General features: G+C 27.9%; 47 protein-coding genes and 2 other annotated features (2 of these 49 cut by a window edge). Of the genes, 7 read left to right on the top strand and 40 right to left on the bottom strand.

The window, feature by feature from the left end; all coding sequences use genetic code 11:
- A protein-coding gene (locus K0040_RS05765; RefSeq protein ID WP_228107972.1) for a 2-thiouracil desulfurase family protein crosses the window boundary here: on the bottom strand, positions 1-243 show its 5' portion. It extends 201 nt beyond the left edge of the window; only the first 243 of its 444 coding nucleotides appear in the window; the start codon lies at positions 241-243; the stop codon falls past the left edge of the window.
- A gap of 24 nt (positions 244-267) precedes the next feature.
- Positions 268-2,646, bottom strand: a complete 2,379-nt coding sequence (locus tag K0040_RS05760; RefSeq protein WP_228107971.1) for an endonuclease MutS2 — start codon at positions 2,644-2,646, stop codon at positions 268-270.
- Positions 2,647-2,875: 229 nt separating this feature from the next.
- Between K0040_RS05760 and K0040_RS05755 the strand changes: the two genes are divergently transcribed.
- On the top strand, positions 2,876-4,327 hold the full coding sequence (locus K0040_RS05755) for an aminoacyl-histidine dipeptidase (RefSeq protein ID WP_228107970.1): 1,452 nt from the start codon (positions 2,876-2,878) through the stop codon (positions 4,325-4,327).
- Between the two features lie 68 nt (positions 4,328-4,395).
- Here the strand turns inward: K0040_RS05755 and K0040_RS05750 are convergent, their stop codons facing one another.
- The 10 genes from K0040_RS05750 to infC form a co-directional block, all read right to left on the bottom strand.
- The gene (locus K0040_RS05750; RefSeq protein ID WP_228107969.1) at positions 4,396-6,807 is read right to left on the bottom strand and encodes a U32 family peptidase; all 2,412 of its coding nucleotides are present in this window, start codon (positions 6,805-6,807) and stop codon (positions 4,396-4,398) included.
- 74 nt (positions 6,808-6,881) lie between these two features.
- Positions 6,882-7,478 carry a cell division protein ZapA gene (locus K0040_RS05745; RefSeq protein WP_228107968.1) on the bottom strand — a complete coding sequence of 199 codons (597 nt, stop codon included), beginning with the start codon at positions 7,476-7,478 and terminating at the stop codon, positions 6,882-6,884.
- A 27-nt stretch (positions 7,479-7,505) separates the two neighbouring features.
- Positions 7,506-9,899, bottom strand: a complete 2,394-nt coding sequence (gene pheT / locus K0040_RS05740; RefSeq protein ID WP_228107967.1) for a phenylalanine--tRNA ligase subunit beta — start codon at positions 9,897-9,899, stop codon at positions 7,506-7,508.
- An 18-nt stretch (positions 9,900-9,917) separates the two neighbouring features.
- A complete protein-coding gene (gene pheS, locus K0040_RS05735) occupies positions 9,918-10,964 on the bottom strand; it encodes a phenylalanine--tRNA ligase subunit alpha (protein ID WP_265588811.1) in 1,047 nt (348 codons plus the stop codon).
- 43 nt (positions 10,965-11,007) lie between these two features.
- Positions 11,008-11,241: a binding site (T-box leader), on the bottom strand.
- 52 nt (positions 11,242-11,293) lie between these two features.
- Positions 11,294-12,091 (bottom strand): TrmH family RNA methyltransferase, encoded by a 798-nt coding sequence (locus K0040_RS05730; protein WP_228107966.1) that lies wholly within the window; start codon positions 12,089-12,091, stop codon positions 11,294-11,296.
- A gap of 11 nt (positions 12,092-12,102) precedes the next feature.
- Positions 12,103-12,765, bottom strand: a complete 663-nt coding sequence (locus K0040_RS05725) for a potassium channel family protein (RefSeq protein ID WP_074919968.1) — start codon at positions 12,763-12,765, stop codon at positions 12,103-12,105.
- Between the two features lie 29 nt (positions 12,766-12,794).
- Complete coding sequence (locus K0040_RS05720; RefSeq protein WP_228108015.1) at positions 12,795-14,162, bottom strand: TrkH family potassium uptake protein; 1,368 nt, start codon at positions 14,160-14,162, stop codon at positions 12,795-12,797.
- 216 nt (positions 14,163-14,378) lie between these two features.
- Positions 14,379-14,735, bottom strand: a complete 357-nt coding sequence (rplT, locus tag K0040_RS05715) for a 50S ribosomal protein L20 (protein ID WP_074919969.1) — start codon at positions 14,733-14,735, stop codon at positions 14,379-14,381.
- Between the two features lie 74 nt (positions 14,736-14,809).
- Positions 14,810-15,004 (bottom strand): 50S ribosomal protein L35, encoded by a 195-nt coding sequence (rpmI, locus tag K0040_RS05710; RefSeq protein ID WP_018592041.1) that lies wholly within the window; start codon positions 15,002-15,004, stop codon positions 14,810-14,812.
- Between the two features lie 27 nt (positions 15,005-15,031).
- Complete coding sequence (gene infC / locus K0040_RS05705) at positions 15,032-15,523, bottom strand: translation initiation factor IF-3 (RefSeq protein WP_331476277.1); 492 nt, start codon at positions 15,521-15,523, stop codon at positions 15,032-15,034.
- Between the two features lie 425 nt (positions 15,524-15,948).
- On the opposite strand from infC, the gene ftsH reads away from it, so the two are divergent.
- On the top strand, positions 15,949-17,349 hold the full coding sequence (gene ftsH / locus K0040_RS05700) for an ATP-dependent zinc metalloprotease FtsH (protein WP_228107965.1): 1,401 nt from the start codon (positions 15,949-15,951) through the stop codon (positions 17,347-17,349).
- A gap of 46 nt (positions 17,350-17,395) precedes the next feature.
- Here ftsH and thrS read toward each other — a convergent pair whose 3' ends face one another.
- The 12 genes from thrS to queG all read right to left on the bottom strand — a co-directional run bounded on the left by thrS (position 17,396) and on the right by queG (position 32,811).
- The gene (thrS, locus tag K0040_RS05695; RefSeq protein WP_228107964.1) at positions 17,396-19,315 is read right to left on the bottom strand and encodes a threonine--tRNA ligase; all 1,920 of its coding nucleotides are present in this window, start codon (positions 19,313-19,315) and stop codon (positions 17,396-17,398) included.
- A 55-nt stretch (positions 19,316-19,370) separates the two neighbouring features.
- Positions 19,371-19,597 (bottom strand) — a binding site (T-box leader).
- A gap of 57 nt (positions 19,598-19,654) precedes the next feature.
- Entirely contained in the window at positions 19,655-20,449 is a 795-nt protein-coding gene (locus K0040_RS05690) for a putative sporulation protein YtxC (RefSeq protein WP_228107963.1), read from the bottom strand.
- Positions 20,450-20,681: 232 nt separating this feature from the next.
- Entirely contained in the window at positions 20,682-21,617 is a 936-nt protein-coding gene (locus K0040_RS05685) for an ABC transporter permease (protein WP_228107962.1), read from the bottom strand.
- Positions 21,617-22,708 (bottom strand): ABC transporter permease, encoded by a 1,092-nt coding sequence (locus K0040_RS05680; protein WP_228107961.1) that lies wholly within the window; start codon positions 22,706-22,708, stop codon positions 21,617-21,619. The genes K0040_RS05685 and K0040_RS05680 overlap by 1 nt, the downstream gene beginning before the upstream one ends.
- Entirely contained in the window at positions 22,698-24,269 is a 1,572-nt protein-coding gene (locus K0040_RS05675) for an ABC transporter ATP-binding protein (RefSeq protein WP_228107960.1), read from the bottom strand. Before K0040_RS05675 ends, K0040_RS05680 begins: the two co-directional genes overlap by 11 nt.
- Positions 24,270-24,666: 397 nt before the next feature.
- The gene (locus K0040_RS05670; RefSeq protein ID WP_228107959.1) at positions 24,667-25,701 is read right to left on the bottom strand and encodes a BMP family lipoprotein; all 1,035 of its coding nucleotides are present in this window, start codon (positions 25,699-25,701) and stop codon (positions 24,667-24,669) included.
- Positions 25,702-25,971: 270 nt separating this feature from the next.
- Positions 25,972-26,817 carry a DegV family protein gene (locus K0040_RS05665; RefSeq protein ID WP_228107958.1) on the bottom strand — a complete coding sequence of 282 codons (846 nt, stop codon included), beginning with the start codon at positions 26,815-26,817 and terminating at the stop codon, positions 25,972-25,974.
- A gap of 30 nt (positions 26,818-26,847) precedes the next feature.
- A complete protein-coding gene (trmL, locus tag K0040_RS05660; protein WP_074919979.1) occupies positions 26,848-27,318 on the bottom strand; it encodes a tRNA (uridine(34)/cytosine(34)/5-carboxymethylaminomethyluridine(34)-2'-O)-methyltransferase TrmL in 471 nt (156 codons plus the stop codon).
- Positions 27,319-27,436: 118 nt separating this feature from the next.
- A complete protein-coding gene (locus tag K0040_RS05655; protein ID WP_228107957.1) occupies positions 27,437-28,765 on the bottom strand; it encodes a VanW family protein in 1,329 nt (442 codons plus the stop codon).
- Positions 28,766-28,770: 5 nt separating this feature from the next.
- Complete coding sequence (gene nth / locus K0040_RS05650; RefSeq protein WP_228107956.1) at positions 28,771-29,397, bottom strand: endonuclease III; 627 nt, start codon at positions 29,395-29,397, stop codon at positions 28,771-28,773.
- Between the two features lie 149 nt (positions 29,398-29,546).
- Positions 29,547-31,775 carry a Lon protease family protein gene (locus K0040_RS05645; RefSeq protein WP_228107955.1) on the bottom strand — a complete coding sequence of 743 codons (2,229 nt, stop codon included), beginning with the start codon at positions 31,773-31,775 and terminating at the stop codon, positions 29,547-29,549.
- Between the two features lie 130 nt (positions 31,776-31,905).
- A complete protein-coding gene (gene queG / locus K0040_RS05640) occupies positions 31,906-32,811 on the bottom strand; it encodes a tRNA epoxyqueuosine(34) reductase QueG (protein WP_228107954.1) in 906 nt (301 codons plus the stop codon).
- Between the two features lie 63 nt (positions 32,812-32,874).
- Between queG and K0040_RS05635 the strand changes: the two genes are divergently transcribed.
- Together K0040_RS05635 and glsA are read left to right on the top strand one after the other, a co-directional pair.
- On the top strand, positions 32,875-33,279 hold the full coding sequence (locus K0040_RS05635; protein ID WP_228107953.1) for a RusA family crossover junction endodeoxyribonuclease: 405 nt from the start codon (positions 32,875-32,877) through the stop codon (positions 33,277-33,279).
- Between the two features lie 94 nt (positions 33,280-33,373).
- Positions 33,374-34,291: a glutaminase A gene (gene glsA, locus K0040_RS05630; protein ID WP_228107952.1), complete on the top strand. Its 918-nt coding sequence runs from the start codon at positions 33,374-33,376 to the stop codon at positions 34,289-34,291.
- Positions 34,292-34,337: 46 nt separating this feature from the next.
- On the opposite strand, the gene K0040_RS05625 is transcribed toward glsA, so the two are convergent.
- The 5 genes from K0040_RS05625 to K0040_RS05605 all read right to left on the bottom strand — a co-directional run bounded on the left by K0040_RS05625 (position 34,338) and on the right by K0040_RS05605 (position 39,839).
- Positions 34,338-35,342 (bottom strand): aldo/keto reductase, encoded by a 1,005-nt coding sequence (locus K0040_RS05625; protein WP_228107951.1) that lies wholly within the window; start codon positions 35,340-35,342, stop codon positions 34,338-34,340.
- 138 nt (positions 35,343-35,480) lie between these two features.
- On the bottom strand, positions 35,481-36,038 hold the full coding sequence (locus K0040_RS05620; RefSeq protein ID WP_074919985.1) for an ArsR/SmtB family transcription factor: 558 nt from the start codon (positions 36,036-36,038) through the stop codon (positions 35,481-35,483).
- A 313-nt stretch (positions 36,039-36,351) separates the two neighbouring features.
- The gene (locus tag K0040_RS05615; RefSeq protein ID WP_228107950.1) at positions 36,352-38,016 is read right to left on the bottom strand and encodes a nucleoside kinase; all 1,665 of its coding nucleotides are present in this window, start codon (positions 38,014-38,016) and stop codon (positions 36,352-36,354) included.
- A gap of 25 nt (positions 38,017-38,041) precedes the next feature.
- Entirely contained in the window at positions 38,042-38,575 is a 534-nt protein-coding gene (gene lepB, locus K0040_RS05610) for a signal peptidase I (protein WP_228107949.1), read from the bottom strand.
- Between the two features lie 532 nt (positions 38,576-39,107).
- Positions 39,108-39,839, bottom strand: a complete 732-nt coding sequence (locus tag K0040_RS05605; protein ID WP_228107948.1) for a PrsW family intramembrane metalloprotease — start codon at positions 39,837-39,839, stop codon at positions 39,108-39,110.
- Positions 39,840-40,025: 186 nt separating this feature from the next.
- Here K0040_RS05605 and sleC point away from each other — a divergent pair, with 186 nt between their 5' ends.
- Positions 40,026-41,291 (top strand): spore cortex-lytic germination protein SleC, encoded by a 1,266-nt coding sequence (gene sleC, locus K0040_RS05600; protein ID WP_228107947.1) that lies wholly within the window; start codon positions 40,026-40,028, stop codon positions 41,289-41,291.
- A 38-nt stretch (positions 41,292-41,329) separates the two neighbouring features.
- Here the strand turns inward: sleC and K0040_RS05595 are convergent, their stop codons facing one another.
- From K0040_RS05595 to K0040_RS05550, 9 genes are all read right to left on the bottom strand, one after another.
- Positions 41,330-41,965, bottom strand: a complete 636-nt coding sequence (locus K0040_RS05595) for a DUF3298 and DUF4163 domain-containing protein (RefSeq protein WP_228108013.1) — start codon at positions 41,963-41,965, stop codon at positions 41,330-41,332.
- On the bottom strand, positions 41,955-42,695 hold the full coding sequence (locus K0040_RS05590) for a hypothetical protein (protein ID WP_228107946.1): 741 nt from the start codon (positions 42,693-42,695) through the stop codon (positions 41,955-41,957). The genes K0040_RS05595 and K0040_RS05590 overlap by 11 nt, the downstream gene beginning before the upstream one ends.
- 109 nt (positions 42,696-42,804) lie before the next feature.
- Positions 42,805-47,058 carry a DUF445 family protein gene (locus tag K0040_RS05585; protein ID WP_228107945.1) on the bottom strand — a complete coding sequence of 1,418 codons (4,254 nt, stop codon included), beginning with the start codon at positions 47,056-47,058 and terminating at the stop codon, positions 42,805-42,807.
- Positions 47,059-47,091: 33 nt separating this feature from the next.
- Complete coding sequence (locus tag K0040_RS05580; RefSeq protein ID WP_228107944.1) at positions 47,092-47,373, bottom strand: ArsR/SmtB family transcription factor; 282 nt, start codon at positions 47,371-47,373, stop codon at positions 47,092-47,094.
- Positions 47,374-47,560: 187 nt separating this feature from the next.
- A complete protein-coding gene (locus K0040_RS05575) occupies positions 47,561-48,355 on the bottom strand; it encodes an HAD family hydrolase (protein WP_228107943.1) in 795 nt (264 codons plus the stop codon).
- An 86-nt stretch (positions 48,356-48,441) separates the two neighbouring features.
- The gene (locus tag K0040_RS21030) at positions 48,442-49,914 is read right to left on the bottom strand and encodes an O-acetyl-ADP-ribose deacetylase (RefSeq protein WP_331476275.1); all 1,473 of its coding nucleotides are present in this window, start codon (positions 49,912-49,914) and stop codon (positions 48,442-48,444) included.
- Positions 49,915-50,039: 125 nt separating this feature from the next.
- On the bottom strand, positions 50,040-51,296 hold the full coding sequence (locus tag K0040_RS05560; protein WP_228107942.1) for a CDP-glycerol glycerophosphotransferase family protein: 1,257 nt from the start codon (positions 51,294-51,296) through the stop codon (positions 50,040-50,042).
- 11 nt (positions 51,297-51,307) lie between these two features.
- Positions 51,308-51,703 carry a glycerol-3-phosphate cytidylyltransferase gene (gene tagD / locus K0040_RS05555; RefSeq protein ID WP_074919997.1) on the bottom strand — a complete coding sequence of 132 codons (396 nt, stop codon included), beginning with the start codon at positions 51,701-51,703 and terminating at the stop codon, positions 51,308-51,310.
- Positions 51,704-51,718: 15 nt separating this feature from the next.
- Positions 51,719-52,891: a CDP-glycerol glycerophosphotransferase family protein gene (locus K0040_RS05550; RefSeq protein ID WP_228107941.1), complete on the bottom strand. Its 1,173-nt coding sequence runs from the start codon at positions 52,889-52,891 to the stop codon at positions 51,719-51,721.
- 185 nt (positions 52,892-53,076) lie between these two features.
- Between K0040_RS05550 and K0040_RS05545 the strand changes: the two genes are divergently transcribed.
- Positions 53,077-55,491, top strand: a complete 2,415-nt coding sequence (locus tag K0040_RS05545; protein ID WP_228107940.1) for a CDP-glycerol glycerophosphotransferase family protein — start codon at positions 53,077-53,079, stop codon at positions 55,489-55,491.
- Positions 55,492-55,769: 278 nt separating this feature from the next.
- On the opposite strand, the gene K0040_RS05540 is transcribed toward K0040_RS05545, so the two are convergent.
- Entirely contained in the window at positions 55,770-55,955 is a 186-nt protein-coding gene (locus K0040_RS05540; RefSeq protein ID WP_228107939.1) for a hypothetical protein, read from the bottom strand.
- A 293-nt stretch (positions 55,956-56,248) separates the two neighbouring features.
- Positions 56,249-57,130, bottom strand: coding sequence for a proline iminopeptidase (gene pepI, locus K0040_RS05535; RefSeq protein WP_228107938.1), 882 nt, complete (start codon positions 57,128-57,130; stop codon positions 56,249-56,251).
- Between the two features lie 527 nt (positions 57,131-57,657).
- Between pepI and K0040_RS21025 the strand changes: the two genes are divergently transcribed.
- Positions 57,658-57,671: the beginning of an HAD-IA family hydrolase gene (locus K0040_RS21025; protein WP_334302497.1), read on the top strand. 406 nt of this gene lie beyond the right edge of the window; only the first 14 of its 420 coding nucleotides appear in the window; the start codon lies at positions 57,658-57,660; the stop codon falls past the right edge of the window.

The raw sequence follows: 57,671 nt of genomic DNA, 5'->3' as shown, positions 1-57,671 counted from the left end.
AAAATTTTCTGTTACATCCTTATCTTCACAGCTTATTACCTTACTATTTCCACTTAAAACTTCTTTTCCACCTATATTGTCTATTTCAGATGGTTTCCTTGGTGTAGTTAATCCTCCTAGTTGTTCTGGACAAATAATAACATATGGTTTATCTTTTAAAAATTCTTTTACTTTATCATTATCATTATTTCCACCATTATATTTGCAATTTACTCCAACCAAGCATGCTGACACTATCATCAATTCAACCATCTCCTCAATTAATTATTATCTTATTTCAACAATAGTTACTCCCATTCCACCTTCACCATATTGTCCAGGTCTTTGAGATTTAACATGTTTATTTTTCTTAAGTACATCTTGAAGTCCTTTTTTAAGTACTCCTGTACCAACTCCGTGTATTATTGTAACTATTTCAAGACCTGCAACACAAGCATCGTCTAAGTATTTATCTACTTCAACAATAGCTTCTTCTAAGTTCATTCCTCTTAGATCAACTTCACTCTTAACACTACCTGATTTAGAACTTATAATCTTTCTTGTTGATTTGGTTACTATGGATTTTTTCTCTTTCTGAGATATTTGTAATGCTTTAAACGGAAGAGTCATTTTCATTATTCCCATTTGTACTACAGCTTCTTTTTTCTTCTTATCAACTGATACAACTGTACCTTCTTGATTTAAAGTAATAACTTTTACTTCATCTCCTGCTTTTAAATCCCTTATCTCTTTATTAGAAACTTTTGGAACTATCATGCTTTTTACAGAAGGTTGTAAGTTACCCATAGAATCAGCAAGCTCTTTCCTTAAGGCTTCTATTTTCTTATTTTTTTCCTTAGAAGCCATTTCCACTTCCATATTTCTAAGTTCTTTTAGAATGTTATCTGCTTCTTCTTTAGCTTGTCTTGTTATACTAAAAGCTTCTGCCCTAGCTTTTTCCATCATTTTTTCTTTAGAAATAGATAATTTTTCAAGTTTTCTATCATATTCAGCTTTAACTTCTTCTATTTCTTTTTTAAGTTTTTCAGCTTCTTCTTTTTCTTGTTCAACTTTTATTCTATTCTTCTCCACATTTTGAAGTACGTCTTCAAGTTCTATATTATCTGTATTTATAAATTCTTTTGCTCTATCAATTATATAGTCTCTAAGTCCTAGCTTTCTTGATATTTCAAAAGCATTTGATTTACCTGGTACCCCAATTAATAATTTATACGTAGGACTTAAAGTATCAACATCAAACTCAACAGCTGCATTTTCTACTCTATCCTTTGTAAGGGCATAGTTTTTAAGTTCACTGTAGTGAGTAGTAGCTATGCATTTTGCTCCTGCCATATTTACATCTTCTAGTATGGCTATTGCCAAAGCTGCACCTTCTACAGGGTCTGTTCCTGCTCCAAGTTCATCAAATATTACTAGAGAGTCAGATGTTACTTCATTTAATATCCCTACTATTTTAGTCATATGAGATGAGAATGTAGATAAACTTTGTTCTATACTTTGTTCATCACCGATGTCAGCAAAAATATTATCATATACACACATACTACTTCCATAATCTGCTGGTATGTGTAGACCACTTTGAGTCATTAACGCAAATAATCCTATAGTTTTTATTGTAACTGTTTTACCACCTGTATTTGGTCCCGTTATTACTAATGTATCAAAGTCTTCTCCTAAATAAATATTATTAGGTACAACTTTATCTGCATCCAACAATGGATGACGTCCATTTTTTATATTTATATTTTTTTCTTCATTTAATATCGGTTCTATTGCCTTCATGGATAAGGATAATTTCCCTTTTGCAAAAGCAAAATCTAGCTTACCAAGTATAACTTGATTAGATAAAATCTCACCTGCAACTTCACCTACTAATTTTGTTAACTCTGCTAAAATTCTTTCAATTTCTTCTTGTTCATCTAATTTTAATTTTCTAAGTTCATTATTCATTTCAACAATACTCATTGGCTCAATAAACAATGTAGCTCCAGATGAACTTTGGTCATGTATTATGCCTGAGACTTGTGATCTATATTCAGCCTTTACAGGCACAACAAATCTATCTCCTCTAACAGAAATAATTGCATCTTGTAAATATTTTTGATATGTAGTTGATGAAATTATTGAATTTAATTTAGATCTAATAGATTGATTTTTTTGTAATATTCCTCTTCTTATACTTCTTAGAGTAGGAGAGGCATTATCTGATATTTCAATTTCACTAATTATTGCATTATTAATTTCTTCTTCTATATCTCTATATACATATAAAGCGTTTGACAAAGACTGTATTATTGGATAATTAAAATCTTCCTCTTCCCCTGGAGTTAAACTTATTTTTAAATTTCTAGCCGCTCTTAGATTATCGCTTATTTTTAATAAACTTCCTGGGTCTAATACTGCTCCTATATCAGCTCTCCTAACGCTGTCTGATATATCTTGTATACCACCTAAGTTTACATGACCTCTTTTTATAAGAATTCCCTGTGCTTCACTAGTTTCTTCTAGCATATCTTTTACTTCTTTATAATTAGGTTTTGGTATTAATTGCTCAATATATTTTAACCCTAAAGAAGATGAGGCTTTTGTTGCTAATAAATCAATAATTTTATTGTATTCCAATACTTTCAATGATTTTTGATCCATACTTCCTCCTCTTTTTTATTTTTTTATGTAAATTTATCATATAATTTCTTTTTATGTAGTTTTTTTTTTCGAAAATGTATTATACTACTAATAATATGCTAAATAATATTATACATTAATATTTTATATTTTAACATATTATACATTTTTTATTTAGTATATCTAAGTTATTTAAATTATTAACTTAAAAATTAATTTTAATCTATTTAAGAAGAAAGGAATTTTTATTATGACAAATGTATTAAAAGATTTAAATCCAACATTAGTTTTTAAATACTTTGAGGAAATATCTCAAGTACCTAGAGGTTCTGGAGATGAAAAAAGAATAAGTGAATTTTTAGTAAACTTCGCAAAAGAACTAAATTTAGAGGTAGTTCAAGATGAGCATCTTAATGTAATTATTAGAAAACCAGCTACTGCAGGATATGAAAATTGTCCAGGAGTAATATTACAAGGACATATGGACATGGTTTGTGAAAAAAATAAAGATGTTGACCATGATTTTGAAAAAGATCCAATAGACCTTAGAATAATAGATGACATGATTTATGCAAACGGTACTACACTTGGAGCAGATAATGGTATAGCTGTTGCTATGAGTATGGCTGTTCTTGCATCTAATGACTTAGCTCACCCTGCTTTAGAAGTATTAGTTACTTCAAATGAAGAAGCTGGTATGACTGGAGCTAACGGACTAGACGGTAATTTATTAAAAGGTAAATATATAATAAACTTAGATTCAGAAGAAGAAGGATTCTTATTAGTAAGTTGTGCTGGTGGAAACAGATCTTATGTTACATTACCGCTTACATATAAAAACATAGAAGATAATAAGCAAGCGTTTATGATCGAAGTAAAAGGTTTACTTGGCGGACATTCTGGTATGGATATAGTTAAACAAAGAGCTAACTCAAATGCAACTATGGGTAGAATACTAAATTTACTTGATGTTGATTTTGATTTAGTTGAAGTTAACGGTGGTTCTAAAAACAACGCTATACCTCGTGAATGCGAAGCTGTAGTTGCTGTAAACAAAGATCAAGCTGAAACCCTAAAAACTAATGTTGCTAAAATAGAGGAATTATTAAAAAATGAATTTAAAACTACAGATCCAGGTTTAGAAGTTGTAGTAAAAGAAGTTGCTGCTGACAAAGCTATAACTGATGAGTGTAAAGCAAAAGCTATGTTATTACTTAACTTTATTCCAAACGGAATACAAACAGTAAGTAAGGACATAGAAGGATTAGTAGAAAGTTCTTCAAACTTAGGTGTTGTAAAAACTGAAAATGATGTTATGTCATTTGAAAGTGCTGTAAGAAGTTCAGTTGCAACATTAAGAGAAAACTTAAATAACAAAACTAAAATGCTTTGTGATACTGTAAATGCTAATTTCGAAAATACTGATGGATATCCTGCTTGGGAATATGCAAAAAATTCTAAATTAGAAGAATTATGTGTAGATGTTTATGAAAAATTAACTGGTAAAAAACCTGTTATAACTGCTATACATGCAGGTCTTGAGTGTGGTTTATTACTTGATAAAATGCCTGGTTGCGAAGCAATTTCTATGGGACCAGATATGTTTGAAGTTCATACTCCAAACGAACATTTAAGTATACCTTCTGTTAAAAATGTTTACGAATTTTTAATTACAGTATTAAAATCAATGAATCAATACTAAAATTTTTTATTGAAATAGAAAAAGTACTAAATGGTTAATAACCCTTTAGTACTTTTTTAGTTTATCAATTATTCTACTTCTTTGTAGAAATGTGCTGTTGTTATCCCTTCTTCATCTAACTTTTTATACAATTTATTAGATTTATTTCCTAATCTAAAATCATTATTAATAACTTCAATATAAGACTCTAGTACTTCTCTTATTTCACTTGTGCTTTCTCTCGTAAAATCTAACCTAAATATATTTACACCAATATTGTTTAATTCTTCTAAATTGTCTAAAACGCAAGTTGGTTTAGAATTATATATTGTAGTTCTACAGAATATATCTTGGGATAACCTATACTCTTCTCCCTTAAAATCTTTAAGTGCATATCTACTTTCACTGCATTCTTTACATCTTTTATCTTTTTTACAATTTCTAACTACAACGCCCATAGGACAGTACTCACTTATCATCATTGGAGCAAATCCATAAACCACACTTTCCACATCTAAATCAGTATAAGTCAATGTTTCTTCAATTTCATTCATATTAAGTTCTTGAGATATACAAACATTTGTAGCTCCCTCTTTTTTGAAATGATTTATTGTTTCGCTATTAAAGGTATTTAAATAATAATCTATACAGAAATTTTTACTTTTGAAGAAATTTATTGAACCTAAAGTTCCTATTTGAATACTTTCTTGATTTAAATCTTTAATTTTATTTAATCTATTATATTCCTTATTTCTAATAATTCTAGGTGCTGAATAAATTACTTTTTTGTTGTTTTCTTTTCCTATTGTTATAGCATCTTCAATAGTTGATGCATCTTCATAATAAATAGCGTCTATTTCAAAGTTTACAACTACTCTTAATTGTTCTAAGTTTTTAACTTTAACTCTAATTTTTTTATTTTTTATTCTATTAGTTCTTTGTGGATTGTAACTTACCTTTTCATTTTTGTATTTTCTATCTTTTATCTCTATTCTTTCTTCACTTAACTTATCAATACACTCTCTTCTGATTTGATTAATTACACTAATTGGTAAGCTTATTTCATCATCTAAATCTATATTCAGATTTCTTAACTCATAAGGAGTATTACCTAGTTTTCTTAATTGAATTTCTATTTTTTCTTTACTCATTGGTACTTTTAAAGCTTTCTCTATAACAAAATCACCAATAATTTCAGCTTTATTGCCTTTTAAATCTTTAAATTTAATTATAGGATTTTTTCCTAATTTTAAACTTATATCTCCATCAATATAACTTTTTACAAGCTCTTTATCTTGTTTAAAAGTACTTTGAACTCTGTCCATTAATTGAGTATCAGAAGTTTTGAATATCATTTGATTTCTTCTAGCTTCTCCTATAAAGTCTATCTCTATAGTTTCTCCCTTATATCCAATATCAGTAATTTCCTTACCTTTTATGATCCTCCCAATAACTCCTCCTCCTAAATTAATTCCATCACCTTTTTTCAGGTTTTCTTCTAAAGCTATTTTTAATCTCTTTGCTTTTTTGTTATAATCCAATACTTTTCCTATATATAAACCTTGGTTATTAGGTACTTGTGAATTCATAACATCTTTTCCCATATCTCCAAGTAAAAGACCTTTTGTGAACTTTCTATTAAATATAGTATATAAGTCTGCCATTATATCATGAGATACATTTACTTTTTTGCTTCTTAAATAGTCATCAACTGCATCTCTGTAGCTTCCTATAACAGTTGCTACATACTCTGGCTTTTTCATTCTTCCTTCAATCTTAAGAGAATGTACTCCTGCATCAATAATTTGATTTATTTCTTCTATAGCATTTAAATCTCTTGTACTAAGTAAATAGTCGCCCTCTGATGATACTTCTTCTCCCGTATTGATATCTATCATTGTATATCTTTGTCTACAAGGCTGAGCACATCTTCCTCTGTTACCTGATCTATTTCCTATCATACTACTCATTAAGCACTGACCAGAATAACAAACACATAACGCTCCATGAACAAATACTTCTATATCAACATTAGTATTATCACAAATATATTTAATTTCATCCACATTTAATTCTCTTGCAAGCACTACTCTGTCAAAACCTATACTCTCTAAATATTTTACATCTTCTAAAGAGTGAGCCACCATCTGTGTGCTAGCATGAAGTTCAAAGTCTGGAAGAAGCTTTTTAATTGTCATTGCTGCGCCTATATCTTGTAGTATTAATGCGTCTATGTTTATATCATATAAAAATTTTACATATTCAATAAAGCCTTCAAGCTCATTTTGTTTTATAAGAGTATTTGTTGTAACAAAAACTCTTACTCCTCTAATATGTGCATATTTTATAGCTTCTTTTAACTCTTCTTTATCAAAGTTATTAGCAGATGCCCTGGCACTAAAATCTTTACCTCCAAGATAAACTGCATTAGCTCCATTTTGTACAGCTGCCTTCAACGATTCAAATGATCCCACAGGAGCTAATAATTCAACATCTTTCATATTATACCTCCGCTCTTATATCAAAAGGGCGTTTCAAAAGTTAATAATCCTTTGAAACACCCCCTTTATTTTCTTTATAGAGCACCTTCTCTATTTTTCAACTGATTTTCTAGCTCTGCATATTTTAACTGATAATCATAAGTTTTATTTTGCCATTGAGATGCTATACTTTCTGCCGCTTCAGCTCTTTGTTTAGCTTCCTCATTTTCTTCTTTTAAACTTTTAATTTCAGCCATATATTTTTCTAATTCTAACTTCATTTCTTCAGTAGTTTTGCTTAGATTTTCTATTTTTTCACTTTTTTCTTTTATTTGTTCATCGAGCTCCTCTATTCGATAATCTTTTTCCATTACCTCCAGCTCTTTTTGATCTAATTCGCTGGAAATTTTGTCAACTTCACTTTGAACTTCTTCACTTGGCTTAGCCATACCTTCTTTTAATGATTTTAACTCATTGTGAAGTTCTTCATTTTCATGACAACAATCGAATAACTCATCAGCAATATTTAAACATGCAACTATAGTTGTAGTAAGGGAACTTAGTTTAGGGTTACCCTCTCTAACTTTATTCATTTCTCCATCTACATATCTTGCTACATTTTTCATCTGTTCTGGATTTTTACCAACAATGTTGTATTCAGAACCTAAAATCCTCACAACTACCTTATTCATCTCACTAATCCCCCTATCAAAGATGAGTTAGTTTGATCTTAATTTCGCATCTAGCTTTTCTTCTAACTCTCTTATTATATTCTGGTGTACTTTGTTTACATCCTCATCTGTTAGAGTTTTATCTTTACTTCTATATATGATAGAGTATGCTATTGATTTATATCCGTCAGCTATTTGTGAACCTTTATATACATCGAATAATTTATAACTTTCTAATAAATCTTCTCCATTAGCTTTTATTATATCTTCTATTTGTTTTACTATAATGTCATCTTTAACTAAAAGAGCTATATCTCTAGAAGTTGATGGATATTTTGGCAATGGACTGTATATTATAGTTCTATCTGAGTTTTCAAATATTAAATCTAAATCTAATTCAGCAAGATAAACTCTTTGTCCTAAGTTATAATTATCTATAACCTCTGGGTGAACTTCTCCGAAAGTACCTATATATATATTATTATACATTATTGTAGCACATCTTCCTGGGTGGAATGTAGTATTATTAGTTTCTGGTATTATCTCGTAGTTTTCAAATCCTACTGAATCTAGTATTGTTTCCAATGCACCTTTTAATACAAAGAAATCTACATCTTTACCATACATACCTACGCATAAGTGATTAGTTTCTATTGGTAGTCCTTCTTGTGGAGTAAATGTATGACCACATTCAAAGGCTAATCCACTTTCAACTTTACGAGATACATTTGTATATAATACATTTAACATACTTGGCATCATTGTAGTTCTCATAACTGATGTATCTTCTCCAAGTGGGTTAATTAATGTAATGTAATCTCTTTTTTTGTCATCTTCTGGCAATTTTATTTTATCTAATGATTTTGGACTTACAAATGAATAAGTTAATATTTCATATAATCCTATACTTGTAGCTGTATTTTTTATTTTATTCATGAATTTTTGTTGAGGTGTTTTAACACCAGCTGTTGCATTACCTTCTAATTGTTCAGAAGGTATATTTTCAAATCCATATATTCTAGCTATTTCTTCATATATATCAGCTTCTTGCTCTATATCTAATCTAAATGGAGGAACTTCTATAACTACTTCATCATTAGATTTTAAATCACATTTAAATTCTAAATCTTTTAATATTTTTACAAATCCATCTAATGATAAATCTATTCCTATATTTTTTATTATTCTTGATGGATTTACTGTTAAAGTTTGAGCTTCTTGTTTAACTGTATAATCTTCCACAGTTCCTCTTAAAACTCTGCCAGCACCAAGCATTTCTACTAATTGACAAGCTCTTTCTACACCTGTTATTGAAAGTTCTGTACAAACACCTTTTTCATACCTTCCAGATGATTCAGTTCTAAGACCTAGTTTCTTAGAAGTTAATCTTATGCTATCAGCATTGAATGCTGCACCTTCAAATAATACAGCTGTAGTATTATCAGTTATACCTGAGTTTAATCCACCCATTACACCTGCTATAGCAACTGGCTTTTCACCATCAGTTATAACAAGCATATCTTTGTCTAAAGTTCTTTCAACTTCATCTAATGTAGTAAATTTTTCGCCTTCCACTGCATTTCTTACAACTATTTTTCCAGTCGAAAGTTCATTTAAGTCAAATGCATGTAATGGTTGACCTTGTTCTAACATTACAAAATTTGTTATATCAACTATATTATTTATTGGTCTAACACCAGCTTCTATAAGTCTTCTTTGCATCCAATATGGAGATGGCTCTATTTTAACATCTTTAACTATTTTTGCTCCGTATCTAGGACAAAGCTTAGGACTTTCAATTTTCACTTCAAAATCTATATCTTCATCACAAGCTTTTACTTCTATTTCAGGATATTTTATTTTTTTTCCTATAGTAATAGCTGCTTCTCTAGCTATACCTATCATAGATCTACAATCTGGTCTATTTGCTGTTAATTCGAAGTCTATTATTGCATCATTTAACCCTAAGAATTCTTTTATGTCTTGACCTATTACTAGGTTTTCCATGTCATTTAAAATGTATATTCCATCTTTACTTCTTTCGTTAACAAGGTTCTCGTCTATTCCTAATTCTTCAGCACCACATAACATTCCGTGAGATGCTTCTCCTCTTAATTTACCTTTTTTTATTTTTATTCCTCCAGGTAATGTAGAGTTAACTTTAGCCACTGGTACAAAGTCTCCTTCTAAAACATTTTTTGCTCCAGTGCATATTTGTACAAGCTCTTCTTCTCCCACATTAACTTGACAAACTACAAGTTTATCAGCATTTGGATGTTGTGTTATTTCTTTTATTTGACCTACTACAACATTACTTATTTCTTCGCCTAAAAATTCTACTGTCTCAACCTTCGTTCCAGTCATAGTCATTTTATCAGCAAATTCAACTGTATCCATATCTATATTAACGTAATCTCTTATCCATTTTACAGGTACTAACATTTTATTTTCCTCCTTTTATTAAAATTGATCTAAAAATCTTATATCATTTTCAACTAACAGTCTTATATCATCAATTTCGTATTTAAGCATTGCAAGTCTTTCAACACCCATACCGAAAGCAAATCCACTATAAACTTCTGGGTCTATTCCACAGTTTCTAAGTACGTTTGGATGAACCATACCTGCTCCTAGTATTTCTATCCAACCTTCCCCTTTACACATTTGACATCCCTTGCCTCCACATTTGAAGCAAGTAACGTCTATTTCTGCACTTGGTTCTGTGAATGGGAAGTTGTGTGGTCTAAATTTTGTTTTTGTATTGTCTCCAAATAACTTCTTAACAAACAACTCTAAAGTTCCTTTGAATTGAGCCATAGTTATGTCTTTTCCAACCACTAATCCCTCTATTTGGTGGAACATTGGTGAATGGGTTGCATCTAATGAATCATTTCTGAAACATCTACCTGGAGATATTATTTTTATTGGTAATTCTTCACTTCTCATTGTTCTAACTTGAACTGGAGACGTTTGAGTTCTAAGTAACAATTCATCATTAAAATAGAATGTATCTGTTATATCTCTTGAAGGGTGATTCTTAGGTGCATTTAGTGCATCGAAGTTATTTTCTACTGTTTCAACTTCTGGACCTTCTGCTACTGAGAATCCTATTCCCATAAATATTTCAGTAACTTCGTCTATTATTTGAGTTATTGGATGTCTTTTCCCAACTTTAAAAGTTTTTCCTGGCATAGTAACATCTATTACTTCCTCAGCTAACTTTTTGTTTAAATCAATTTTTTTAATCTCTTCTTTTTTTGTATTTATTTCATTTTCTATAGCTTCTCTTACTTCATTTGCTATTTTGCCTATTTCTGGTCTTTCCTCAGCAGATAATTTACCCATACCTTTTAATATTGCAGTAAGTTCACCCTTTTTACCAGAGTACTTTACTCTAAGGCTATCTAATTCTTCCATTGAACAAGCCACTTTAATTTCACTTAAGGCTCTTTCTTTTAAGCTTATCAATTGTTCTTTCACTTTTTTCACCCTTTCATATATTTTCATAATATTTTACTTTCCTTGCAATAAAAAAAGCCCTTCATCCCTATCTAGGGACGAAAGACTGTTATTCGCGGTACCACCCTAGTAGTTTAATAATATAAAAATATTAATAAACCACTCAACAAAACTTAACGCGTTCAACGTTAAAGCCTACTGATTTCTGTTCAGCTTTAATGCTCCAGAGTGAACTTCTTATAAATACTTAGTAAATACTCACAGCAGATGTATTTTTCTCTTGCCTAAGTTAAATTATAATACTTTTCTCTATCATAGCTTTTTTATATATAGTTTTTGTACAATTATAACATACTTAATATTGTATTTTCAACATATTAAGTTAAACTTTTTTTAATTTCATACATTAATATGGCTGACGAAATAGCAGCATTTAAGGATTCTGCTTTTCCATAAATAGGTATTTTTACTAATATATCTGATTGATTAATTAATTCATCATTAACTCCATTAGCTTCATTACCTATTACTAAGGCTGTTCTCTCATAGTATTTTGTTTCGTGATAGTAATTGTCAGTATTAAGGTAGCTAGAAACTATTCTAAAATCCTTTGATTTTAATTCTTGTAAACATTCTTCTTGAGTACAATGTATGATTTTCATGTCAAAAATGGAACCCATTGTTGATCGGATTACTTTTGGATTGTATATATCTACACAACCTTTTAATGCAATTATTGTATCTACACCTGCTGCATCCGCTGTTCTTATTATTGTTCCCATATTGCCTGGATCTTGTATTCTATCTAATATTAATACAAACTTATCTTCATGATTAATATTATGCTCAATTTTTTTCTCTCTAAACCTAATCACACCTAAAATACCTTGTGTATTTTCTGTATCTACCAACTCTTTAAATATTTTATTAGTAGTTTTAAATACTTTAATATTCTTTTCTTCTAATATATTCAAAAAGTTTTTATATTCTTTTTTTTCTTCAAAAATTTCATTTATAAATACATAATCTAAATCTGCGTTACATTCTATTGCTAAAGTTAGAATTCTATATCCTTCTATTATATACTTTGATTCTTTTTGTCTATTTTTACTTTTTAATAATGATTTTGTATACTTAACTTTTTCATTATCTTTACTACTTATATTTATAGGCATTTTATATTCTCCTATTTTGAATTTTTGTCTTTAGCAACAATAGCACTTATATTACTATTTTTTCCTATTACTACTAAGATGCTATTTTCTTGCAATTGCTCTTGAGGTGAAGGAATAACATTTATGTTGTCTCCATCTTTAATAGCCAATATTGTAATTTCGTATTTTGCTCTTAAGTCAAGTTCTACTAGAGTTTTACTTATCCATTTATTAGGTGTTACAATTTCCATTATAGAGTATTCTGGATCTAATTCTATATGGTCCAATATATTATCTGATACTAAGTTATGAGCAACTCGTATTCCCATATCTCGTTCTGGGAATACAACTCTGTCTGCACCTATTTTGTATAAAACTTTAGCTTGTAACTCATCTTTAGCCTTACATACTACTTGCTCTACACCCATTTCCTTTGCTATAAGAGTAGCCATTATAGATGCTCTTATATCTGATCCTATTGCTATTATAGCCACATCAAAATTACCTAACCCTAAAGATCTTAAAGCATATTCATCCGTAACGTCTACTGCTGCTACATGAGTAACTTTATCCGATAGATTTTGAATTATCTCTTCACTTTTATCTATAGCCATAACTTGATGGCCTAATAAATTCATAGTTGTGGCAAGGGATGAACCAAACCTTCCACACCCTATAACTATATATTGTTTCATAACTTTTCATCCTTTCAAGCTTATAATTATTATCCTACTATTATCTTTCCTTCTGCATATCTAACTTTTGATTTTATTTTTTTACTTCTAGAAAGTAATGCTATGAAAATAGTAAGAGACCCTACTCTTCCTGAAAACATTAATATCATTATTATTATTTTTCCAAATGATGTTAGTGTAGGAGATCCTCCTAGACTTAATCCTACTGTAGCAAATGCAGATACTACTTCAAAAGCTGATTCAAGCAGTGAAAATCCTGGACTTACTATAGTAAGCGTTAATGTTCCAAATAATGCCACAAATACACCTATAAAGAAAATACCTAAGGATTTTCTAACTGTTGTGCTACTTATTCTTCTTTGATAAACTTCTATATCTTCTTTGCCTAAAATAAATGATTTCACTGTTAAAAATAAAGTAGCAACAGTAGTTGTCTTCAGACCTCCACCTGTTGATGCTGGAGATGCACCTATAAGCATTAAAATTATCATTAAAAACAGCGTGCTTTCTTTTAGTAATGTTAAATCTATAGTACTGTATCCAGCTGTTCTAAGTGTTACTGATTGGAATAATGAGGATAATAATTTTTCCTTCATGTTAAGTCCACCTAGACTTCCTTTATTATTAAACTCTACAATAAATATAAATAAAAAACCTATGGCAATAAGTATTGCAGTAGTGTTTATAACTATTTTAGAATGTACGTTTAATTTAGAGTATTTTTTATTATTTATTACATCTAATAAAACAGGAAAACCTATCCCTCCAAGGATAATTAATCCACAAATTACAAGGTTTATTAATGAATTATTAACAAAATACGTTAAAGATGAATATTCACCCGATATTGGACTCATTAGGTCGAAGCCCGCATTACAAAATGCTGATATTGAATGAAATACACTGTACCATATACCTTTTATTAATCCTAACTTAGGTATAAATACCATGGATAGCAATAAAGCTCCTGTACCTTCAATAGCGAAGGTCATCATAATTATGTATCTCGTAAGTTTTACAAGACCTGATAAGTCTCTTTGATTTAGTGATTCTTGTATTAGTAATCTTTCTCTTAAATTTATTTTCTTTCCTGTTAATAGAGAAAACATCGTTGCCATGGTCATAAATCCTAATCCACCAATTTGAATTAAGCTTATTATAACAAGTTGCCCAAATTCATTCCAGTAAGTGCTCGTATCTACTACAATCAATCCTGTAACACATACAGCAGAAGTGGATGTAAATAATGCATTTAAAAGTCCGACACTCTTACCACTCTTTGCAGCTATGGGTAAATTTAATATAAGTCCACCAAATAATATTACTACCCCAAATCCTATAACCATTACTTGTGCTGGTTCCATAGTATTTGCTTTTATAAGTAGTTTTTTTAGCATGGTTTTCAATTCTGTCTACCCCTCCTTCATTTATAAGAATTTCAACTATCACATTATTATAAAACAATTACTAGTTAATAACAACACTATACCATATTAATTATTTTTAACCTTTTATATTATTATTCGAGCAATTTAATATATCTATACAAAAAAGCACCTATAAACGACTATTGTCTTTTATAGATGCTTAGCATTCATTATAATATGAAACTATTAAGCTAATTTAGCTTTAGCAACTTCTACTAATTTAGTAAATCCTTGTGGATCATTTATTGCCATTTCAGATAACATTTTTCTGTTAACTTCAACACCTGCTAATTTTAATCCATTCATTAATCTTGAATAAGATATTCCATTCATTCTAGCAGCTGCATTTATTCTTTGTATCCAAAGTTTTCTGAAGTCTCTCTTCTTTAATTTTCTACCTATATAAGCATTCTTTAATGCTTTCATTACGAAATTGTTAGCTGGTCTATATAATTTGCTTCTAGATCCTCTGAATCCTTTTGCAAGTTTTAACACTTTTTTATGCTTCTTACGAGCGTTCATCGCTTTTTTTACTCTTGCCATGTTCATGACCTCCTTTATTCTTATGTGTGTTGTCTTTTTTTCGATTCTATTACTTAAGTTTAATTAATTACTTCTTAGTATGGTAATAATTGTGCTATTCTTTCAGCATCACCTTTAGTAACTATAGCAGATTGTCTTAAGTTCATTTTAGTTTTAGCTGATTTCTTAGTTAATATATGACTTTTGAAAGCTTTAGCTCTCTTTAATTTTCCGCTTCCAGTTTTCTTAAATCTTTTAGCTGCTCCTCTATGAGTTTTCATTTTTGGCATGATAAATTCCTCCTCTCAGTTAATCATCTATTTTTTTGGATCTATAATTACAACCATGTTATTCCCTTCAAATGCAGGGGCTTTTGTTGGTTCTCCAAACTCTTTAACTATATCAATAAATTTAAGCATAACTTCTTTACCAATATCTTTATGTCCAAGTTCTCTTCCTCTAAAACGAAGTTCAACTTTTACTTTATCTCCTTTTTTAAGGAATTTTATAGCATTATTAGCTTTTGTATTTAAATCATTAGCCTCAATACCTGGTCTAAGTCTTATTTCTTTAACTGTTATAGTTTTTTGATTTTTTCTAGCTTCTTTTTCTTTTCTAGATTGTTCATACTTATGCTTACCATAGTCCATCATTTTACAAACAGGTGGGTTAGCATTTGGTGATATCTTCACTAAATCTAAATTTTTGCTATTTGCTATAGCTTGGGCTTCCCTAGAAGACATAATACCTAACTGCTCTCCAGTTTCTGAAAGAACTCTTAATTCCTTATCTCTTATTTGATCATTGATTGATAATTCTTTGCTAATTGTAGGACACCTCCAAATTTTTTATATAAAATAAAAAGCGAATGATTGAATATCATCCGCTATATAAGTCAAAATTACACTTAGTTTATCAAATACGAATAAACTAAACTTATATTAACCTTACTAACCTGTGGCGTAAGGCGAGAACGGACTTCTTCTTGTTTTACTAATTATTCTTGTAGTTTTAATCACTACTCCATATAATATACGCTTCTTTAAGTTATTTGTCAACTATTTTTTTATATTTTTTTCTATATATTAAATTTACAGTTTTTCTGTTTCTAAGCTCTCTTTTATGACAATACTGTTAATGTAAAAGTTTATTTTTTTTATTTTTTATAATAAATTTTTACATCTTTGGAAAATATAAAGTAAGTAATAATTATATCCCTCAAAGGTGGTTTAATATGAACATTATAAATAATTTTTTGAAAAAAATCAATAATCCAGTTCCTGTATTTGCTCAAACAAAACTGGAAAAAGAAAACTGCACTGAAGATCATAGTAGCAGTAAACCCAAAACCACATTTAGAGATGTGGCAGGACTTGATGAAGTAAAAGAAGAATTATTCGAAGTTGTAGACTTTATGAAGTCTCCTGACAAATATATGAAAATGGGTGCAAAAATACCAAAAGGAATACTATTTTATGGTCCTCCTGGTACAGGAAAGACACTTCTCGCATCTGCTGTTGCCGGAGAAACAGATTCATCCTTCTTTAATGTAACAGGTTCTGAATTTGTTGAAAAATACGTTGGAGTAGGTGCCAAAAGAGTAAGAACCCTTTTCGAAAAAGCTAGAAAAGAAGCTCCAAGCATTATATTTATTGATGAAATTGATGCCATAGGAGCAAGAAGACATTCTGAAAGTAACAACGAAAAAGATCAAACACTAAATCAACTACTTGTAGAAATGGATGGATTTAATAAAGATGATAATATTATAATAGTCGGTGCAACAAATAGGCTTGATTTATTAGACGAAGCTTTATTAAGACCCGGACGATTTGATAGACATATACGTATCAATTCTCCCAACTATAATAGTAGATATGAAATTTTAAAAGTTCATACAAATAATAAACCATTACATAAAGATGTTGATTTAAAATTATTAGCTCGTAAAACTCATGGTTTTAATGGTGCACATTTAGCAAATATAGCTAACGAAGCTGCTATATTTGCAGTAAGAGACAATAGTAGCCAAATAAGTAATTATCACTTTGACAAAGCAATAGAAAGAGTGATTGCTGGTATAGAGCAAAAGAACTCTGTATTAATTGAAAAAGAAAAGAAAATTGTTTCTTACCATGAAGCCGGCCATGCTTTAGTCAGCAATATTGTAAATATTTGTCCTATACAAAAAATATCTATCGTTCCACGCGGGGAAGCTCTAGGATATGTGCTTCAACTTCCAGATGAAGATAGATATATTTACACAAAAGAAGAATTAATAGGAAAAATCAAAATCTTACTAGCTGGAAAAGCTGCTGAAGAAATTATATTTAACCATTTATCTACAGGAGCAAAAGATGACTTAAAGAAAGTTACTGACATTGCAGATCAAATGGTTTGTGAATATGGCATGAGTAAATTAGGCTTTATGACAATAGAAGGCAACTCAAAATCTTTTATGTCACAACAAATTCAAAAAGAAGCAAATCAAATTGTTGAACAGTGCTATAAAGAAACTTTAAAATTATTAAAAGAAAATATAAATGATTTACACATTGTTGCTAATCACTTATATGATAAGGAAACTATGACTTTAGAAGAATTGCAATCATTGATTCAAAAAGAACCTTGCTAGAAATAAAAATAACCTAGGATTTAAATCCTAGGTTATTTTTTATTAATTATTGTTCAACTATATTAACTCTTTCTTCATCTTCTTTTACTACCACAGATACGAAATCATTTAAATTCATACTTCCCATTTCGCCTTTATCTCTCGATCTAACAGCAACTTGGTTTTCTGCAGCTTCTTTTTCTCCTACAACTAACATATAAGGTACTTTTTCTAGTTGTGCTTCTCTTATTTTAAATCCTATTTTTTCTGCTCTATCATCCATCTCAACTCTTACACCTGCATCAAATAAAGCTTTTTTAACTTCATTTGCATAGTCCATGTATTTGTCTGATATAGGTAATATTTTAACTTGAGTTGGAGCTAACCATACTGGGAATTTACCAGCATATTGTTCTATTAATATTCCTATAAATCTTTCTATACTTCCAAATGCAACTCTGTGTATCATAACAGGTCTATGTTTTTCACCATCTTGTCCCATATAAGTTATATCAAATCTTTGAGGGTTTTGCATATCTAACTGGATAGTTCCACATTGCCATGTTCTTCCTATACAGTCTCTTAAGTGGAAGTCTATCTTAGGTCCATAGAATGCTCCATCTCCTTCATTTAATATATAAGGTAGATTTAACTCTTCCAAAGCTTCTCTTAATCCATTTTCTGCTACTTCCCACTCTTCATCAGTACCCATTGATTTTTCAGGTCTAGTAGATAATTCTAAATGATATTCAAATCCAAAAGTCTTATACACTCTATCTATTAAGTCTACAACACCTTTTATTTGTTCTTTTATTTGTTCTGGTAACATGTATATATGTGCATCATCTTGAGTGAATGCTCTAACCCTCATTAATCCATGTAATGCACCTGATAACTCATGTCTATGAACTCTACCAAGCTCAGCAACCTTCATTGGGAATTCTTTGTATGAATGAGGTTTATGGTTATAATATATTAATGAACCAGGACAGTTCATTGGTTTTATAGCATATAATTCTTCATCTATATTAACAGTATACATATTTTCTTTGTAGTTGTACCAGTGACCTGATGTTTCCCATAGTTTTTGATTTAATATTATTGGAGTTTCTATTTCTACATATCCATCCTCTTTATGTATTTCTCTCCAGAATTTTAATAAAGCATTTTTAAGCTCCATACCTTTTGGTAAAAATAGAGGAAATCCTGGGCCTTCTTCTGGTATAAAGAACAAATCTAATTCTTTACCTAATTTTCTATGGTCTCTTTTCTTAGCTTCTTCTAATAAATGTAAGTATTCTTCTAAGTCTTTATTCTTCTCAAAAGATATACCATAGATTCTTTGAAGCATTTTGTTCTTTTCGTCTCCACGCCAATAAGCACCTGCTACACTAAGTAATTTAACAGCTTTTACTTTTTTAGTAGATAATAAGTGTGGTCCTCTACATAAATCAGTGAAATCACCTTGTTTATAGAATGATATTATTTCACCTTCTGGTAAGTCGTTTATTAACTCTTCTTTGTATATTTCACCATTTTCTTTAGCCCAAGCTAAAGCTTCTTCTTTTGGTAATTCAAATCTTTCAAGCTTTTGATCTTCTTTAGCTATTTTTTTCATTTCAGCTTCAAGTTTTGCAAGATCTTCCATAGTTAATCTTTCTTCTAAATCTATATCATAGTAAAATCCATTTTCTATGCTTGGTCCTATTGCAAATTTAGCATTAGGATATAATCTTTTTATAGCTTGTGCTAGCATATGTGCAGAAGTATGCCTAAAAACATCTTTTCCTTCTACATCATCAAACTTAAATAAGTTTAATGTACAGTCTTCCTTAACCACATAATCAAGGCCTACTACCTCATCATTAATAGATGCTGCAACAACAGCTCTTGCTAAACCTTCACTTATTGATTTCGCAATTTCTAAGACAGAAAGTTCATTTTCAAATTCTTTTACTGATCCGTCTTTTAATGTAACTTGTATCATAATTTTGCCTCCTAAAATATATTATTTTAACAATAAAAAAAACTCGTCCCATAAAAATTGGGACGAGTTATATCTCGTGGTTCCACCCAAGTTGATATATAAAAATATATATCCTCTTGATGACTATAAGGTTGTCAACCGAATACTTTCACATGTAAATGTTACTAAATTCTGCTCCAAGTTAGTTTTCAAATAGGATTGTTTTAGACAAGCTCACAGCCAAGGCTCATCTTCTCTGTAAAACAATGTATCTATTTTACTTTGTCTCTTCATAGCACTATTTTTAATTAATTTTAATTATATCAGATAGGTATTTATCATTCAACCATAATATAATAATTAATTACTATATATTACCGTTACTTTCCCTTCAAATAATAGATTTACCATTTCTATAATATCTTTTGATTTGTGGTTATTTGAATTATCAAGTATTTCTATTTTCTTAGGACATAATGTCATTATTGCACTTATTAAAATATCTTCTTTATTTAAGTCTTCTGACATAGCAAGATTCATAAGTTCTTCGTTATTAAGATTTTCAACCTCGCTTCCATTTTCATCACTTAGGACAAAGTTACCATCTTTCATAATTGTAATTCTAAGTAGTTCCATTTTTTCTTCTTGTATATCGATAAAATATTTTAAAGAGTCTAAGAATTCTTTTTTATCCCTTTTTATCAAATGTTCTTCCATTGCAATATCACTTAATATAGAAATATAACTAATAAAATCTTTCATTCTGAATTTAACAAAACCTTCTAAGTTTAAATCGTTATTTTCTATAATAAATTCATTTACTTTACTGTATATAGTTTCTTTTATAAAATCTTCTTTTTTGTCAAATAAATTTACAGCTTCTATATATACACTTTTTTTATCCTCTTCACTTATATTAGTGTAAGTTTTCCATATGTACTCTTTTAAATCTCTTTCTTTTATCAAACTTATTATTAAGTCTGCAATACCTGAGCAAAGTGTGTCACAACTTTTCATTTTAGACATATTCACATATATACTGTCTAAAGTTTTATCATAACTAATCAGTTTAGAGTAATTCTTTCCATGGAAATATTCTTTAATTAGTCCTATATCTTGGGGTAAAAAACTTATTTGCATCATTCTGTCTGTCATTGTATCGCCCCTTCCAAATAATTAAAAGAAACTTATTCTAGTTTAATACATCGTTTTTTATATATTGTCATGGTTTTAATACACTTTACCCCGATAAATTATTTATAATTTTACCGATAGTTATATTATTAAACATTTTTTAAAATTTTATAAGTTGAAATTAAATATATTTTTCTATGCATAAAAATACGCAAAAAGCCATGAAAATTTAATTTTCATAGCTTTTAATTGATTATCTTTCACCCTTTTTGTAAGGATTACCTAAAGCTGACGGAGCTTTAGAACTCTTAACAAATAACACTAATATTATTAATGTTACAACATAAGGTATCATAGATAATAAGTTTTCATTTATTGTAAATGGTAATGTTGGACTTCCAAAGTATACAGATAACGCTGTAGAGAAACCAAATAATAAGCAAGCAAGTGCTGCCCATTGAGGTCTCCATTTTCCGAATATAACAGCTGCCATAGCTATATACCCTTGTCCAGATACTAATGTAGGTCTAAATGAAGAAACTAATGCAAGTGACATTGAAGCCCCACCAAGCCCTGCTAAAAATCCAGATATTAAAACTGAACTATATCTTACTCTAGAAACATTTATTCCTAATGTATCTGCAGCACCTGGATGCTCACCAACTGATCTTATTCTAAGACCAAACTTAGTTTTATATAAAATATAGTATGCTACTATTACTAATACAAATGCAAGATATACAGTTGCATAGTTATTAAAAATTGTGTCTAATATACTACCTGATGGAAATGTGCCATTAAATATTCTTGGTATTTTATTCTCCATTGGTATTGTTGGTGTTGTAGTTGCTCCAGCAAACATTATTTTAGATATAAATAAAGCAAAACCTGGCGCCAATAAGTTTATTGCAACACCTGATATTGTGTGGTCTGCATTAAAGCTAATAGTTGCAAAAGCATGTATTAATGCAAAGAATGCTCCTGCTAATCCTCCTGCTAAAAAAGCTAACCAAGGATTACCTGTTATAAAACCAGTTGCAGCTCCTGCAAATGCACCTATTGTCATCATACCTTCTAAACCTATATTAACTATACCTGAGTTTTCAGAGAATACTCCACCTAATGCTGTATATATAAGGGGAGTTGAATACATTAACGTTGTACTAATTATAATCGCTAAGTCTTGCATTATACATTACCCCCTTTTGCTTTCTTTTGTTTCATTTTTATATATAACATTCTTAATCCATTACTTAATGCAATAAAGAATACTATGGATCCTATAACTATATTTATTACTTCTGATGGTGATCCAACAGATTGCATTTTTATTCCACCGTATTTAAATGCACCAAATAATAATCCTGAGAATATTACTCCTATCGGATTACTGTTTGCTATTAAAGCAACTGCTATACCATCAAATCCATATCCTTCTTGTGCTGCAAGAACTGTTATATTATGAGTTACACCCATAACTTGTATCGCACCTGCAACTCCTGCTAATAAACCTGCTATAGCCATAGACTTTAATATTGATTTCCCAACATCTATTCCAGCATACTCTGCCGCATCTTTGTTGTGACCAACTGCTCTAAGCTCAAAACCTAAAGTAGTTTTTGTTAATATAAACCATATTGCAAGTACTAAAACTATGGATACAATTATACCCCAGTTGACACTAGTAGCTGGCCCAACTAAACCTTTTAACCAATCTATGCCTATACTTGCACTATCTTGTATATTTACTGAAGCTTCACTGTTTGGTACCGATATAAACGAACTTGATACCATGAAATTACTTAAGTAAAAAGCAATCCAGTTTAGCATTATTGTTGCTATAACTTCATTTATTCCAAACTTAGATTTTAGAAAACCTGCTATTGAACCCCAAAGTCCTCCTGCAAGCCCAGCTAAAATCATTGTTAAAGGAATATGAATTATAGCTGGTAAATTAATACTATATCCAACTACTGTTGCAACTAGTGCACCTATTATAAATTGGCCTTCTGCACCTATATTAAATAATCCTGTTTTAAAAGCAAATGCTATAGAAAGACCCGTAAGAATATATGGCGTAGCCTTTATTATAGTCCACGCTATATATTTAGGCTTTCCAATTATACCTTCAATCATAGCTCCATAAGCTTCTATAGGACTGTTTCCTGAAATAATAAGAACTATTGCTCCAACAAGTAAACCTAGAAGGATTGATAAGAATGAAAACTTAACAGCATCATCTATAAAAGATTTTTTCTTAGTTTTTAAGCTATTTTCCATTACAGTCACCTCCTGCCATCATCATTCCAAGTGTATTTTCATCTGCATCTTTTGCATCCAATACATCAACTATTTTTCCTTCATATATAACTGCTATCCTATCAGAAACATTCATTACTTCATCAAGCTCTAATGATACTAAAAGAACTCCATTTCCTGCATCTCTTTGAGCAACTAGTGATTTATGGACAAATTCAATTGCTCCTACGTCTAACCCTCTAGTTGGTTGTGTTGCTATTAATAGTTGTGGTTCATGACTGTTTTCTCTAGAAGCTTCTATATTTGTTACTTCTCTACCTATAATTACTTTTTGTTGGTTCCCACCAGATAGTCCTCTTGCCTTAGCATTAAGATCATTGGGTCTAACATCAAATCTTTTAATTATTTCTTCAGCTTTTTTATTAATTGCTTCAGTATTTAATATTCCATTTTTAGAATATTTATTGTCCTTGTAGTTTTGTAAAACAATATTTTCAGCAACTGTATAATCTAAAACAAGACCTCTTTTTTGTCTATCTTCAGGAATATTCTTTATACCTTTTTTGAAGATTTGTTTTGGCTTGTTGTTTACTACTGCTTGGCCATTTATTTCTACAAGACCAGATTCAACTTTCCTAAGACCAGTAAGCGCTTCAACTAATTCTGATTGACCATTTCCATCTATTCCAGCTATTCCAAGTATTTCTCCTGCTTTTACTTCTAAAGATAGCCCATCAACAACTCTTATTCTTCTATTATCTTTTACTACTAGGTCTCTAATTGATAAAACTGTTTTAGTTGTATTTGCTTCTTTTTTGTCAACCTTGAAGTTGACTTCTCTACCTACCATTTTTTCAGCTAAGTCATTTTCCGTTACATCTGCTACTTTTACAGTGTCTATGTATCTACCTCTTCTAATTACAGTACAGTAATCTGCTATAGATTTTATTTCTTTAAGTTTATGAGTAATTATTATTACTGATTTTCCTTCTTTTGTTAAATTTCTTATAATATTAATAAGTTCTGTTATTTCTTGTGGAGTTAAAACTGCTGTAGGTTCATCAAGAATTAAAGTTTCTGCACCTCTATATAATGCCTTTAATATTTCAACTCTTTGCTGCATACCCACTGTTATATCTTCAATTCTAGCCATAGGGTCAACGAATAACCCATATTTTGATGATATTTCTTTAACATCATCTATGGCTTTTTTCATATCTAAAGCACCTGCATTTTTTGTTGGCTCTGTGCCTAGTACTATATTTTCAGCTACTGTAAATGGTTGAACAAGCATAAAATGTTGATGTACCATACCTATACCCTTTGATATTGCTACATTTGGATTGCTTATATCTACTAATTCTCCATTAATATAAATCTCTCCTGATGTAGGATTATAAAGTCCATATAATATATTCATAAGAGTAGATTTACCTGCTCCATTTTCTCCCAAAAGCGCATGCACTTCTCCTTTATGCACAGTCAAATTAATGTTGTCATTTGCTATGAAGTCGCCGAATTTTTTAGTTATATTTTTCATTTCAACAACTTTTTGACTGTAGTCAATGCTATTGTTATTCATAGCTTTTTTAGCCCTCCTTGTCTGACTATATTTTTCATAATAAAAAACGGATAATATATCTATATATTATCCATAAATCATATAATCTATTTGTTAAGCAGAATTAATTTTTATAGATTCCATATTTATAAGATAAAATATTATATGATTTTTAATCATTACCATCGTTAATTAGTGTATCACTTAAATATTATATTGTAATTAGTGTACAATATTTAACTAAACAATTATATCATTTTATATACTTCTTGCCAACATTTATAAAAATTTACCATATTTTTATTATATGTATTACATTATTTATTATAGTTGAATAGTATATCAAAAAAAATATTCCACCAGAGAATATATATTCTTTGGTGGAATATGTATTTTAAGAATTTATACCCTAAGATTTTTATTTTTCGTATAATTCTTTGTATTCTTTATCAGTTGCTGGAACTTTTATTTTTCCATCAACTATTTCTTTAGTTTTAGCTTCAACATATTCTAATACGTCAGCTGGAACATTTTTGTCTGAAGTTGGAGCTATACCAACGCCTCCTGTTGCTAATGAACCTATTATAACTTCACCTGATTTATAAGAACCGTCAACAAATGATTTTGCTAAGTTACCAACAGCAACATCTATATTTTTCATAGCTGAAGTTATTACGTTATCTGGAGCTAATGAATTTTGGTCTCTATCAACACCTATAGCCATTTTCCCATTTTCTTTAACTGATTCTATAGCACCAGTTCCAACAGCACCTGCAGCTGGGAATACTACGTCTACACCATTTTTAACCATTGAATTTGCTATAGATTTTCCTAAAGCTTGATCAGAAAAGCTATTTGCATATTGTACTGATATTTTTGCTTTTGGGTTAGCATCCCTAACACCAGCTTTAAATCCGTTTTCGAATTTAGATATAACTACACCTTTCATACCACCTATAAAACCAACTTTATTAGTTTTTGTCATCTTGCCAGCTATTAATCCTGTTAAGTAAGAAGAAGCGTTATCTTCAAATAATAAAGAAGTTACATTTTCTGGTTGTTTTTCGTAAGCGTAATCTACTATTGCAAATTGTTGCTCTGGATAAGCCTTAGATGCTTTTTCTATAGACTTATCTAATTTATATCCAACACCTATTATAAGGTCCATATCTTGATCTATAAATTGATCTATATTTGAATCATAATCTGAATCTTGTTTTGATTCTAAAACTTTAACTTCAATTTTATCTTTTCCTAATTCTTTTTCAACTGCTTGCAAACCTTCCCACGAAGATTGGTTGAATGATTCATCATGCACCCCACCAACATCAGTTATCATACCTATTTTTATTACCTTCTCTGATGCTTCATCTTTTTTAGATCCACATCCAACTAATAAACCTACAGACATTACCATTGTTAATGATAAAGCTACTAATTTTTTTAATTTCATAAGTCCCTCCTGAAAAATATAAGTATTTCGTCTCTTATATTTTTTATTTTATACTATTTTTAATATTTTATCTATACTATTTAAAATTTTTTTTACATTTTTCATCAAATTACTAGTCATTATTTTAAATATGATACACTATATTATAATTTATTTACATATTAATGTTTTATTTACAGAATATTTTTGCATTTCATTACATATTTGTGCATATTATGCCGAATATTTTTACATAAAAAAAAGAGGTCTTTAATACCTCCTTAATTTTTTCTATTTTTTAAATACTAATATTCCACCTACACCAGGGCCTGAATGTGAACCAACACAAGTGCCTATTATAAAATATCCTATTTTTTTAGGTTTGAAAACTTCTTTAGCTATTTCAGTAAGCTTTTCTCTTTCTTTCAAGTCATCACTATATCCTATGTAAACTTCTTCTTGCTCTAAGTCGTCCCCTAATCTTTCCTTAATGCATTCAATCATTTTGTTTAGTACGTTTTTCTTACCTCTTACTTGGCCAACTTGAGAAACTAATCCGTCCTTAACCTCTAATATGGGTTTTATATTTAATAAACTACCTACAGTTGCCTTAGTAGAAGATATTCTTCCACCTTTTTTTAAGTATTCTAAAGTATCTACTGAAAACATAAGAACATATTTTTCTTTAATTTCATCTAATGCTTTAAACACTTCTTCTATTGTTTTACCCTCATTTATCATTTCAGCTGCTTTAACGACAAAGAAACCTGCCCCAAAAGTTAAATTATTACTATCATATATATATATTTCTCCTTCAGTATCATTTTTAGCCATTATAGCACTTTGACATGTACCTGTAGCTACTGCAGATCCTGATATATATAATATTTTCTTACCATCTTTTGTGTATTTATCAAAAATTTCTTTAAATTGAGCATAAGTAGCTTGAGAAGTTTTTGGATATGCATTTTCCTCCCTTAAAATTCTATAAAATTCCTCTGGCTGCATATCTATACCATCTCTATATTCCTTTTCATTAAGTATAACCGTTAGTGGTACAACATCTATATCATACTTTTCTAAGTATTCTTTGTTAACATCAGACAAACTATCACATATTATTTTAATCTCATCCATCTCGTTAATCTCCTTCCTTTGTCATTATAATTATCTCATATTTGGATAACCAATTTGTCTTAAAGCTTCATAAACAACTATAGCAACTGAATTTGATAAATTTAAAGATCTTGCCTTTTCTAATTTTACCATAGGTATTCTCATACATGTTTCTTTGTTTTCTGCTAATAGAGTTTCTGGTAACCCCTTGGTTTCTTTTCCAAAAACTAAAAAGCAACCATCTTCAAATTTCATATCTGAATGAGATTGATTTGTTTTTGTAGTAGAATAGAAATACTTTCCTTCAGGATATTTTTCAAATAACTCCTCTAGGCTATCATAGTATCTTATATCAGATATATCCCAATAATCTAATCCACTTCTTTTTAAATATTTATCTTCCAATGAAAAACCTAGAGGTCTTATTAAATGCAACGTTGCACCTGTATTCGCGCAAGTTCTTATTATATTTCCTGTATTTTGAGGTATTTCAGGTTCTACTAATACTACGTTTATTGACATAACGTTCCTCCGTTTAAATTACTAATCTATCAATTTCGCTTAATTTTAAGCAACTTTAATATCTTCCTAAATACATTATAACAGAAAATGCTTTTAATTAAAGTTGCTTTTTGGGCCATTACTTTCTCAATTCTTTTGTTCCATATACAATAATTCTATCTTGAGGAGGATAATAACTTTCACCTATATATTCTGTTTTGTTTCCCAATGCGCTTTTATATACTCTATAAGTTTGAACTTTATATCCTTTTCTGCCTTCTTGTTCTATTGCCTTTATACCAAGGTCATATTTTTCACTATTTTTTCTAATTGTTCTATTATGAAGTATGTCTGTAGTTTCTGTTATAATTTCAATATCTTTATCATCTTTTTTATTTCCATAAATAGTACAAACAATTTTATTACCTATAATCTGATTGTGTATTAAAATAGGACTATCAAATTCATTTGAAAATTTTAAATCTATAGTTCCACCTGATACAGTAGCATCTCTCCCTTTTTCAATATAAGGACTTGGTATAGAATGATTTCTCACATTAATTATTTTCATTCCAGAATATAAAGCCGCATTATAAATAGTGCTCGATACTTGACACATACCTCCTCCTATTCCTTTTTCTTGTTTTCCATTTATTATTACTGGAGCTTCTTTTAAATACTTATTAATATGAGATTTTTGTATATATGAATTAAAAGAAAACACTTCTCCTTTGTCTAATAGTATATTGCTAGTTGCGTTTGATGCTAATTTAATATTATTTGATCTATTATAATTATTGGCATTAAAGCAAGTTTCAAAACTTCCTAAAGAAGTATTAATTTTACTTAAATCATTATAAGAATAAAATGGCTTAACTAATAAAGTAGGTATAATTTCATCTTCATTATCTAAGTCTTTTATTTTTTTAATTATTACATTTTTTAATCGGTCTTTATTTAATTTATATCCATCCTTTTCTTTAGTTACAATAATTTTGCCATTCACTACTCTTATAGTTGCGCTTATTGGTTTTATATATATTTTTTTGTTCAGTTCTTTTAAATATTTATCTAGTTTCTTTTCATCGTAAGTAATACTATAATCTAGTATTACCTTTTTGCCCATAGACAAACTCCTTTTTGTCTTTATATTAGCTATGATTCCTTTATCTCTGCCAATACTATATGCTTTTTCAACTACTTCTTTTACATCATAGTCTGTTTCTATGTCATTTTTAGAAAAAACATAATTTTCACCATTAAATTTTAATGAAAAAGAATCTCTGTCATCTAATATCTTATTAATTCTTTTTATAGCTTCTTCTTTTGTTAAATTAGATAAATCAACATCTCTAACATAAATATTTTTGTGTATTTTTCCTTCAGGTTCAATCGCATTACTTAAGACTACATCGCTTAAGGATACAATTATTAATGATAAAAATATTGCAATCTTAAGTCTTTTCAATAGTATCATTCCTTTCCTTGATAAAAATCACAATCATTTTTTATTGGGCACAACTCACATTCTGGTTTTCTTGCCTTACACATTCTTCTACCATGAAATATTAATACATGATGAGAATGAGACCACCTGTGTTTTGGGATGGTATCCATAAGAGCAAACTCAGTTTTTTCTGGAGTTTTTGTATTAACAATACCTATCCTATTTGCAACTCTAAAAACATGAGTGTCTACTGCTATGGCATCTTTGTTAAACGCATTACTTAAGACTACATCTGCTGTCTTTCTACCCACGCCAGGAAGTTTTATTAATTCTTCTAAAGTATCTGGAACTTTACCATTATAATCTCTACATATCATTTTTGATGTGGCTTTAATTTTTTTACTTTTACTTTTATAAAGACCACATGTTTTTATTTTTTCCATTATTTTTTCTTCAGATAAATTTGCAAAATCCTCTGGCGTATTATACTTCTTAAAAAGTTCCCTAGTTACCATATTAACTCTAACATCAGTACACTGGGCAGATAATATAGTAGCTATTAATAATTCAAAAGCTGTAGTATGCTCTAATTCACAATGAGCATCTGGATAAATTCTCTCTAACTTGTCTAATATTTTATTTACATCTTTCATTTATTTTCCCCCTTATTTTATCTTTTACTTTTATTATCTATCAAATTAATCAATCTATAACAAAGTAATAATTCTCAATTTTTTGATTTTTTGTATTAAAAAAGCAAAAACTTATTAAGTTCTTGCTTTTTATTATATCAATTCATTTATTACTTTTTTGATTCTCTTGACTTATTATAAGTATCTAATTTATCTTTTACCAGCTTTTTGATATCTTCAAACATTTTATCCGTTAAAATTTCTACACTTTCTTCTATTTTGCTCACTGGATAGATTTTAAAACATCCATCTTTTATTGTTTTTTCCATTTCATCTGAAAGTATTAAATTGTCCATATTATCTTTTGGCAAAATCACACCATACACTTTATCTTTAAATCCTCTTTTTTTACATACATTGTAAAATCCTTCAATTTTTTCTGTTATTCCACCAACAACTTGTATTTCTCCTTTTTGGTTTAAAGATCCTGTAATTGCTATATTTTGTTTTATTGGTATTTCACTTAAGGATGATAGTAGTGCACATAGTTCTGCTAAAGTAGCACTATCACCATCTATTCCTCCATAATTTTGTTCAAAACAAATGTATGCATTTACTGATAAAGGATATTCCTGTGCAAATTGTTCTGACAAATAGCCTTGTAAAATAAGCACTCCTTTATTGTGTATTGCTCCACTCATTTTTACTTCTCTTTCTATATTTATTATACCTTTATTTCCCATGCTAGTAGTTACACTAATTCTTGACGGTCTTCCAAATGAATATTCTCCCATACCAAGAACCGATAGTCCATTTATCACACCAACTCTACTGCCTTCAGTATCAATCATTATCGTATTATCTTCAATAAATTCATCAATCTTGTTTTCTATTTTATTTAAACGCTTACGCTTTTCTAGTATAGCTATTTCTACATGTTTCTTATCCACAAATTCTTTATTTTCTAGTTTGGCAAAAATATCTGCTTCTGTTATTATCTCTAGTAATTTGTTAAAATCTGTTGATAGTTTTTTCTTACTTCCTACTAATCTAGTACTATGTTTTATAATATCCTCCACAGCCTCATAAGTAAAATGATTCAATTTGTTTTTTTCACATTGAAATGCTATAAATTTTGCCATTCCATATTCTGTAACGTCACTTCTGTCCATTTCATTATCAAAATCCACAAAAATTTTAAAACATTTACTAAATTCACTATCATATCTATAAAGTACATCATAAATATAGTTACTTCCAATTAATATAATTTTTACGTTTAGTGGTATTTCTTCCGGTTCTATTGATACCTTTGTCTCCATAGGAATTTTTTGTGACTGTATAGCTTTTTTCAGAAGTTCCCATGATAGGGGGTAAGATAAAAGCTGTTGGGCGTACAAAACCAAATATCCTCCATTAGCTTTTTGCAAAGATCCAGCAAAAACTTTGGTAAAATCAGTTTTTATATTGCCACTATTATAATCATACTCAACCTTACCAAATAAATTTGATGGACTTGGATTAGTTTCAACAATAACAGGTGTCTTTTCATTATTTTCATTGTCTACAAATAAATTCACTGCATATTTTAAGAAGCAATCTTTATTGTAATATTCTCTAAGTTCCTCATCATCTAAGTAAAATAGTTCCAAATTTTTCAATATATCTTCTCTAACTTTATTAATATAATCTATAATTTTTTCATAGTCCTTATATTTTGTCTTTAATCCTTCAACGTGAGGATCCACAACTAATTTTCCAACTTCATCTTCTATTTCAATCATTATAGTTTTTATGTTTTCCTCAATTTCTCTTATCTGATAAACTACTTTTATGGCCATATTTTCTAGTTCTTTTTTTATTTTAAAAAACTCTTCTGAAGATACTTCATCCTCAAAATTTTCATTTAAAGGGACAAATACCATGCCCACTTTACTACTTTTAAGCTTAAATCCTTTTTCTTCACCATAAGTTTTTATTTTTTTGATTAAATCTTCTTTTTGCATTTCATATTCTTCCAGTAATGTATTTTTATTTATCTCATATTCTTCACTATCAAATGCATCTTTTATTTCTTCAAACAATTTATCTATCATCTCTTCTATATCATCTTTGAATATTTTTCCCTTTCCTCTTTCTAAACTTATTACAATAGGCTCTCTTGGATTATCGAAATTATACACATAACACCAATCTTTATGACTATTTTTATCTTTAGAATATTCCTCTAGTATTTTCATGGTATAAGTGCTTTTTCCTGTTCCAGGGTCACCTGCTATATATATGTTATAAGCAGGGTTATCTATTTTCAAACCCAATTCCATAGCTGTTACTGCTCTGTCTTGACCTAAAAAATCTTTTAAAGGTTCTATTTCTGATGTATTTTTAAATTTTTGCATATTCTTCCCCTTTCCATCCCCTATTTATATGAACTAAGATTATACTCTCTTATAAACTTAATTAATTATATGTATTAGCCTTCTTTAATTTGACTTAATAATTTTGAAAAAATAAAAAGCCTATGATTTATCACTTCATAGACTTTTCTTTTAATATATCCATATTTCTTTTTATAATATTTTTTCCTCTCCAACTAAAGGCTCTATTCTTGTATCTTCGTTTAAATTCTTTATTTGATATATTATTAATTTCTTCTTCATTTAAATTAGTTATTAAGTTAAAGGTAAATTCTTTAATATTACTTTCACATATATCTTTATTATGAGGACAAACTTGTTGACATACATCACACCCAAATATTGATTCATTCTTTTTAATTTTTTCTATTTCTTCTCGGGTAAGTTCTTCTTTCTTTTGAGTTATAAATGATACACATTTTTTAGGATTCATCTTATAATTTCCCTCTAAGGCATTTCCCGGACAATATTTTACACATTTATTACACTTTATACATGTTTTATTTGTAGGTTTATCAGGTTCAAGGTCATAATTATTTACTATATATCCAATAAACACGTAAGAACCATATTTATCTGTAATAATATTATTATTAATTCCATAGTAGCCAATACCTGATAAATAAGCCAAATGTCTATCTACTAAAGGCCCATTATCAGCAAAAACTTTATAATCAAATGTTTCATCTATCTTTTTTATTTCCTCACATATATTATTAAGCTTCTCTTTTATTACTAAATGATAATCTAGTCCATAGCAATATTTTGATATATTTGATTTTTGATTTTGTTCTATGTAATAAGGAAATGCACATACTATAATTGACGACGCATCCTCCATAATTAATTTAGGATTTATTCTTTTTTCTATATCAGATTCTTCCATACCTGTTACAAGATTTGCATTAACTTTTTCTTCTAAGGTTTTTCTTAATTCATAATATGGACCTATAGGTGCTACTCCAACTACATCTAGTCCCTTATTATAAAAAAGTTTTTTAATTTTATCTTTATTCATAAAATATCCTTTCTTTAAATCCTCTTTAGTTTTATAATAAACTAATGATAAGGAAGTGATAATTTGATTAAACTAACAATCCCAGGAAGACCTATTAGTAAATCTAATTTTAAACTGCATAACGTTCATGGTCAAGCTTGGATGCCATCAAAAGGAAAATATTCTAAATATGTAGCTTATGAAAATATGATTGCTGGATACATAAACACACAGTATGATGGTGAAGTTATAGAAGAAGATTTAATAACTATTATGAAATTATATTTCCCTAATAAAAGAATGGGAGATTTACATAACTATCCAAAAAGTATTTGTGACGGAATAGAAAAAAGTGGTATTATAAAAAATGACAAGCAATTAAAGCCTGTTTTATTATTTGATTATATTGATAAAGAAAATCCAAGAGTTGAAATTGAACTTTATCCAGTTTCAAAGTATAATGTTACATACAACATTATTTCAAAATAATTTATTTTTATAACAAAATGATTAAAATTTAATATTATTTTATATTTTTTAAAAATAATTTTTTAAAAATATTAATATATGGAGGACTCTTAATATGCAAAATATATTGAATGATATAATTCTATCAAATAAAAAGTGTACAGCTAACGGAAAAGTTGCTAGTTATATCCCCGAATTAAAAAATGCAAATAGTGATGATTTGGGTATATGTGTAATAGATAAAGATAATAACATTTACTGTGCTGGTGATTATAATAAAAAATTTACTATCCAAAGTATATCAAAGCCTATAATTTTAGCTATGGCTTTAATGGATAATGAATGGAAACATGTTTTTTCTAAGGTAGGTATGGAACCAAGTGGTGATCCTTTTAACTCTATAATGAAGTTAGAAACTAATGATACTAAAAAGCCTTGCAATCCAATGATAAATGCTGGGGCAATAGTAACTACATCTCTAATTAAAGGAAAAAATCTACAAGAAAAAGAAGAACGTATGTTATCATTTTTCAGAAAACTTGCTAAGAATGATTCTCTAGAAATAAATAAATCTGTTTATGAATCTGAGAAACTAACAGGTGATAGAAATAGAGCCATGGGCTATTTATTAAAAAATGATGGATTTATAGAAGGAGACGTGGAAGAAACACTTGATTTGTACTTTAAGCAATGTTCTATTGAAATTGATGTAGTTGATTTAGCTAGAATCGGTTTACTATTCTCAAACTATGGTATCGATATAGAAACTGGCGAACGTGTAATAAGTGAAAATATATCTAGAATGGTAAAAACATTTATGGTTACTTGTGGAATGTACGATGCTTCTGGGGAATTCGCTCTTAAAGTTGGTATACCTGCTAAATCTGGTGTAGGCGGAGGAATAATGGCATCTGTTCCAAGAAAAATGGGTATAGGTGTGTTTGGTCCTGCATTAGATAAAAAAGGAAATAGCATTGGTGGATTAAACGTACTCGAAGATTTATCAAATAAATTAGAATTAAATATTTTCTAAAAGTAAAGCAGCTAAAACATCTAAGATGTTATTGCTGCTTTTTAATTTATTTATTTTCCAGTTTATCGCATACATTTTTAAGCATATTTCTAATCGGTAAATTATAAGGACATTTTTCTTCACAAATACCACATTCTATACATTTACTAGCCTTAGCATCACCTAGTGATTCATATCTTTCTAATGCCCATTCTTTCAAATTATATCTAGTATAGTATCCTTCCAATAAAAAATTTTGCGGTATATTTATGTTTTTAGGACATGGAAGGCAGTATTCGCATCTTCTGCAAAAATTACCATTTAAATCTTTTCTAATTTTTTCAATACTTAACTTGTCTTCATGAGTGAGCTTTTTATCACTTATTACCGAAATATTTTCCTTAACTTGTTCAATTGTATTCATACCCGGAATAGCTACATCAATATATTCTTTTGATAATATATATTTTATAGCCAAAGGACCATTATCAATAGCTCCTCCAGCTAGAGGTTTCATAGCAATAGTTCCTATTCCCTTTTCATAAGCTTTTTTAAAAACTTCATCTGCTTGATCTTCAACAATATTGTATGGAAATTGTATAGTCTCAAACTTCCCCTCTTCAACAGCCTTTGATATGGTTTCTAAACTGTGACTTGTTATTCCTATATGCTTTATTTTCCCCTCTTTTTTTGCTTCTAATAAAGCTTTATATGCTTTATCATCATTAAATATAGTATCGTATTCTTCTACTTTAAGGTTATGTATTTGGTATAAATCAATATAATCAGTTTTTAAATTTTTTAAACTTATATTTATGTCTCTTTTCATATCCTCATAATTTCTAGACATACTTTTAGTTGCTATATAAAACTTTTCTCTTCTACCTTCAATTGCATTTCCAATATACTCTTCACTTACTGTATATCCCCTTGCTGTATCTATAAAATTAATACCTTGATGCACTAACTCCTCAACAACTTTTTTCGTTTCCTCTTGGGTGATTCTCTGTATGGGTATTCCTCCAAATCCAACTTCTTTAATTATCATATTTGTATTTCCAAGACTTCTCAACTTTTCAACCTCCTTTTTTATATATAATATATATTATATTATTTTCGCATAACTTGTGGCTATTCTATAAATATTCATAAGTGTCATTTTTTTAACAAAAAAAAGTACCAATGTATAATTGATACTTTTATAATTTTCTTATTTATTTTGTAAAGGAATTGCAAACATCACTACATCATGTTTCTTTTCATTTTCTCTATTACTATTATCTCTTTTTGCAATTATTTCATTAACTTTAACTTTGAATGCACTTCTTAACTCACATATTTCATCTTCTGTTAATAATACATTGTCATATTCTAAAATGCTGTCCCCATTTAAAGCGCCTGCTTCAGCCGCATCATAGAAAGATTCTATAGTATCTTCAAAATCTGATATAGATACAAAGTTTGCATCTATTTCTTGCTCTAAAGTATAATCTATTATTTTTCTACTAATAACTATATTATTTGCAGTTGGATAATAATATTTTTCTACAATACCTGACTTAATTTTTTCTTCAACTAATTCTAAAATCCCCACATTATAAAGTGTTTTGATATGGTAGTTAATTTTTGCATGTGGCTCATCTAATATTTCTGATAACTGTTTTGCTGATAAAGGTTCTTTATCAAACGTTTTCAAAATATCTACCCTACGAGGATGAGCAATTGCTTTTATACAATCTAAATCTCTCAATACTAATACATCTTTCATATATTCCACCCCTAAAACATTTTTATTTAATATAATCCCATTATATATTAAGCGTATATAATTGTCAAAAGCTTATACATATTTAAACTTATTTTTTTATTTTTTTTATATTTTTTCATTTTGTCTTTTATTTATGTATAAAATTGCATACTTTTTGTCATAATATCTCTTATTTTTTGTTATATTAATATATAAATTACTGATTAAATATAGAGTTTATATACACTATTTTTATTATATAATAATTTATTATAATATTTCAAAATATATAGTTAATAAAATTTAACAAAAAAAACGAACTATAAAGTTCGTTTTAGTCTACAATTTTACTTCCACCTATAAATTCTCTAATTATTGATGTAGGTGGTAAGTCCGATATGTCTTTAAGCTCCACAAAGTATTGAAGGAATTTTAATATCCTATTAGCTTCACTAAAAGCTTCACTACTTGAGTCAATTTCTTCTAATAGTGGTTTGACATAAGCTTTTAAAATTGGCAATTCATATACACAAGACGAGTTAAAAATCATATCCGCTTCTTCTTGATAAGGAAATATATTTTGTTTTTCTCCTCTTCTTACAGAATTCCAAGTTAATATTGTTCTTGTAGCATTATGACCTCTAAATTGATTATCTCTTACAATACGTCTTATTAACCTTAAATCTGTAGTAGGTATTCTATTATGATCATCTAAATTTACCTGTGTTAATACGCTAAGATAAATTTTAAACTTTTCCTTGTCAGGTATTGATGATGTTAAAGTTGGATTTAATCCATGAATACCTTCTAATATTATTGGTTGATTTTTTTCTATTTTAAGTTTCTTACCTTCTTCACTTATACCCTTTTTAAAGTTAAACCTTGGAATAGTTACTTCTTTTCCGTCTAATAAATCACTTAAGTCTTTATTAAATCTATCTAAATTTATTGCATATATAGATTCAAAATCATAATTTCCAAATTCATCTAATGGAGTTTTATCTCTATCTACGAAATAATCATCTAAAGATATTGAGATGGGCTGTAAATTATTCACTTTCAGATGTATTGATAACCTGTGAGCAAAACTAGTTTTTCCAGAAGATGATGGTGCTGCAATTAGTATTATTCTTTTGTTTTCTTGTTTTATTATATCTGCAATTTGTCCTAGTTTTTTTTCTTGTAAAGCTTCAACTATTCTAATTAATTCTCCATATATTCCATTTTCTATTATTTTATTTAAAGATAAAACTGTATCTACACCCATTAACTTAGACCAGTTTTCCATTTCCAAATAAATATTTGATAGTTTTGGTTGAGGAATAAACTCTCTAACTTTTGATTTTTCGCCTTCTCTAGGTCCAAGTAATATAAATCCACATTCATACTTTAAAACATCAAATATTTTTAGGTAACCTGTAGATGGTAACATATGTCCATAGAAATGATCCACATGATTATTACATTTATAAATTTTTATATCATCATGTTCCTTATATTTTAATAATTCTGCTTTACTCTTCATATTACATTCATTGAAAAAATTAATTGCTTCCTTCTTAGTTACAATTGTTTTTTCAATTTTATAATCTGCATCTATAATTTCTTGCATTTTTAATTTGATAGATTCTCTATCTTTTTCATTTAATATTCTGTCTGTAATAACTTCACAGTACAAACCGTTTGACAAAGAGTGCTCTATACTTACTTTACAGTTTTCATATAATTCTTCGCAAGCCATTATAAACACAAGAGTCAACGATCTAGAGTATACTCTATTTCCATCACTATTATTAGTATCTAAAAATTTAATATTACAATCATCTGATACAAGTGTTGTTAATTCTTTTAATCTATTGTTTACAGATGCTAAAGTTATATAGCCAGCATAATTATCTTCAATTTCACAAGCAATGTCTTCTAGTTTTATGCCTGTTGAAGTATCTTCAATTAAGAAAGCTTTTTTTTCACCTTCTATAGTTAAATTTAACTGCTTCATTTTAACTACCCCTTTACGATTATTATTATCCTAATAAACCTATCTTATTAAAAGGATATAACCTAACAAAAACTTTACCCAATATATCTGAGTCATTAATAAAGCCTACACTATCATATCTACTATCTAAGCTTATTTCTCTATTATCTCCCAATACAAATACAGAGTTTTCTGGGACAACAGTATCTATATCACCTTCTGTAATTTCATCATGAATATAGGTTTCAACTAATTCTTCTCCATTTACATATACTTTAGAATTTTCTATCTTAACTTTATCTCCACTTACACCTATAACTCTTTTTACTAAATCCTTACTACTTCCATCTTCTTGTTGTAAGTCAGATTCAAATACGATAATATCTCCACGTTTAGGCTCTTTGAATTTATAAGACATCCTATTTATAATTAAGTAATCTCCTTCTTCTAAAGTAGAATACATAGAATCTCCTCTTACTAGTGTTGGTTTTATAAATTGTGTTATGATAAAAGCAAAAACTATTGCTAGTGCAAATACCTTTACCCACTCAAATATTTCTTTTTTTACTTTTCCACTCAAAATATCATCTCCTCAATAATATGTAATTATTTATAATGTGTTACACTTACAACAATTTAAGTATAGTTAATTCTAGGACCTTTTGGATAGTTATTTTTCAAAATTCCATTAGATATTTTATCCATCCCAAAAGTATACCTTCTACTTCTACTAAAATTCATCTTATACTCTTATCAGTTTTCATTGTATTTACCCTTTAACAAAAGTAAATGTTGAGTATACTAAAATTTCATCTTTGTTTAATATTTCAAATCCGTCTCTTATTATATCCCTTTGTATTGATTGGCATTCTAGTACTTTTTCATAGCTCCAATCATCTACTTCTACTTGACTTTTCTAAGCATTTTCTTACCAGGACAAGGACCATCAATTACTATTTTATCAAAATAACCTTTAAATTGTCTCCTTATTTAGCTTCTAATTTTGAAGTAACACTCATATCTGAGGTATCTTTGAAGTAATAAGTTTAATTTTCATGAAGAATATTTTTCCCTGTTCTATTTATTTTTTATCTAAAAATTATTTTGGCAGATTAGTCAATTTTATCTCCCTTTCTACTTTTATCTTTCCTCTTATAAAATCTTACTTTTGAATACAGTACATATTTGTCTAACTTATCTAAATTAATTTTCCATAAGAATATTATATACACTATAAAGACTATAATAGCCCATCTATATCCTATCATCAAGATAAAATCGAAAACTCCATGAAGTAATATAGGAATAATTACGGCATATATTAAATATTTATTTATTCCATTATCATCTTTTTTCGAAAATTTATACTTTGAAATATAGTACCCCATAGTAATTGCAAACATTATATGAGATGGTATAGATATTAAACCTCTAGTTACTCCCAATTGGAAAGATAGGTCCAGACTTTCCCTCATTAAATATATAATATTTTCTATTGTAGCAAATCCTAGGGATAAAAAAATAGAGTAAATTATTCCATCTAATTTCTCATTGAAGTTTTTATCTTTCAGTAAAACAGGTATTAGTATTATAGACTTTAATCCCTCTTCTGTAAATGCTGCTACAAAAAAAGCTATGTATAGATCTTCCACTGTACCAGAGAATACATTCAATTTACTAAAATAGGACTCTAAAAATATAGCTAATATACTTACTAAAATTCCTAACATAAAATATTCCATTAATTTAAAAGGTGGTTCTTTTTCATATTTGTCTTTCAAATAAATCCATCCTACAAAAAAACTTATTGGTAATACAGCTAATGCTAATATGTAAATTTTCATATTTTAATATAACCTTTCTTTGCATATATATTAATATTTAGATATTTAAAATTAATACTTATTATCTCCATTAGTAAAAAATTTTAATATTTACTTTTTAACACTTTATTATTTAACAAAATAAAATATATTTCATAGAATAAACTAGAGTATTTACAGCCTAGTTAATTTAAAAGGGGTGATTATATGCAAGATGGTTTTTTGACTGTCAACGTTATAAATTCTTCTACGAACAAGCCAATACAAGATGCCACTATAAATATATATGGTATGGACGATGAACAAAATAACACAGGTACTATATTTGAAAACTTAAAAACCGATGAGTCTGGTCAGGTGAGTGATTTAATCTTATCTGCACCTGATATTGAATATTCTCTTCAACCATCAAACGTGAAACCTTATAGCGAATATATGGTAGAAGTTTTAGCAGATGGTTTTGAGACAGTTTTAATAAAAGGTACTCAAATCTTACCTGTTGTAGAAGCGCTACAAAATGTTCCCATAGGTTCTCCAGCAAGAAAAAGTCTGAAAAGACAAAACGAAATAATTTATAATATACCAGAACATACGCTTTGGGGTAACTTTCCACCTAAAATACCTGAAAGTAGTTTAAAACCAATTCCTCCTCCAACAGGTTTTGTTGTTTTAGATGAACCAGTAGTTCCAGAGTTCATTGTCGTTCATGATGGTTTACCTGAGGATACTAGTGCAAAAAATTATTGGGTTCCTTTTAACGATTATATAAAAAATGTTGCATCTTCAGAAATTTATTCCACATGGCCTTCTCAAACTATATACGCCAATGTAATAGCCATAATATCATTCACATTAAACAGAGTTTTTACCGAATGGTATAGAAATAAGGGGTTCCAATTTACCATAACTTCATCTACAGCTTATGATCACAAATATGTTCATAATAGAAATGTGTTTGATAATATAAGCGTAATTGTAGATGATATATTTAATACATTTATCAGAAGACCTCCTACAGCGAGACAGCCACTACTTGCACAATATTGTGACGGTGTAAAGTCTCAATGTCCTGACCAAATGACACAATGGGGAAGTAAAGATTTAGGTGATCAAGGTAAGAGTTACGAAGATATTTTAAGATATTTTTATGGTGATAATATAACTTTTGCACAGGCAAAGGTGGTCAGCGGTGTACCTGTTTCGTTCCCTGGTTTTACATTACAATTAGGTTCTAATAATTCCTATGTTAAAACTATACAAAACCAATTAAACGCTATAGCCAACTCTTATCCCGCTCTAGGAAAGGTCATTGAAGATGGAGTATTTGGAGAACTAACAGCAGCAGCCGTGAAAAAATTCCAACAAATATTCAACTTACCTCAAACAGGTGTTGTTGATTTTAAAACGTGGTATGCCATTTCTAGAATATATGTAGCCACTACAAAAATAGCTTCTTTAAATCCTCTAATTTAGCAAATAAAAATACTATCAGAAAAATTCTGATAGTATTTTTATTTAACCAATTCTAAATACTCTTCTTTTATTTGGTCTTTTATATTGTCTACAGTTATTGGGAATTCCGGTATTCCTGCTGCATAAGGTGCTATATCATATAAATCAAAATATATTACTATTTCGTCATCTTTCAAATAAAATTTTTGATTTTCTTTTATTCCATAAAAATCATAAACCTTGTCTAAGTCTTTCTCTTTTTTACCTAATTCTTTAATTTGTTTTTCTACTTCTTTATCTATAATCTCTTTATAGTCTACGTCTTTTTTGAAAATATTCTTAAGAGCTAAATTATCTCCACTTTTTAAATCAATATTATACGGAACATATTCATAGTATCCATGTGCCCCACCACTATATTTGTAATATTTAATGAGAATACTAATTGTATTTACTGTATTCTTTTTTACTTCATAAGATGCGTCCGCAACAAAATTACTTTCATCTAATTCAAAATCCTCTAAGAAACTTTGTGCTTCTTTGAGAGACTCTTCATAAAAACTCAAAATATCGTCCTTTATTTTTTCATTAATTTTATCGTCTATCTTTGAATTTCCACTATTTATAATAGGTATTTCAAGAGTACTTTTTAAATATTTGTTTTGTTTTTTTAAGACTTCACTGTTAACAGAAATTAAAAAAAAAATTATTACATGCTTCTATTTTATTTTTAAATACATCGTAAGGTATTTTAAACTCATATTGAGTATCATCTTGGCTTTGTTTATATGGATTAAAATAAATATTAATATATCTATCTTCTATATAATAATTTGTATTTTTATCAATATTCAAATTTCCATATAGAGGGTGCTTTTGATTTATTATTTTTTGAATATTTTCAGTTATTACTATGCTATAGTCGTCATTTCCTTTTAAAAATTCATCTAAATATACTCTTTCTCCTGTTTTTAAGTTGAATACATAACTATCTTTTTCTAGCTTATAATCTTTTTCTCCCCAAGTTGTATTCTTTTCTATAATTAGATTTATTATATTTTCATCTTCAAATACAACACTATAAGTAATATTTATAGCTTTTTTCTCTCCATATGTATTCATTTTGTTTATTTGTCTTTGAACATTAATATACTCTTTTATATTTTTTTTGATATAAGAATTTATGCTTTTTTCTACATCTTTATTGTCATAATGTATGCTGGGTACTTTAAATTTAATAACTAAGTTTTCATCATTAATTTGCGACTTTTCATCTGTAACTTTTACGACTTTTAATCCCTCTTGAATGTTATTTTGTATTTTTGTCATCATAGATGTGAAATCAACACTTCGTACTAATGATAATAGCATTAATCCTAAAGTTAAAAATACAATTGGTTTTATAAAATTTTTTAAGTCCTTCATTAAAGTTCCTCCTAAATATAGTTCCTTATTATATTTAGGAATTTTATAAATTTTATCCATTTATTTTTCAAAAAAATACTTATAGGCTAATGCCTATAAGTATTTTCCTTTATTCTCTGAATAATTTATATTGAGATTCTTCCACTTTTGAATCAATTTTTTTAGTATATATTATGTCTATTATAAATAGAACTATTGATAAGTATACATTTATACCAAATATTAAACCAAAACCTCCATAGATATAAAGCTTTATAAAGAAATCTCCAGCAAAAGATTTGAATAACTCATGAATTTCTTTAGGATGCATTTTATCTACTTCTTCTAAAGTTATGCTTTGAAGGTCTAAACTTCTTAACATTGGTATTATATTTTTTTCTATTGTACTAAATCCTGAATCTATAATGTTATTTGTTATATAAAGTTTAAAATCTTCTGTAATGAAGTTTAATTTATCATCTAACAATAGATCTATAATAGATTCAACAATTACTCTTTTTTTATGATTGAAATCTTTATCTTCTAGAATTAAATTTAAGTTGTCATTAATATCACTTTCTAAAATTTCTTTATCTATCAAAGAATTTAATTTACTGTTTCTTATTGATGAAATGTAAATACTTCTACATATTTGTAATACATGATAATTTACAACTTCACTACTATTAATTTTCTCTAAAATATTATCTACAACATATGTTACATCATCCTTATTTAATTCCCATGATATTTCAACCAAGTTAATGGAATAAAAATGTTTAAGAGCTTTTTCTTCTAACAATTCTCTTAAGAATTCATTAGCTGCCTCTTTATTACCATTTAAGTTGTCAATTATATTCTTTGATGCCATATTAATTAAATCTTTATATTTATCATAAGTTTCTTGTAAGTTATTTAATTCAACTATTTCACTTATTTCTTTAGCTTTTATTTCACAAATATTATTTATAATTAAATCAGATGCACTATGCATATTATTTTTAAAATTTCCATTTTGTTTCAGTGAAAAAACTAATCTGTCAAGCAATAAACTTGTGTTAATTTCTGTAGATTTTAATCCTAAATCTTTAACTTTACTTGAATATATCTCTTTTTCAAAATAATTATTTAGAATTGTACACAACTGATCTTTGTCATCTAATATTAAATTCTCTATCTTATTATTTATTACTATATTAACAACATCTTTGACAAGTCCATCACCATCAGCAAAATCATATGCCATCTTAACAAAGAAGTTAAGATTTTTTCTTACAATTTTTACTATCATTGATGATATCATTTCGTTATTATCTTTTATATAACTTATTAATTTTTTACTAGCTACATCTGTAATATTATATATATTGTTATCTAGTTTTTCTTTAATTTTGCCACCTAATAGCTCATCAAATTTCTTTTCTTCTTGAAATTCTGTTCCTAAGTAATTTTGTAAATAGCTATTTAATTGGTCTTTTAAATTTAAAAGTGTAATATTTATAAATTTATCTGTTTTAACACTATTTTGTATATTTAAAAGAGATTTTTCGCTTATTATATCTTTTATTGATTTATCCATTATATAATTATAAGTTTTTTCATTTCTAAAGATTATATTTTTTACTACATCTTCAACATATGAATTTTCCATATTTTTATTTATATAATCATTAATTTGTTTTTCTATCTTATTATTAACAGTTGTAATCAATTCTTCTGGCAGTACGTCTTGCAAAGATTTATTTGCTTTTAATTTTTCTTCTAAGTATCCTATTATTTTATCTTCTCTTCGATTTATAATCTCTATTAAATCATTTGCTTTGTTATTTACAAAATCTACGGATACAAATCTACCACATTCTATATCTAAAAATCTGTTTCCTATACTGCTACATACTCTATTATTATTTTTCTTTACTAATTTTAAAATAGTACCATATGTTTTTTTAGCTAAACTATGTTTTTTGCATCTAACAAAGTCTATAATAACCATATAATTGCTGTCTTTTATATTAGATATAATATGATTTTTAAAATTATTCTTTTGTGACTCAAATGAATTTACTACCCTATTTCCGCTTAGTAATTCATTATCAATAAAATATGCCATACCTGATGCAAAACTATTTTTATGAGAAGGTATATATCCTATAGAAAATACTTTAAATAAAGGTATTTTAGAAACAAATTTATTTTTTTCATAAGGGCAGAATATCATCCAAAGAGCTATAACATTTGTCATGATACCTACCACACCCATAAGTAAACATGCCATTAGTGTATTAGTAACATTATTATAAAAACCATAAGATCCATTAATGTTGGTCATAGTAATACCAAATATTAATCCCACAATAGTTCCTAGAAATGCACCAAACATTGATAGTGGTTTTAACTGTTTACCCATAAAACTTTGAGCTATATTGCATATTTCTTCTTCATCCAATTTGATAAGATTATCATAAATAAGTTTTTTTACCCTTCCATCTACTATAGTTGATAAATTATTTTTTATATTTCCATATAGTTTATTACTTATTTCTTTAGGTAAATCTTCTTTGATATTTATTTTATCAAGTAAATCTTTAACTTCATAAGATTTATATTTATTAGCTTCTTTTTTAGTGAAATCTACAGTCTTTTCTGTTATTGAGTTTATTATTTTTTCCTCATTCTCACTTAATAGATCTTGTACTTTTATGTTTTTAATGTAATCACTTATTTCCTTATTGATGATTTTCTTATAATTAATATTATTTTTATTTAAAATATTAACTATTTTATTAGGTAATAAAGATGAAAATTCATCAACCTTATTTTTATTAAATAAATTTTTTATTTTGCTATTTAGCAAAGACTCTATTTTAACATGAACCAAATTAAATATAGATTTATCTAAATAAGAAATTATTCTAGCTTTATTATTTATTATTAAATCATAAAGTTTTGGCTTGATATTTTTATTAAATAATTTATTTAAATCTTGGTCTATTAACTTATTTAAAGTTTTCGATGTTTGTCTTTTTAAGAAAATCTTAGATAATTCTTTTCCTTCAGTATCCCATTTATCTAAAACAATATTTATTACTTTTTCCTCATTAATCAAACTATTTTCTTCTAATAAAACTACTAAATCTTTGATTTTAGTTTCTTCTAAAAACTTAATTATTTTTGAATACAACTTGTAAGAATCTTCTTCACTTATTCTATATTCTTCTAAAAAGTTCACAATTTTATCTACTATTTGATTTTTAGAAGCAAAATCCAAAAGCATAGAATCCTTAACTTTTGAAATCATTGATTTTCTTAACTCATCATCAATATTATCTATACTTTCTAAAATGGATTCGTCTATCATGTTTTCTATTTGGGTTTTATTATTACTTATCCATGATGACAAATAAGGTATAGCTTTTTTAATTAAATCTGCTACATATTCACTAGAAATTCTTCCAAAATGAATTGGCAATATCTCAAAAACTGTTAAATCTATATCTTTAGCCGAAGCAAATACTTCTTTGACTATATCTCCTAACTTGATTTTACCCTCTTCAGATTTTATTAGTTCATCTAGTTTTTCATATATCATTAAACTTAGTTTATTGAATTCTTCTTCACTTAAAATGTCATCTATAGTTTTAGTTCCTATAGTTTTTTGAAGATCCTTTAATAAACTTTTTATATCTATTAATGATAAAGATTTGTCTATCAATGATTTTGTTTCTTTATTATTGTCTAATAGCTCATCAATAGAGTTCATTATTTCACAGCTAATTATTCTGGTTAATTTTTCTCCACTGTCCTTACTTATTAACTGACTTAAATATACTTCACCTTGCTCTTCATATAAATCACTTAATAAATGCTTTAATTCATCATTAGATCCAATATTAGTAACAATTTCTTTATACCCTTTATCAACTATATGAGATATTTGTTTTTCACTTAATATTTTCTCTAATTTTATATTCTCCCCAGCATTAGTTATTAACTGAGGTAATACTTTTTTTAAGCTATATCTTAAAAACTTTTCTCCATTTATTAATGTTTCACTCCAGCCAGGCATTTCTTCTATTTTTTTGTTTTCAAAAACCTCATATAAAGATTCTTTTAAAAAATCTTCACCCACATTTTCCATGGCAAGTTTGAAATTTTCTCCTAGAACCTTATCTCTTAGAGTTTGCGAATTTATTATATCTCTTTCTACTAAATCACTTATTTCTTCTATAAATTTCTCTTTATTTTTCTTTACTGCTCCACCAATCTTTAATGGTGTATATTCTTTAAAGATCATATTAACAGCATATTTATTTGTAATATAACCTGCTACACCACTAGAAAAAGCTTGTAGCAATAAAAATAATCCATTTTCTAATGTAACCATACTTACCACCCATCTGTCTTTTTATTTTTTATACTATCTGACATAATTATCTTTTAGCATTTGTAGTATTCCTTGAACTTTCTTATCTTTCACAAAATAAGTTATATTTAGACCATCCTTGTTGCTATCTAACAATTCATGTGCCTTTAATATAGATAAATGCTGAGATAGTCCTGACTGAGTTATATTACCTAACTTTTTATTTAATTCTCCTACTGTCATTGGTTTTTCTATTAGGTAATATAAAATCAGTAATCTATTTTCATTAGCTAACACTTTCAATTGACTTGCTAACTTTTTTGTTTTTTCTTCCACTATTAAGCTTCCTCTCTATTTATGTATGTTTATTATAATAGTATTTCCATTATTAAATTTAAGTATATTAGTAATTACTAATATACTTAAATTTAATAATTATGTCAATATTTTACATATTGTTATAATTTCTTACAATTAAAAAGCTATAAGATTTAATCTTATAGCTTTATGAATTCTCCTAAATTTATAATTCAAAGTATTCTTTTATGGCATGTACTACTCCATCATCATCATTTGATTTAGCTCTATAGTTACATATTTCTTTTAATTTAGGGTGGGCATTATCCATTGCATAACTATATTTACAACTTTGCATCATTTCATAGTCATTTAAATAATCACCAAAAGCCATTGTTTCATCATAAGAAATATTATAGTTTTCTTGAAGAATTTTTATTGCTTCACCTTTATTTACTCCTGGATTCATTAAGTCTACCCAGTTATGTCCTGATAAACAAACCATTAAATTCTTATTATATTTTTCTAGCAATTTAAATGCATTATTTTCTGCATCAACTTCGTCAAAAACAGCTAATTTACATATTTTATCCTTATCTAACACATCCATTAAATCTTCTACTATTTCAAGTTTTGCGTAGTACATTCTTGCATTTTCTAAAAATACTTCATTATCATTTTCCACATATGCAGATTCAACACCACACAAAATAGGATACATTCCTTCCCCTTGTCTTACATCCTTCAAAGCTTTTTTAACTTCTTGGGTGTTGATTTCATCTACATAAATGGATTGTCCATTATCATATACAATAGATCCATTATCACTAATATAAACAAGGTCTCCCTTTATATCTTCAAAGTTTTCAAGTAAATTAAAATATTGTCTCCCACTAGCAATAGCAAATTTAATCTCTTTTTCTTTTAATTTTTTTACTAAATCAAATAAATATGGTGATAATTTCTTATTACTATCTAATAATGTACCATCCATATCTGCTGCAATTAATTTTACTGTCATATTCTATTCTCCCTCTAACATTTTTTATGTTATTATATCATTAAATTTTTTCGTATATCTCTTAATCTAATATTTTTATAAATAAATTAATCAAATATAAACATTAATTCATAATATTTATCATATATTTCCTTATTAAAACACACAAAGTATACCTTCTCAAGTTCTTGGAATGAATATTTATTTAACATATCCCTAATTGCCTTACACGCTACAATACATGCTTTTTCATATGGATATCCATAAACTCCTGTACTTATAGCCGGAAAGGCTACCGTTTTACAATTATTTTTTATGGCTTCTTCTATGGAATTTGTATAACAAGAATATAAGAGTTTATCTTCATTTGTATTTCCTCCTTGCCATATTGGTCCAACAGTATGAATGACTTTTTTACATGGAAGGTTATAGGCTTTTGTTACTTTTACTTCTCCTGTTTTACAACCATTCAAAACTCTACATTCATCTAAAAGCTTTGGTCCTGCTGCTCTATGAATAGCTCCATCAACTCCACCGCCACCAAGAAGAGAACTGTTAGCAGCATTAACTATTGCATCAACATTTAACTTTGTAATATCTTCATTTATAACTTCTACTCTTTCTCTTAATTTTTCTTTTCTAAAATCAATACTATTTATTAATTTATTCACTTCATCTTTTCCTCTTAGCATCTCAAACCATTTCTTTGGAATACTTTCAAAACCATATAAAACCCCTGCTATTCCACCTGTTACTGCGGCTGTTGTATCCGTATCATTTCCAAGAGCTATGGCCTTTTTTATAGCTTCTTCATAAGAATTACTTTCTCTAATAACCTTAAAACTACTTTTTAAACAATCTATTACATATCCTGTGCCACATTCTTTTACTGCATCTTCTGGCAAAATATTATTTATTAGCCCTTGTAAATAATCTTTGTCATGTTCATATATCTGTTTTAATTTTTTTATGCTTATTTCATAAGCACTATCAAAGTCATTTCCTTTTAAAATATATCTTATTATAAGAGAATATAACGCACAACATATTTGATTGTTAACATGTCCATGTGTGATTAATGATTGAGTATGAGCATCCTCTACCAGATCTTCATCACTACCATCATGTAATAAAGGAATACCTAACACTCTCATCAATGACCCGTTTCCTTGGCCTTTTTTTATAGTAAATCCACTTTCATAAGGTGATACTCCTGAACTATATTTCATCAACGATTGCATTGTTTGTCCACCTACATCAAATACATTATTGTCTACAGCTAAATGGCCCCAAGTCCACCAATCAACCAATTTATCCCCTAGATTTTTAATATCTAATTTCTCGCATTCTAAAAAACTTTCTAATACACATAAAAATTGTGCTCCATCATCAGAATAAGTTCCAAATGGTACATCTTTATAAGTTTTCTCAAATCCCTTTGGTGTGATCATATCAATTTGCTCAAAAGGTGGAATTTGGTTAGGTGGATAAAATTCATAAGGCACTCCCGTTGCATCTCCTATTAACAATCCCCATAATCCTCCTAAAACTTTGTCTTTGGAATAATATATTTTATACACTTTATCTCCTCCTATTACATAAGTTTTATCATATATAGATATATGGTAACAGAAACTCGTTCATTTATGTTCGAATTTGAATAAAACAAAAAAGGAATGTGAAAACATTCCTTTTTTGCTTTATTTTATATGCATTCGCTTAATACTTCTAAACTACATGGTTTTCTATGTGGGTTAAATCTATTGTTGAATTCTTCATATTTTTCATCGTATACAAAATCAGTCCCTAGCTTATTAATCTCCTTTAACAGATTAATCTCGTCCTTTACAATTGGGCCTGGTAAATCTTTTACTGATAAATAAAAATCTCTCATTTTGTTTTTGTATTCTTCAAAATCATACATATAGAAAATTATTGGCCTGCTTAAATTTGCATAATCGAAAAATACACTTGAATAATCTGTTATTAGCATATCACTGACAATGTATAATTCATTTATATCATCATGATTAGATGCATTTATTATAAACCCATTATATTTTTCAAAGTTAAAGGCATTACTAATAAAATAATGAGCTCTAAACAAAATTACATATTCATCTTCTAGTTCTTTCTGTAAAATATCAAAATTCAAACCTAAATCATATGTATATCCAACCCCTGGCTCATGCTGATTTTCCCTCCAAGTAGGAGCATAAAGTATAACTTTTTTATTTCTTGGAATGTTCAAATTTTCTTTTATTCTTTCACAATCCTCTTCTGTAAATTCATAAAGAAAATCATTTCTTGGATATCCTTTTTTTATAAAAATATTATCTTTACCTATATCTTTTAACCCAAATGCTGACGTTATTTTCTCATTAAAAAAGTTTGATGGTGATACTAAGTAGCTATATCTTTGTGCATCAACCTTATAATTATGATGTAAATCCTTAGTAGATATTTTAGTGCCTGTATAGTTTTCGATATCTAATCCTAATTTTTTTAGTGGTGTTCCATGCCAACATTGGATATATATTTGATCAGGGTGCTTTTTTATTTCATTAGGTATTCTTGAATTAGTCACCCAATATTTCGCTGTAGAGTAATATTTATAATATTGTTTACTCTTATATTTAACAACAACTGTATTATCATTTTTTAATAAATCTTCATGTTCTTTAGGCTTTTTAAATGCCCAAACTTTTATGAAATCTTTATATTGGTCGTCTTCCAACATTGCCTTATAAAGTGATTTTGGGCTACAACTATATTGTCTTCCCATATATGCTTCAAACACTATTAATTTGTCATTAATAATTTCTTTATTATAAAATTTTTTTAAGTAATTTCTTTTTTTATCCCAAGCAGTTAAATTTACAGCTAGTTGCTTAGTAATTGGTGTTATACTTAAAATTTTTATAATTATTTTTTTTAATTTTTTTTTCAATTTCTTTTTCATTTCTATATCTCCTATTTTACCGCCTGAAGATCTTTTTTTATTTGAGTGGTTGATATTTCAGGAGTTCTAGGTAAATATACCACCTCACAGTATTCACTTAAAAAGTCAAATTTACCCTTCCAGTCATCTCCCATTACAAATGTATCTATTTTAAATTCCTTAACATCATTTATTTTTTGGTCCCAGCTATTTTCTGGTATGACTAAATCTACATAACGTATTGCCTCTAGTAATCTTTTTCTTTCTTCATAGCTAAAATAACATTTTTTATTTTTTTGATCCCAATTAAACTCATCACTTGATAAAACAACTACTAAATAGTCACCTAATGCTTTTGCTCTTTCTAATAAATTTACATGACCATAATGTAATAAATCGAATGTTCCGTAAGTAATTATTTTTTTCATAGTTAATTCCCCCAATTATTTACTTTTTAATGCACATATATCATGTTTAATATATGAAAAAATTTTTGCTGAACATGGTTCCTTTATCTCATTAAATAGACTATTTATTGATTTTCTTTCTTTTTCAAATATATCTTCATTTTCAAATATCATATTTAATGATTCTAAAAATTCCTTCATACTTTTCGGTTTATATCCCGGTGTAACTTTATCATATTCAAAATTCATCCCTCTTTTAGTTAGATACTCATCCTTATCATAAGGCAGAAATATCATTGGTCTTTCTAATAATAAATAATCTATATAAATGCTCGAATAATCTGTAATTAGTACATCAAATGTATTAAGTACAACCATAATATCGTCAACCATGTCTTCATCCAACAATCTTACTCTATCATCTATGTATTTAGATGTATTAGCTGTTTCATCAATATGTGTTTTTATAAATATAATAGCCTTCTTATCTTGTAAAAACATATTCAATTGATTTTTACTATAATCATCAAATGGAAATAGCATAGTATCTTTATACTCCCTATACGTTGGTGCATATAATATTATTCTTTCATATTTATTTATATCAGGATATGATGACTGAATTATTTTTTTATTTTGTCCCTTAAATAGAACATCATTTCTAGGTTGTCCCCAAACTTTAATTTTATTTTCATTTACTCCAAAGCTATTTTTCATTATAGTAGTCAATTTATTTGAGGTAGTTGAAATATATCTATAATTATTAGAAAAAATTTTTTTAAAATAAATTTTTTTAATAATTCCGTAATTATTCTCCATTAAAGCAATTTTTTTTAAAGGAACTCCATGCCACAGATTCACAATGATTCTTCTCTTACCTAAACCAAACCCATACAATGGTAGTCCTGCAGACGTTAACCATACCCTAGCTGACAGTACTTTTAATATTCCCTTTGCATTTTTTGTATTAATAAAATACTCTTCTCCATACTTTTCTTGCATTTGTTTTCTTAATATATCATCATTGATTACATAATACGGCTTAATCTCTGGTTCATTACTTAAAATATATTCAAACATATATTTTGAATTATAGTTAAACTTTCTGTTATTGGTAGATGAAAATATCCATATATTATCTTCTATTTTACAATTAAATATAATTCTACAGATTTGAGTTTTTATTAAATTTAAAATTTTTTCCATCATAACCCATTTCCTAATCTATACATATATTTCCCTTTCCATTTTTTACATACTATAACAATTATAAACCATCTTTAAAACAATTTGTAGGAAATATTTTACTTTTTTTTGTTTAGTTGGTATAATTTGTCTATAATTATTTATTGTAATATAAATATTTAATATTAGACATTTTTCGAGGGGGAAATATGATAAAGGGACTCAAAAAAAAATATAAAAAGTTACGTAAATCTTTTAAAAAATTATCGTTCAATAAAATGAAATATCGTAAATATATAAAAGATTTACCTATAAATGAAAAGGCTATTTTATTAGAATCACAACATGGTAGAACTTATAACGGTAATATGTATTATATATTAAAAGAACTTTTGACTAATACGTCATATAAAGATTATGATATTTATTTTACAGTTAAAGAAAGCAATAAAAATAATATTTTTAAAGCTTTAGAAAAGTATAATTTAGATAATTTTAAAACTGTATCAATTTATTCTAAGGAATATTATAAAGTGGTAGCTACTTCTAAGTACTTATTTAACGATACAACTTTTTTACCTTTCTTTATTAAAAGAAAAGGACAGGTATATACTAATACATGGCATGGAACACCACTTAAGACCTTAGGTAAGAACAGTAATGCTGATGCACATCTTCTTGGAAATGTTCAAAGAAATTTTATATTATCAGATTATTTGCTTTATCCTAATAAATTTACTATGGATCATATGCTAAATGACTACATGCTTGAAAATATTTGTAATTCCAGGCCAATATTAGGGGGTTATCCTAGAAATTCAGTTTTCTTTGATGATGATATTCGATTACAAGTTCGTGAATATTATGAAATTAATGATGATATACAAGTAATTGCATATATGCCAACTTATCGTAATCACAGTATTACTCAAGGTAAAACTATAGAAAATACTTATATACTATATCATTTACTCGAACTTGACAAACGATTAACAGATAGTCAAATCATGTATGTTAATATTCATCCATTGGCAAGTTCTAGAATAGACTATAAGATGTTTAAACATATAAAACCTATGCCTAAGTACTTTGAAACATATGAGTTTTTGGCTGCAACAGATTGCTTAATAACTGATTATTCAAGTGTAATGTTTGATTATGCCTTAACTAAAAATAAAATAATTCTGTTTACATATGATAAAGAAGAATACTTAAATAATCGTGGTACATACTTAGATATTAATACCTTACCGTTTCCTTTAGTAAAAAATATTGATGAATTGTTCAATGAAATTATAACTGATAAAAATTACAATGATAGTAAATTTATTGATAATTACTGTTCATATGATAGTAAATATTCATGTAAAAATCTTTGCGACACTGTAATATTAAACAAAAATAATATAATGCCCACATTTGAAATTCCTAAAAACAATAAGGAAAATGTTTTAATTTATGTGGGTAACATGGCTAAAAATGGTATTACTACCTCTATAAAAAATTTACTGCTTAATTTAGACTTAGATAAAAAAAATTATTATATTAATTATATTCCCAGAAAAATAAAACATAATTTAACTCAATTCCAAGACTTAAAATCAATAGTTAATTATATTCCCATACAGGGAAAAATGGTTTTAACATTGAAAGAAGAAATTATATATCATTTATATAATAATAAGTTTATTTCAGCTTCAACTATGGCTAAACATCTTGACACCGCTTATAATCTTGAAATTAGGCGTTCATTTGGCGATATTAACTTTTCGCATGCAATACAATTTTGTGGATATGAAGCTAGTCCTATTTTGAAGTATTCTAAGTTTAAGTGTAATAATATTATTTATGTTCATAATAATATGGTTGAAGAAATAAGAACTAGGAATAATCAACGTAAGGATGTTTTATCATATGCTTATAATACATATAATAAAGTTGCAATGGTTACCGTTGACATGTCTGAATCAGTAAACTATTTTTGTAAAACATCCAATAAATTAATTGCAAATAATATTATTGATTATAGTAGAGTTATTGCAATGTCTACAGATGAATTATTAATAGACAATGATACAATTATTAATACAGACTTAGAAAGAATGAAAACAATTCTAAATAGTAACTCTAAAAAGTTTGTTACAATAGGAAGATTTTCACAAGAAAAAGGTCATCTAAGACTTATTGATGCATTCTATAAAGTATGGTTAGAGAATAATGATACTTACTTATTTATTATTGGAGGTCATGGCAAACTATATAATTCTACTTTAGAATATGCACAATCAAAAGTATGCAGTGAAAATATTATAATTATTAAATCCATGTCAAACCCATATACTGTTTTGAAAAAATGCGACTATTTCGTTTTATCTTCATACTACGAAGGATTTGGACTGGTTATTGCTGAAGCTGATATGTTAGGATTACCTGTTATTTCAACAGACATTGATGGACCTAGACAATTTATGTTGAAAAATAAAGGAACTCTTGTAGAAAACTCAACTAACGGAATTTATAATGGTATGATTGATTTGCTAAATAATAAAGTTAAATGTATGAATGTTGATTATAAAGAGTACAACAAAGAAGCAGTAAAACAATTTGAAAATCTTCTAGCTTAGTAATATTCAATAGTTAGTATAAGTAAATACAAAATAAACTTTTTATTAAGTTTAACCCTTACTTATTCATAATTTTAGTTTGTTTGTACTTGATTAATTTGTGCGATACATTTTTATAAATTTGTAGTACTTCATAATAAACATAAAAAAGTTCTACTAATTTTACAATCAGTAGAATTTTTTATGTTTATTCTATTTATCGGATCTATCCACTTTAAATAATTTCATATTATCGTTTATTTCACCTTTATAAAATTTACTTAGCATCATCCCTCCCATTATTGCAAATAATATTCCATTTGTACCATATCAACATAGCTCTCTAATTCTTTTCCACAGTGTTTTTTGAAAAATACATTATCATATTGTTGTCTTCCCTGAGGATTTTTCCAATATCCCATAGCTGTAAATTCTGGACAAGGTTGCTGTATTATAGCTATATTCTTACTTGAAAAAATAATCACTTATCATTCTAGCTAAATTAAATCTTCTACCCATTATATAAACTCTTGTAGCTGGATTTAATAAACAATGGGAAACACGTACAGAATACCTTTTTTATGCATAAAATTTTACTCCTTATTATTAAAAGTATATTGCTTATTTTTTGCTAAATAATATTTATTATTCAGTCATATAATTAGGCAGCAAGTTCTATAAATAAAAAAGAGAGATTATATTACCTAATCTCTCTTTTTAAACATACATATTTTTTATATAATTAAACTTAATAAATTCTAAGTTTAATTATTATTTATTAATCATTAGCATTTAACCATTCAGTTAAAACTTCCACATATCTTTCGTGCTCTTCCACAAAAGGCATATGTCTTGAATATTGGAATAACTCCCATTTACTATTATGAATTTTGTCATGCATAGTTTTTGCAATGTATGGTGAGCATAAATCTATTGCTCCACTAGTTATTAAACAAGGCTCTTCTATTTCATGTAATCTATCTGTAAACTCATATCCAGCTAGTGTTCCTGATGGAGAGAACTCATTATGTCCCCATCCTACAACATAAGCTTCAGTTCCTGATTTTTTAGGTCTTCTTAAGCATTCTGGATCATTTTCAGTTACTTCACCTGCGCAATACATTTTCATAAATTTATCTAATGCATCACCATATTCTTTACTAGAGTAATCTCCAGTATTTACTGCATCAAGTAAAGCTTTTTGATCAGCTTCGTCCATGTATGATATTCTTCTCTTTTGCTCTGTTTCCCAAAGACTTGCAGATGGAAGAGTAGATGAAAGAATATATGACTTAATTCCTTTTGGTTTATATTCAAGAGCGTACCAGATAGCCTGCATTCCACCCCAAGATTGTCCTAATAAATGAATTTCATCAAGTCCTAAGTGTTCTCTTAGAGCCATAAGCTCTTCTATCCAAGTATCAGCATTGAATAATTCTGGATGACCTTCAACAAATGAATTTCCACAACCTATTTGATCATACATTATTACTTGTCTGCCAGTTTCAGCTATTTGGTCTAATACCTCAAAATAGTTGTGTGTAGAACCTGGTCCTCCATGAAGTAGCACTAATGGTGCCTTACCTTTAGTCGCTTCTCCTACTACACGATAATAAGTTTTAAAGCCTTTGAAAGGCATGTATCCTTCAGTTATTTTCATGTTTAATTCCCCCCATTTGTCATTAGTAACAATAACACGTTCCTAATTAATACTGTTAAAAATTTATTAGCTTTTTTTAGTATAACATGAAAGTAAAAGGTTTTCACCATTAGATGACCATTAAATTTTTATAGATATATAATTTTATTTTTCTCATAATTCCTCCTTACATAACATATGTCATGTCGAAATTCTTGGTAATATCTTATTTTATTTATAAAGATATGTAAAGCAAGTATTTTGTTTGATAGATTATAATTTGAGGTAAATATGAGATACAAAGTAATGTTATTTGATACAGATGATACTTATTTGATTAAAAAACTGAAAGAGAAGCCTTTAAAAATACTCTGCTGGAGTTTGGTATATAATATGATGAAAATTATCACTTAAAAATAAATAATGTCATATGGAAAGAGCTTGAGGCTGGTCTTATTACTCAGGAGAAGTTGAAAGTAGAAAGATTTAGAAGATTGTAAGATGGTTTAAATGCTAAATTTGATGAAAATAAATTTGCAAAAGCTTATATAAACCATTTATC

The sequence above is a fragment of the Terrisporobacter petrolearius genome (assembly GCF_020748185.1).
Taxonomy (GTDB): Bacteria; Bacillota; Clostridia; order Peptostreptococcales; family Peptostreptococcaceae; genus Terrisporobacter; species Terrisporobacter petrolearius.
Note: the sequence above shows the minus strand (reverse complement) of the source record. Positions and strands in the feature narration are given on the sequence as shown.

What these genes read in the sequence shown, in the direction of transcription:
- K0040_RS05755 (WP_228107970.1), top strand. Translation starts at nt 2,876, where the DNA reads ATGACAAATGTATTAAAAGATTTAAATCCAACATTAGTTTTTAAATAC.
- sleC (WP_228107947.1), top strand. Translation starts at nt 40,026, where the DNA reads ATGCAAGATGGTTTTTTGACTGTCAACGTTATAAATTCTTCTACGAAC.
- K0040_RS05670 (WP_228107959.1), bottom strand. Translation starts at nt 25,701, where the DNA reads ATGAAATTAAAAAAATTAGTAGCTTTATCATTAACAATGGTAATGTCT.
- pepI (WP_228107938.1), bottom strand. Translation starts at nt 57,130, where the DNA reads ATGAAAATAACTGAAGGATACATGCCTTTCAAAGGCTTTAAAACTTAT.
- K0040_RS05685 (WP_228107962.1), bottom strand. Translation starts at nt 21,617, where the DNA reads ATGCAAGACTTAGCGATTATAATTAGTACAACGTTAATGTATTCAACT.
- K0040_RS05550 (WP_228107941.1), bottom strand. Translation starts at nt 52,891, where the DNA reads ATGATGGAAAAAATTTTAAATTTAATAAAAACTCAAATCTGTAGAATT.
- K0040_RS05545 (WP_228107940.1), top strand. Translation starts at nt 53,077, where the DNA reads ATGATAAAGGGACTCAAAAAAAAATATAAAAAGTTACGTAAATCTTTT.
- tagD (WP_074919997.1), bottom strand. Translation starts at nt 51,703, where the DNA reads ATGAAAAAAATAATTACTTACGGAACATTCGATTTATTACATTATGGT.
- K0040_RS05760 (WP_228107971.1), bottom strand. Translation starts at nt 2,646, where the DNA reads ATGGATCAAAAATCATTGAAAGTATTGGAATACAATAAAATTATTGAT.
- K0040_RS05560 (WP_228107942.1), bottom strand. Translation starts at nt 51,296, where the DNA reads ATGAAAAAGAAATTGAAAAAAAAATTAAAAAAAATAATTATAAAAATT.
- K0040_RS05605 (WP_228107948.1), bottom strand. Translation starts at nt 39,839, where the DNA reads ATGAAAATTTACATATTAGCATTAGCTGTATTACCAATAAGTTTTTTT.
- K0040_RS05680 (WP_228107961.1), bottom strand. Translation starts at nt 22,708, where the DNA reads ATGGAAAATAGCTTAAAAACTAAGAAAAAATCTTTTATAGATGATGCT.
- K0040_RS05690 (WP_228107963.1), bottom strand. Translation starts at nt 20,449, where the DNA reads ATGACAGACAGAATGATGCAAATAAGTTTTTTACCCCAAGATATAGGA.
- pheT (WP_228107967.1), bottom strand. Translation starts at nt 9,899, where the DNA reads ATGTTAGTACCTGTAAAATGGATAAGAGATTACGTTAATATAGATATG.
- K0040_RS05720 (WP_228108015.1), bottom strand. Translation starts at nt 14,162, where the DNA reads ATGCTAAAAAAACTACTTATAAAAGCAAATACTATGGAACCAGCACAA.
- K0040_RS05585 (WP_228107945.1), bottom strand. Translation starts at nt 47,058, where the DNA reads ATGGTTACATTAGAAAATGGATTATTTTTATTGCTACAAGCTTTTTCT.
- queG (WP_228107954.1), bottom strand. Translation starts at nt 32,811, where the DNA reads ATGAATAAAGATAAAATTAAAAAACTTTTTTATAATAAGGGACTAGAT.
- K0040_RS05725 (WP_074919968.1), bottom strand. Translation starts at nt 12,765, where the DNA reads ATGAAACAATATATAGTTATAGGGTGTGGAAGGTTTGGTTCATCCCTT.
- nth (WP_228107956.1), bottom strand. Translation starts at nt 29,397, where the DNA reads ATGAAAGATGTAAATAAAATATTAGACAAGTTAGAGAGAATTTATCCA.
- K0040_RS05665 (WP_228107958.1), bottom strand. Translation starts at nt 26,817, where the DNA reads ATGGATGAGATTAAAATAATATGTGATAGTTTGTCTGATGTTAACAAA.
- pheS (WP_265588811.1), bottom strand. Translation starts at nt 10,964, where the DNA reads ATGAAAATATATGAAAGGGTGAAAAAAGTGAAAGAACAATTGATAAGC.
- K0040_RS05590 (WP_228107946.1), bottom strand. Translation starts at nt 42,695, where the DNA reads ATGAAGGACTTAAAAAATTTTATAAAACCAATTGTATTTTTAACTTTA.
- trmL (WP_074919979.1), bottom strand. Translation starts at nt 27,318, where the DNA reads ATGTCAATAAACGTAGTATTAGTAGAACCTGAAATACCTCAAAATACA.
- K0040_RS05745 (WP_228107968.1), bottom strand. Translation starts at nt 7,478, where the DNA reads ATGAATAAGGTAGTTGTGAGGATTTTAGGTTCTGAATACAACATTGTT.
- K0040_RS05620 (WP_074919985.1), bottom strand. Translation starts at nt 36,038, where the DNA reads ATGAAAGATGTATTAGTATTGAGAGATTTAGATTGTATAAAAGCAATT.
- K0040_RS05675 (WP_228107960.1), bottom strand. Translation starts at nt 24,269, where the DNA reads ATGAATAACAATAGCATTGACTACAGTCAAAAAGTTGTTGAAATGAAA.
- rplT (WP_074919969.1), bottom strand. Translation starts at nt 14,735, where the DNA reads ATGGCAAGAGTAAAAAAAGCGATGAACGCTCGTAAGAAGCATAAAAAA.
- K0040_RS05575 (WP_228107943.1), bottom strand. Translation starts at nt 48,355, where the DNA reads ATGACAGTAAAATTAATTGCAGCAGATATGGATGGTACATTATTAGAT.
- rpmI (WP_018592041.1), bottom strand. Translation starts at nt 15,004, where the DNA reads ATGCCAAAAATGAAAACTCATAGAGGAGCAGCTAAAAGATTTAAGAAA.
- glsA (WP_228107952.1), top strand. Translation starts at nt 33,374, where the DNA reads ATGCAAAATATATTGAATGATATAATTCTATCAAATAAAAAGTGTACA.
- thrS (WP_228107964.1), bottom strand. Translation starts at nt 19,315, where the DNA reads ATGATACAAGTTACATTAAAAGACGGATCAGTAAAAGAATTTGAAAAT.
- K0040_RS05615 (WP_228107950.1), bottom strand. Translation starts at nt 38,016, where the DNA reads ATGAAGCAGTTAAATTTAACTATAGAAGGTGAAAAAAAAGCTTTCTTA.
- K0040_RS05750 (WP_228107969.1), bottom strand. Translation starts at nt 6,807, where the DNA reads ATGAAAGATGTTGAATTATTAGCTCCTGTGGGATCATTTGAATCGTTG.
- K0040_RS05645 (WP_228107955.1), bottom strand. Translation starts at nt 31,775, where the DNA reads ATGCAAAAATTTAAAAATACATCAGAAATAGAACCTTTAAAAGATTTT.
- ftsH (WP_228107965.1), top strand. Translation starts at nt 15,949, where the DNA reads ATGAACATTATAAATAATTTTTTGAAAAAAATCAATAATCCAGTTCCT.
- K0040_RS05730 (WP_228107966.1), bottom strand. Translation starts at nt 12,091, where the DNA reads ATGCCTATAAATATAAGTAGTAAAGATAATGAAAAAGTTAAGTATACA.